Origin of the sequence: Pseudomonas sp. NPDC088368 (assembly GCF_044753445.1) — a bacterium.
Taxonomy (GTDB): Bacteria; Pseudomonadota; Gammaproteobacteria; order Pseudomonadales; family Pseudomonadaceae; genus Aquipseudomonas; species Aquipseudomonas bambusae.
The window spans coordinates 115,343-173,013 of the sequence record NZ_JBIVNG010000007.1 but is presented as its reverse complement, the minus strand read 5'-3'; the positions used below and the strand labels follow the sequence as shown (position 1 = coordinate 173,013).

Below are 57,671 nucleotides of genomic sequence, written 5' to 3'. Positions count from 1 at the left end.
TCTTTCGGCGTGACGTAGCAGAGCATCGCGCAACCGAACCAGCCGATCATCGCCGCGCCAATGCCCGAGGTGATGTGGTCGTAACCCGGCGCAATGTCGGTGGTCAGCGGGCCGAGGGTGTAGAACGGCGCTTCGTCGCAGCACTCCAGCTGCTTGTCCATGTTCTCTTTGATCAACTGCATCGGCACGTGGCCGGGGCCTTCGATCATGCACTGCACGTCGTGCTTCCACGCGATCTTGGTCAGTTCGCCAAGGGTCTCCAGCTCGCCGAACTGCGCTTCGTCGTTGGCGTCGGCAATCGAGCCCGGACGCAGGCCATCGCCCAGCGAGAAGCTGACGTCGTAGGCCTTCATGATTTCGCAGATTTCGTCGAAGTGGGTGTAGAGGAAGTTCTCTTTGTGATGCGCCAGGCACCACTTGGCCATGATCGAGCCGCCACGGGAAACGATGCCGGTGACGCGCTTGGCGGTCAGCGGCACGTAGCGCAACAGCACGCCCGCGTGGATGGTGAAGTAATCGACGCCCTGCTCCGCCTGCTCGATCAGCGTGTCGCGGAACAGCTCCCAAGTCAGGTCTTCAGCGACGCCGTTCACTTTCTCCAGCGCCTGATAAATCGGCACAGTGCCAATCGGCACCGGCGAGTTGCGGATGATCCACTCGCGGGTTTCGTGAATGTGTTTGCCGGTGGACAGGTCCATGACGGTGTCCGAGCCCCAGCGAATGCCCCACGTCAGCTTCGCCACTTCTTCTTCGATGGACGAACCCAGCGCGCTGTTGCCGATGTTGCCGTTGATCTTCACCAGGAAGTTACGGCCGATGATCATCGGTTCCAGTTCGACGTGGTTGATGTTGGCCGGAATGATGGCGCGGCCACGGGCGATTTCTTCGCGCACGAATTCGGCAGTGATCTCTTTCGGGATGCTCGCGCCGAAGCTGTGGCCGGCGTGTTGCTGCTTCAAAAGACCGGCAGCGCGGGCCTCTTGCAGCTTCATGTTTTCGCGGATCGCGACGTATTCCATCTCGGCGGTGATGATGCCCTGACGCGCGTAGTGCATCTGGCTCACGTTGGCCCCGGCTTTGGCGCGGCGCGGGTTGCGCACGTGGGCGAAGCGCAGTTTGGTCAGCTCGGCATCGGCCAGTCGTTGTTGCCCGAAATCGGAGCTCAGGCCGTCGAGGCGTTCAGTGTCGCCACGATCGTTGATCCAGGCCGAGCGCACGTCGCCCAGGCCTTTGCGTACATCGATGATGACGTTGGGATCGGTGTACGGGCCCGAGGTGTCGTACACGCAGACCGGCGCGTTGATCTCGCCACCAAAGTCTGTGGGTGTCACATCGAGGCTGATTTCACGCATCGGCACGCGGATGTCCGGGCGGGAACCTTGAACATAGATTTTTTGCGAGCGGGTGAACGGCTGCACCGACCCCGAATCGACTTGGGCGGATTCACTCAGATTGGCGTTTTTTAGTGTTGTACTCATCACGGGCTCTCCAGACATCATCCAGCGGCGGATTGATTTGTCGGAGCGTGAGCCTGATTCGAACGGACGGATGCACCCTGAGACGACACGGATGCTGAGAATCGAAAAACGAGGACTGTTCAAAAATTGAACAAAGACGACCCCGGACGACGCTCAAGAGGACTCGCCGGGAGACGAGAAATCTTGTTCCCTACGCAGGCGCTAACCTGATCAGGTTCAACGGGATCCGGATTATCCGATCTCAGCCTCATAGCAAGGCACCCCGACAAGAACGGCGCCAGTCTAGACGCGTGACGGGGCAAACGCCAAGCGAGGAATTCAAACGCTTGTTAAATGGCCGATATGGCGGATTGTTGTAGGGATCGCGCGGAACTACACTCGCTACGCGACGCCAAATGCCGTCTGCACTGAATCAGCGACAACAACTACTAGGGAATGTCTATGCTGCGCAACTTTTCACTGGCCATTGCCGTGTCGTGTGCGTCGAATGCAATGGCCGGGGCAGCGGACTTGCCTCTGCCGACCAAGACCGGACTGGTCAGCGTCTACCAGGAAGCCGTTAACAACAACGCCGACCTGGCTGCGGCCCGCGCCAGCTATGACGCGCAGAAGGAGATCGTGCCCCAAGCCCGCGCTGGCCTGCTGCCGAACATCTCCGGCGGTGCCGACGTGAACAACACGCGCACCAAGATCGACGAGCCGTCTGCCGTGATCAATCGCAGCGGCACGGTTTATCGCGCGACCCTGAGCCAACCGATTTTCCGCGCCGATCGCTGGTTCCAGCTCAAGGCCGCGAAAGACGTGAATGAACAGGCAATCCTGCAACTGTCGGCTACCGAGCAGAACCTGATCCTGCAAAGCGCCGAAGACTACTTCACCGTGCTGCGCGCCCAGGACAATCTGGCCTCGACCAAGGCCGAAGAAGCAGCGTTCAAGCGCCAGCTCGATCAGGCCAACGAACGCTTCGATGTCGGCCTTTCGGACAAGACCGACGTGCTGCAAGCCCAGGCCAGCTATGACACCGCCCGTGCTGCGCGCATTGTCGCCAAGCGTCAGGTGGACGATGCGTTTCAGGCCTTGGTGACCCTGACCAACCGCGAATACAACGCCATCGAAGGCATCGTGCATACCTTGCCGGTGCTGGCACCGACGCCAAACGACGCCAAATCCTGGGTCGATACCGCCTCGCAACAGAACCTCAACCTGCTGGCCAGCAACTACGCCGTCAGCGCCGCCGAAGAAACCCTGCGCCAACGCAAGGCTGGTCACGCGCCGACGGTCGATGCTGTCGCCCAGTACGAGAAAGGCGACAACGACCCACTCGGCTTCACCAACCCGAACTACACCGGTCAGAGTTTTCACGGCAGCGTCGAACAACGCACCATCGGCCTGCAAGTGAACATCCCGATTTACAGCGGCGGCCTGACCAGCTCGCAAGTGCGCGAAGCCTACGCCCGCCTCGGCCAGACCGAGCAGCAACGCGAAGGCCTGCGCCGTCAGGTGGTGGAAAACACCCGCAACCTGCACCGCGCCGTGAACACCGACGTCGAACAGGTCCAGGCACGCAAACAGTCAATCATCTCCAACCAGAGCGCGCTGGAAGCTACCGAAATCGGCTATCAGGTGGGTACGCGCAACATCGTTGACGTGCTGGACGCGCAACGCCAGCTGTACGCCTCCGTGCGCGACTACAACAACACCCGCTACGACTACATCCTCGACAACCTGCGTTTGAAACAGGCCGCGGGCACATTGAGCCCGGGGGATTTGCAAGACCTGTCGCGCTTCCTCAAACCGGACTACAACCCGGACAAGGACTTCCTGCCGCCAGATCTGGCGAAAGAGGCAGCGAAGAATTTTGAAAGGCCGACGGAGCGATAGCTGACGGCCTGCACCTATCCTTTGGTCTGGTAATACATTCTCCCCTGTGGGAGCGAATTCATTCGCGATGGGAGGGTTCAGGCGACAAAGATGTATCGCCTGAACCCTTTTTCGCGAATAAATTCGCTCCCACAGGTCATTTGCAGATCAGAACGATCTGACTGCGTATCAGATCAACCGCCCAATCCCCTCCAACAATTTGCTCAATGCCCCCTGATTAGCCTTCATCACCGCCAACCCCGCATCCGCCATCGCTTTAGCCTGTTCGGGCTGCTCGATCAACCGCTGCACCACCGCTGCCAATCCCGCTGCATCGCTCACCTCTTCCAACGCCCCGGCATTACGCAACAGGGCGGCGATTTCGAGGAAGTTGAACAGGTGGGGCCCGCTCAGGACAGGTTTATCCAGTGCCGCAGGTTCCAGCAGGTTGTGCCCGCCGTTGGGCACGAGGCTGCCGCCGACAAAAGCGATGTCAGCCAACGCATACAGAAACAGCAGCTCGCCCATGGTGTCGCCCACCAACACCGATGTCGTATTCGTCACAGGCTCGGACGTTGAACGCCGAACGCTGGAAAAGCCCTGCTGCTGGCTCATTTCGAACACGCTGTTGAAGCGTTCGGGGTGACGGGGCACCAGGATCAGCAGCGCATCGGGCCGGGTTTTCAGCAACTGGCGATGGGCTGACAACACCACCTCGTCCTCACCGGCGTGTGTACTGGCGGCGATCCATACCGGGCGGTTCGTGGTTTGCCAATCTGCACGCTGCTGAGCCGCGCGCGTCAGCAATTGCGGTTCGATGGTCAGGTCGAATTTGATCGAGCCGGTGACCGTCACGCATTCCGGGCGAGCGCCGAGGTCACGAAAGCGCTGGGCTTCCGTTTCTGTCTGCACAGCGATCAGGCTCATTTCGGCGAGCATTGGACGGGTCAGCTTGGCGAATTTTCCGTAGCCACGTGCCGAACGCTCTGACAACCGTGCGTTCGCCAATACCGTCGGAATGCCCCGTTTCGCACATTGGTGAATGTGGTTGGGCCACAGCTCGGTTTCCATGATCACACCGATCTTCGGCTGGACATGGTCGAGAAACCGCCCCGCTGCCCACGGAAAATCGTACGGCAGGTAGCAATGCTGAATCCGAGGCTCGTTGGCAAACATCGACTGAATGCGCTCGGAGCCGGTCGGCGTCATGCAAGTGATGGTGATTGGCAATTCGGGATAGCGCGTCAGCAAGGCGCGAATCATCGGCGCGGCGGCAATGCTTTCGCCCACTGACACCGCGTGGACCCAGACGCCACCCTTCTGCATCGGCGGCAATCCACGGGCGAAACGCTCGCCCACACGTTGCGCATACGCCGGGGCTTTGCGCGCCCGAAGCCACAAGCGCAACGCGATCAAAGGCAGGCCGAGGTGAAACAGGAATGTGTAGAGAGGTCTATTCATGGGCGCGGAGTTTATCAGCCAATGGCCTTCAAATGATGGGTGAAACATTCAGCGAGCCAGCGCGCGGCAGGCCCCAGCGGCTCGTCGCGGCGCCAGACCATTTCAACGACCAGCGCGGGTGGCGTCCACTCGCTGCTCAGTTCGAGCATCTGATTTTGGTAGGTCGGGTATTGCACCACATGGCGCGGCAGCCAGGCCCAGCCCAGGCCGCGCATCAACAGCTCGGCCATGGCGTAAAAACTATCAGCGCGCCAGACCTGCGGGCTGATCTGTTCGCCGCCGGGGTAGCCGCTTTGTTGCGGGGTGATCAGCAACTGACGATGCCGCGCCAGTTGCTGTCGGGTGATGGCGGTTTCGCTGGCCAACGGATGCGTAATCGCACAAACCGTGACCATCTCCACGCTGCCGAGCACTCGCCGTTCGAGGGCTTCGGGCATTTGTTCGTGATGGAACAGCAGACCGAGGTCGGCCTTTCGCTCCAACAGCTTGCGCGCCACATCGCCCTGGGCACCGCTGGCCAGTTGAACCTCAACGCTGGGGAAACGCTCGTCCAGCGCTTCGAGGCTGTCCAGCACCGGCTGATAAGGCATTGCTTCATCCAGGGCCAGCCGCAAACGTGCTTCTTGCCCGCGCATCAGGGCCATGGCACGACCGTCGAGCCGGTCGCATTGCCGCAACAATTCCCGCGCCTCTTCGAGCAAGGCACTCCCCGCTTCTGTCAGGCGAGGCTGGCGTCCGCTGCTGCGATCGAACAGGCTCACCCCGAGGTCGGTTTCCAGCATCGCAATCGCGCTGCTGACCGCCGACTGCGCACGCCGGGACTCCCTCGCCACGGCGGAAAACGAACGCTGCTCAGCCACGCTGACAAACAGCCGGATCTGTTCGAGACTCCATTCCACGACCTGCCAACCTATCAGCCGTTGAGATAGGTAATGACTTTACCCCATCTGAGCAACGGCTAAAATCGCCGTCATTGAAGAATGCATCTGCCCTGAGGGTTATCGCCATGTCCGCCTACTACCTGCTCGCCATCGCCATCTGCGCCGAAGTGATCGGCACTGTTTCCATGAAAGCCGTCAAAGGCCTGAGCACCCCGCTGCCGCTGCTGCTGGTGATCGTCGGTTATGCCGTGGCGTTCTGGATGCTGACCCTAGTGGTACGCACGATTCCTGTGGGCGTTGCCTACGCGGTCTGGGCCGGAATGGGCATCGTCATGGTGAGCATCGCGGCGCTGATCATCTACGGCCAGAAACTCGACCTCCCTGCCATCGGCGGCATGGCCATGATCGTGGCGGGTGTCGTGGTGATTCAGCTGTTCTCCAAAACGGCTGGCCACTGAGAGGGCAATGAAAAGCGGGTGATGGAAAAGCCGCTTCCCTTATAATGGCGCGATTCGTTTCGCCACCTGAGGTCTCCATGCCATCTGCTATCTCCACTGACGTCCTGATTGTCGGCGCGGGCGTTGCCGGTCTCTGGCTCAATGCGCGGCTGCGTCGCCAGGGGTTTTCGACAGTGGTGGTGGAGAGCGCCAGCCTCGGTGGCGGACAGACCTTCAAATCTCAAGGCATCATTCACGGCGGCGCTAAATACGCGCTGCACGGCGCGCTGTCCGGTGCCTCCGAGGCCATCGCCGACATGCCCCGCCGCTGGCGCGAAGCGCTGGACGGCAAGGGTGAACTGAATCTGTCGGGGGTTCGGTTGCTGTCCGAAGCTCACTACCTGTGGTCGCCAGGCACCATCGCCGGCAATCTCACCAGTTTCTTCGCCAGCAAGGCCGTGCGCGGTCGTGTGGATCAGGTGAAGGGCAACGATCTGCCTCCCGCTCTGCAAGACCCGCGCTTTAAGGGCAAGGTCTATCGCTTGGCCGAGCTGGTGATCGACGTGCCGAGCCTGGTGCAGAAACTCGCTGAACTCGCCGGAGACAGCCTGCTGGCAGGCGAAAAAATCGAGCCGTTGCTGCACGAAGGCGAACTGGTGGGCTTGCGGGTCGACGACCGTGATATTCATGCCCAGCGCGTGGTGCTCAGCGCGGGCGGCGGCACGGCCGATCTGCTCAAGGCACTGAACGTGAATCACCCGGCCATGCAGCGTCGTCCGCTTCACATGGTCATGGTCAAAGGGCCGACGCTCAAGCCGCTGTACGCTCATTGCCTCGGCGGCGGACCGAAACCGCGCATCACCGTGACCACGCACCCGGCTGCCAATGGTGAGTGGGTCTGGTACCTGGGCGGGGACATCTCCGAAGCCGATGGCGTGGCTCGCGAACCGGCCGAGCAAATCGCATTCGCCAAGAAAGAACTCGCGCAATTACTGCCGTGGGTCGATCTGAGCCAGGCGCAATTCGCCACGTTGCGGGTGGACCGCGCCGAGCCTCAGCAGACCGGACTGGTCCGCCCTGACAATGCATTTCTCGACGTGCAAGGCCGCCTGATGGTGGGCTGGCCGACCAAACTCGCCCTCGCGCCTGACTTCGCTGACCGCGTGCTGGCTTCGCTCTCCCGTGATGACATTCACCCGATCCCGCAGCCGCCGTATCCGAATCTGCCCAAACCGCCACTGGCCGTGCCGGCGTGGGACGAGCTGCTGCCATGAAGACCTTGCACGACTTGCATCGCCCGCTGGGCAGCCTCGGCATCGACGTCTCGCCTATCGGTTTGGGCACGGTCAAACTGGGTCGCGATCAGGGCGTGAAATACCCGAACGGTTTCACCATCCCCGACGACGACGAAGCGCGCATGCTGCTCAAGCTGGCCCGGGACTTGGGCATCAACCTGATCGATACCGCTCCGGCGTATGGCCGGAGCGAAGAGCGCCTCGGCCGTTTGTTGCGCGGCCAGCGTCAGGATTGGGTGATTGTCAGCAAGGTGGGGGAAGAGTTCGAAGCGGGTCGGTCGAGCCATGACTTCAGCGCCGCGCACACGCGGATGTCGGTGGAGCGCAGCCTCAAGCGTCTGGAAACCGATTTCATCGATCTGGTGCTGGTGCACTCCGATGGCAACGATCTGCACATCCTCAACGAGTGCGACGTGTATCAAACGCTGGCTGAACTGAAGCGCGAAGGCAAGATTCGCGGCTACGGCTTTTCCGGCAAAACGGTCGAGGGTGGGTTGCTGGCGTTGCAGGAAGGCGATTGCGCCATGGTCACCTACAACCTCAACGAGCAGGCCGAAAAGCCGGTGCTGGACTACGCTGCCGTCCACGGCAAAGGCATCCTGATCAAAAAGGCGCTGGCCAGCGGGCACGTCTGCCTGAGTCCCGGCGTCGATCCGGTGCAGGCCAGTTTCGAATTGCTCTTCGAGCATCCTGGCGTTACCGGTGCTATCGTCGGAACGATCAATCCACTGCACCTGTCCCACAACGTGACCACTGCTGCTGCCGTGCTACATAACCCGCTTCTTAGTCGCTCCTGATGACAGGCGGCCGACCCCAACGCAAGAAGGAGCCGATATGCCGCGAACCCTGATAAGAAAGAACCCCAGCAACTTCAAGACCCTGCCCCTGTTCGTCGAAGCCACCCCCGAAAGCCTGAGTTACCAGAGCGTCGGGATGCCGCTTAATTTCTCCCAGACCCTGCAACGCCGTCGCAAGATCGAGGTGGAGGACAGCGAGCGGTTTTCGACCGAACTGGCGAACCTTGGGGTGTCAGTGCGGCTGACGCTGAATTGGCAGAATCGGGACTATTGGGTGCTGGTGCGCCAGCGTCGTCAGGACCGTGGCGACGTGGTGCTGAAGCTGATTTCCGGCTACGTTCCGGCCCATGAACTGAACCTGCCGCTGCACACGGCGATTCAGGAAGTGGCCGAAGAATGCCTGATCGAAACCCCACAAGGCTGGTTGGGCGGGCGTTTCAACGATACCTGGCTGCCCGCGCCTTACGCGGCGGCGTTGCACTATCGCGAGGCGATGCCCTTTCGTCTGAGCCCTCTGTCTGGCGCTGCCCGCCCGGTGCGCTGCGGCGCCATGACGCTGATCGAACGCCCGCGCGCCTACGTTCACTTGCCGACCGCGTCCTTGCAGTTGATCTACGACATGCGCCTGGAAGTGCCGAAAGAGGCCCGTCCGCTGAGCCTGTTTCACGTGGATGAGGCGCTGGAAAACGATCAACTCGTCGCCCGCCTCAATCGCAGCAAACCCGATCTGTACCTGATGCCGCTGGAGAACGGATCGCCACTGCCTGAGCTGTACACGCTCAAGAACGACAAGCTCACGCCTGCAGGCACGCGAGGGTTGTACCTGGCCGAGAGTTTCGCGGCGCAGGAAGGCTGGGTGGTACGTGAAGAGCGGATTCGCTGGAAGGACTGGCTGTTGCAGCAAGGGATGGTGCCGCCGAAAGCGAAGAAGACAGGGATCAAGCGCCGGTTGAAAGTGGGGGCAAAGCAGTTGCTGCGCATTGCGCGGCAGAAGCTGCATAAGTCGTAGTCAGCTACGTTTTCAAAGGTACTGCACATTCCCCTGTGGGAGCGAATTCATTCGCGAAGGGCCAGGACGTTCAACACATACGCGTCGCCTGGTCGATTTTTCGCGAATAAATTCGCTCCCACAGTTAGAAGCGTCCGCTTTCAGAGCTTCGAATGCCGACGCATAGATGACGACTGAACTACTGCCCGCGAATCTTCTCGACAATCGCCGTGGTCGAGCTGTTCTCGACCAACCCCAGCACCCGAACCTCCCCGCCATACGCCTGCACAATCGACGCACCCACGACTTGATCCACGCTGTAATCCCCGCCTTTGACCAACACGTCCGGCTTGACGTGGGTCAGCAGGTTTTCCGGCGTGCCTTCCGGGAAGCTGATCACCCAGTCCACCGCCCCCAGACCGGCCAGCACCGCCATGCGACGGTCGACGCTATTGATTGGGCGTCCAGGGCCTTTAAGGCGGCTGACTGATGCGTCGTCGTTAACCGCAACGATCAAGCGATCGCCTTGGGCGCGGGCCTGCTCAAGATAGGTCACGTGGCCAGCATGCAGGATGTCGAAACAGCCGTTGGTGAAGACGATTTTTTCGTCGTGAGCACGGGCGTCGTCGATGGCCAACAGCAGTTGGTCAAGGCTCAACACCCCGCGCTCGGAACCTTCAGCGCGCTGGATGGCGCGACGCAGTTCAGGTGCGCTGATGGCCGCCGTACCCAGTTTGCCGACCACGATACCGGCGGCCAGATTCGCCAGCGCCACCGCATGGGGCAATTCCTCACCGGCCGCGATGGCCGCTGCCAGCGTGGAAATCACGGTGTCGCCTGCGCCAGTCACGTCGAACACTTCGCGGGCTCGGGCAGGCAGGTGCAACGCCTGCTGATCGGGACGCAACAGGGTCATGCCGTGTTCGCCACGGGTGACCAGCAACGCACCCAACTCAAGCTCGGACATCAATTGCGCGCCCTTCGCGACCAGTTCGGCCTCATCGACACAATGGCCAACGATGGCTTCGAATTCGCTGAGGTTCGGGGTGATGACGCTGGCGCCACGGTAGATCGCGAAATCCTTGCCTTTCGGGTCCGCCAGCACAGGAATGCCCCGGTCGCGAGCGGCCTTGATCAGCACTTGATGGTTTTTCAGCGCGCCTTTGCCGTAGTCGGACAGGACCAGCACCTTGACGCCCTCAAGCAGGGAATCGACTTCATCGCTCAAAGCGAGCGCGTCGGTGGCGAACGGTTCTTCGAAATCGATGCGCAGCAGCTGCTGATGGCGGCTCATGACGCGCAGTTTGACGATGGTTGGCTGATGAGCGATCTGCTGGAAACGTGCAGTGACACCTGCGGCCTTGAGGCTGTTGCTCAAGCTTTCGGCGGCTTCGTCCTGGCCAGTCACGCCAACAAGGGAGGCTTTGGCACCTAGTGCGGCGATGTTCAACGCCACGTTGGCGGCGCCGCCCGGACGGTCTTCGATCTGATCGACCTTGACCACTGGCACCGGGGCCTCAGGTGAAATCCTTGAGGTACCGCCATGCCAGTAGCGGTCGAGCATGACATCGCCCACTACCAGAACTGGTGCCTGATCGAAACGCGGCATGGACAACTTCATCGAACAACCCGTAACTAAGAATGAACAGGGGCGGAATCTTAGCACAGGGTTTCAATGGCTTGAGGCAGGAAGGGAAACTCGGTGTGACAGTCAGTGCCGATCGCGTCTGTAGGAGTGGCCTGCTCGCGAGGGTGTCATTGAAATCGCCACTGCCGGCAAGCCGCGCTGCGACAGCGGCGGCTTGCCGAACGATCATAGTGGGTCGATCAAACCGCCCCGACCGGCGCAGGCTCATCCAGCCCCATCGCATGCAGCCGGGCGTAGTAGCCGTTCTGCACAAGCAGTTGTGCATGGGTGCCACGCTCGACGATACGGCCCTGATCCATGACCAGAATCAGATCGGCCCGCTCAATGGTAGACAGGCGATGCGCGATGACCAGCGTGGTACGGCCTTTCATCACGTGGTCCAGCGCGGCCTGAATGTGCCGCTCGGACTCGGTGTCCAGCGCAGAGGTCGCTTCGTCGAGAATCAGCAGCGGAGCGTTTTTCAACAAGGCGCGCGCAATGGCCAAACGCTGACGTTGGCCACCCGACAGCAGTACACCGTTTTCACCCACCTGCGTATCAAAGCCTTCGGGAAGCTGATCGACGAACTCCTTGGCATAGGCGTCCGCTGCAGCGGCTTCGATGTCAGCACGCGGCGCATCGGCCAGATCACCGTAGGCGATGTTATTGGCAACGCTGTCGTTGAACAGGGTCACGTTCTGATTCACCTGAGCAACATGCTTGCGAAGGTTACGCAAGCGATAGTTCTCGATCTCGACGCCATCGAGCAAGATTTCACCCGAAGTGTGGTGATAAAAACGCGGAATCAGGTTCGCCAGCGTCGATTTGCCACTGCCCGAGCGGCCTACCAGCGCAATCATCTGCCCCGGTGCTGCCAAGAAACTGATGTCGTGCAAAACCTGACGCTCGGTTTCGGGGTAGGTGAAGCTCAGGTTGCGCACTTCCAGATGCCCCTGCACCCGCTCCAGTTCGACCGTGCCGGTGTCCACCTCAGCCTCTTCATCGAGCTGTTCGAAGATGCTTTCGGCGCCCGCGACGCCTTTCTGGATCGTCGAGCTGACTTCTGAAAGCTGGCGGATCGGCTTGGGCAGCAAGCCCGCTGCCGTGATGTAAGCCACCAGATCGCCCGCCGTCGCATCGCCACGCAGCCACAGCACCAGAAACATCAGCACGGCCATGGCGGTGTAGATCACCAGTTGCAGCATCGGGGTGTAGATCGACCCCGTCTTGGTCATGCGCAGCTGTTTGTCGGTGTTGCTGGTGGAGGCCTTGGCGAAACGCTCTTCTTCATACGCCTCGCCGCCGAAACTGCGAACGACGCGATAGCCCTGAATGGTCTCGGAAGCGACGTGGGTCACATCCCCCATCGCCACCTGGATTTTCTTGCTCTGCTTACGGAATTTCTTGCTGGAGCTGCCGACCATCACGGCGATCAACGGCAGGATCGCCAGCATGACAATCGTCAGTTTCCAGTTCATCCATACCAGATAGAAGAACAGGAACACGATGGTCAGGCCTTCACGGATCACCACTTTGATCGCGTCGGTCGCCGCGCCGGTGACCATGGTCACGTTGAAAGTAATGCGGGAAATCAGGTGCCCTGAGTTGTGGGTGTCGAAATAGCGATTGGGCAGGACCAACAGCTTGTTGAACAACTCGACCCGCAGGTCGTGGACCAGGCCCAGCGAGACCTTGGCCAGGAAATAGTTGCCCAGATACGACCCCAACCCCTGCCACGCCGCGATCAAGACGATCAGCAACGGCACGGCCTGCAGCAATTGCAGGTCCTTAAGATACGGCGTGTCGGGAAACAGCGCCGCTTCGGGATTGGTCAGTCCATCGACGAAATATTTGAGAATGCCGGCCAGCATCGGCTGGGTCGAGGCGAAAATGACGAAGCCGACGATGCTGAGCAGAAAGACACCCACGTAAGGCTTCACGTAGGTCAGCAGTCGGAGATAGATTTTCAGGCTTGAGGATTCGCGGTTCTCTGGCGTGCTCATAGTCATCGATACGATAAAAAGAGCCGGAATACTAACACATGGGCAGGGGGTTGGGCCTCAGGCGGCAGGCTGGGGTATGATGGCGGCCATTTTCGAAGGAGCCCGCATGCGCGCACTCGCCTACTCTGACTACCAAGCCTTACGCAGAGATGCCGAAGTCATTGAAGCCGACTTCTTCGGAGACAAGGTGCTCCGCCTCACCGACGGCAACTTCATGAAGCTGTTCCGGCGCAAACGCCTGATCTCCTCCGCAGCATTTTTTCCCTACGCCAAGCGTTTTGCCAAAAACGCCCTGACCCTTCGCAAACGCGGTATTCCCTGCCCCGATGTGCTGGACACCTACCGGGTGGCGGATATTGCGCGCGACGTGGTGCATTACCAGCCGCTGCCGGGGCTGACCCTGCGTCAACTGATCGCCGACCCCGCGCATTTTCAGGACGCGACGCTGCTGCGCACATTCGGTCGTTTCGTGGCTGAATTGCACAATCAGGGCATCTACTTTCGTTCGCTGCACTTGGGCAACGTGGTGATGACCCCGGAAAACGAATTGGGGCTGATCGACATCGCCGACATGAAGACCCTGCGTCGCCCATTGCGCAAAAGCCTGTGCCTGCGCAACTTCCAGCACATGCGTCGCTACAAGAGCGACCATGCGTGGCTGCTTCAGCAGGATGGGGATCTGTTCTTCGAGAGTTACATCGAACACAGCGCGCATCAGTGGAAACGCCAACTGCTCAGCGAGCACTTGGCGTTGGCGAAGGCGTAACGGGGGGAATGGCTAGCTGAGCGCGGCCTTCTTCTCGGATTTACCAAGGCACAGCGACAGCACGAACGGCATCCACACCACCATCCACATAGCGCGCGCCCGGCCAAATACGGTGAACACGTCAAACTGCACGGCGACGGTGGCGAATACCCAGATCATCAGGATGGCCATGCCCAACGCCTCGTTGCGGTGACGCCAGGCACGCAGGCCCAACCACAGCCACAAGACGATCCACAGCGCCGTAAACGGAATGCCGTACTGCACGGCCGTGTCGAGTATCAGGTTGTGACAATGGCCGAAGATGACACCGCCGGCCGAGACTTCGTAATCACTGCTCAGACCAATGCCCAGCCAAGGGCGCTGGTGAATCAAGTCGATGGCCCCCTTGATCAGCACCGTGCGCTCGGAATCGCCCCGCTGCAGGATCGACGGTTCAAAAATGGCCAGGGCGACGGCGGCGACCAGCGCCAGAATCGCGAGAGTGCGATAGAACCGCCCGCCACCCAGCAACACGACCACGGCGGCCACGGCCATCAGCGAAACAATCGAGCCCCGGCTGCCGGTCAGGATGACGAAGGCGACCGAACACGCCTGAAGCAGCGCCCATAGAACACGCTCACTGGTTTTTTGCGGCCACCACGTACAGCTGAGCACCACCAGTGCGGCGATGGTGTAACCCGCAGGATTGGGGTTGTCCATGAAACCGCCGAAGCCGTACATCCGGTCGATGCCACGAATTGGGTAGGCGATCAGCGCAGCCAGAGAATACAGCCCCCCCAGCCCACCCCACAGAATCAGCATGCTTTGCAGGGGCCGATTGAACGTCCGCCCCCAGACGATCCAGCCCAGAATCAGCATGAGAAAGAACAGTTCGCGCTTGATGATGGTCAAGTAGCGCTCCGCCCCGTCGCTCCACGCGAGCGAAATCAGCGACCAGATGAACAACAGCAGAAACAGCCAGAGCTCGCGACGGTTGAGCACCGTGTGGCGAAACTCGCCGAAATACCGGGCGATAAGGTAGAGACAGGGTAGGTAAACGAACGCGGTCAGCAGCCAACTGTAGAACTTCATCGTGGGCGTTAGCAGAACGCCCGCGACACTCCAAAACAAACCGAAGGCCAGTACCACACCGGCCACGCCAAGATGCGCGCTGACCGTACGAAGCTGCTCGCTACCCTGTGTGAAAACGCGGCTAACCCATGGCTGATTCTGTAGGGACTGACTCACTGTGCACCCTTGGGCTTACGGTATTTGAAAACAAAGTGTCGGAACCGCTTCCATGTCACGCGGTTCCAGCGGTGCACGGGCACGCTGGCAAACAGGCCGCGGGCGAACGGTTTGTCCGCCACGACCGACTCTTTTAACGCCTTGTTGATGATCGCCAGACGGCCCGCTTCATAGGCAGGATTGTCCTGATAAGCCTCGATCACTTTCAGGTCATAGATCAGCTGACTCTTATACGCCGTCTTGGAGATGTTGGTGTCGTGGCGTCGATACAGCGTGACCCGGTCCGGCAAAATATGCACCTGATAGCCCGCCTTGGCGATGCGCAGGGTCATCTGGAAATCCTGGACCTTGATCGTGGGGTCATAGCCGCCCACGTTGTCGATGGCTTCGCGCCGGTACATGGCGACCGGGCCGCCGACGGCATAGGCATCGGCCAATAGCTCGTCGAAGCTCCAGCGCTGGACCGGCGCATGGCTGGCGACCTTGTGTTTGAGGGGCTTGCCGTTGGAGTCGATGTAGATGACCTTCGCACCGAGCAACCCCACTTCCGGGTGCTCCTGCATGTAGCTCACCTGGCGACGAATCCGACCGGCCAGCATCACGTCATCGGAATCGTGTGTTACCACCAGATCGCCACGGGCATGGCTCAAGGCATTATTGAGCGCGGCGCTCACGCCCTGATTGTCCTGCTGGTAAAACTGAAAATCATGAACCTCGCGCAACGCTTCGATTTTCTCGGCGCTGGCGTCGGTGGAGCCGTCGTTGACGACGATCAGCTCAAAATTCTCGTAGTCCTGCTCCAGCACGCTGAGCAGGGACTCTTCGATGTAACGCTCATGGTTGAAACACGGCACTAAAATCGAGACTAATGGCCATTTCATACCCGCACTCGATCCTTGGCTTCTGGCTGCGCCTTCAATGGCCACATTTCTGCAGGCTGACGATGCACGTCCTGGCAGCCTGAGCGTGAGAAAAATGGCATGCGGAGATTGTCTGGTTTCAAATTAGTATCATTATTTTCAGCGCATGAACCGTTCAAATCAAATTCCTAACGCTGCCCGCAGCTTCTCGACACCGCTCACCGGTGCCTGCTCGCGCAAAGGGGGTTCAAGCTCTCGCACGATGCGCGCGCCGATCGCCCCGAATCCAAACTGAGACACTGCCAGATCACGCCCGTTGACCGCAATACGCGCAGCAAGACTCGGATCATCCCGCAGGATCGCGAGCTTTTTCTGCAATTGGGGTATGTCGCTGTAAAACACCACGTTGTGCATGTCCTGCAGGCCCAGCGCACGGCTCTCGGCGTCTCCTTGATCATAGGCAAACAGCACACAACCACAGGCCATTGCCTCGAAATTCTTGATCATGAATTCGCCCATACCAACGTCCGCACTCACGAAGAAACGGATGCGGTTCAGGGTGTCGCCATATTCCTGGCCGGACTTGGTGCGGGTCACCACCAGTTTCTCGACCTGGCCGAGCTCATCGAGCAATGCCTTGCGACCGCTGTAGGCGACGCTGTTGGTGCTGCCGACGAACGCCAGTTCAATGTCCCGCTCACGGCCCTGGTCGCTGAGCAACGTCTGGTCGTAGCCCTTGGGCACGAACACCGCGTCAAAACCTTCTTCTCTCAGGCGCTCGCTGACCACGAAACCGGAACTGAGAACGCGCACCCACGGCAGCTTGCGGTAATGCGCGCTGAACTTGCCGGTGTACTTGCAAGGGATGTAGTTCTGATAGGCGTCGTGTTCGAGGATCACCAGATTGGGGATCGTACGAATGAAGCCCGCCTGACGGATTTCCTGCTTGAACCGCAGGAAGAACACGATACGGTCGTATTTCTTGACGTCCACATGCTGACGGAAATAGCGGCGCAGGTTGCGCTGCTCGTCAGAGGTCAGCCAACGCAGGTCACACTCGCAATGGGCTGCGACGCCTTCGTACAGACGATCCAGAATGGCACGTTGCTCTTTCTGGACCAGAAACAAAACCTTCATGGGCTTCCTTTTAAAACCAGATCACTACCCGCCCGGCCGCTCAATCCCTGTTTTGGGGCAGAGGGCAATCAGATTTCCTTGCGCCAGAACAGTTCGTGTCGGCGCACGGCCTTTCTGAAAAATTCGTTCTCACCTTCCGCCGGCCAGTGGCGACCGGCCAGCTTTTTCTGCAACCAGCGCCGAATGCGACGTTTGAGCGGCGCCGGCGGCTGCAGGTCATGCATCATACCCAAGGCCATGGCCTTGTCTCGCTGCCGTTCGGTATCCAGCTCGATACTGTAAGGGACCAGTTCCTGCGCGGGATCGAACACCGGCGGCAAGGCGACCCCGCTATAGACATCGCCCATCGGCCAACGATCATTGTCATGAAGATGATTCGCGTAGCCGAGTATCACGCTCGGTTGCCAGGTCAGTCCTTGCAACGCTTCCAGCACCGCCGCCTGCGAACAGATGTGGTCTGGATGCGGGTCGATGGTGGCGTGAGGCATGACCAACACTTCTGGCTTCGCCTCCAACAGCAGCGCACGCAGATCGGCAATCAGGTTATTCCACGTCGGTGCGCCATCGGCATCGCCCGGCAACGTCAGAGTATTGAACTGCCTGAACAGTCGGGTATCGCTCAGATCCGCTTCCCGGGAGGCGATCGGCTGATCGGGGGCCGCCTGCATCGCAGGCAATTGAAGGCAGAAGTAGCCCAGCTGAACGCAGCGGGATTCGGGAACTCCAGCCCAGCGCGGGACGGTGATGCTGTCCCAGGCACGCAGCCGGCCTTTGATTCGCGCGGCTTCGGCCGGAGCCATGCCCATCTGCTGATAGTGTTCGGCTTCGATTTCACCCGCGGTGAGGGTGACGATCCAGCTTTCGTCAGCCTGGCTGTACAGACCAAATGCCGCCAACTCGGCGTCATCGGCATGGGGCGCAATGACCATCACACGCTGGCGGCGGGCGTCGGGGTGGGCAAACGACCACAACCGGGGCTCGCCCTGAATGCTGCAACGGCGCCCGCGAATACTCAGCTCGTTGGCGGTCAGCGCCGCGCCGAGCCCGGTGAGGTTCAAGTAGCGAAGCCCCTTCACACCCCGCTCGAAAGCCTGACTGTCGTGCAGATCGCCGCCGATCAACTCAACCGATGGGTCGAAGAAGCGCCCCAGCCATGAGCTCTTGATGCGCAACGCCAGAATCAGGGTTTCATCGCCGCTCAGCGGGGGCAGTTGATCGACCAACAACCGATCACCCTGCACGCTGACCCCTGCCACCTCGTTCTGCGCGGGCAGCCGATACTGATAGTCGTCGCTCGGCGCGTAGAACAGATGATCGGAAAACCAGGCCTCATGAGCGACCCAACCCAGTACCGCCAACACCAGCGGCAGCCACCAGGCGACGAGTACACCTAACAGCACCAGAATCACCAATGCCACCAGCAGCGCCACACGCTTGTTGCGGCGGTGGCGCTTGAGCAATGCCTGTTTGCGGCTCAACGTTGAAATACCGGGACAGGGTTACACCAACGATCCTTGTACTCACGATCGGCGCGACCAAACGAGAAACGCAAGGCCTTGCCCCGCGCCCGTGCGTCTTCCCAGGCGCTCTGTGTGTTGAGAAAGCTCAACACGCTGCCAGGACTGAAATCGCGGGTTTCGGGGTCAACGCCGCCGTTGACGTATTCGATGCTGATCCACTCCGGCGCTTCGACGCGGTAGATCAGTTGAATGGCGATGGGCGCGTCGTTTAGAAAGATCACCGAGCCGATCAGCAGATCGCGCAGCAGCTCAACCACCTCGGCCATGCGCTCGGCGCCCGTGGCAGCGAACCCCCACCGGCGCTGAAACAGATCGCAGTACATGCGGGCAATGTCGGCGCTGTTGAAGTCGGTGATCGGACGCACCACGCCGCCCGCCTCTTCCAGCAGACGCAGCTCGCGGCGCTGGTTGTAGCGAAACTTCTTGGAGAGATCTTCGGGTGTGCGGGCCATCGCCAAACACTCGGTCTGCGGCAGGAGTTCGGCAAAACGCCCCTGATTCAGCTCCGAGAGATAACGGCCGCGATGACGCAACGGGGCTTGGGTATTGGCAGCGGCGGGCAGAATCAGCTCAGCATTGCCCAGATCGAACAGGCCTTTTTTGCCGCGGTTTTTCAGCACGTCCTTGGACAGCGCCAGCGAACGCCCCCACGTCGGGATCGCGGCCTTCAACTCACCGCCTTGCGACCAGCCCAGATAACGCACCGGGATGTCGGCCAATCCTGCCAATCGCTCAACCACCAGAGGATGCGTGGCGACACTGCCGCCAAATCGCTCCCAGGCGCCCTGATACGCAGCCGCGTCGATGGGTGTCCAGCCACGTTCTCGCCAGGCTTGAAAACGATTGAGCATCAGGACTCCGCAGTCAGGTCGGTGACTTGCGGCAAACGCCAGAAGACGTTGCGAACGGCGTCGTCTGAGAACCGTTCACGCAAACGATCCAGCATCATCTCGGCACAGGCATTTCGCTGTTCGGCATCCAGTCGCGACAGGTGCATCAGGCCTTGGGCCAGGTGCTCGGCGTCGCCCAACGGGAAGAGAATACCCACGCTTTCGACCACTTCCCTGGCACCGCCCGCTGCCGTGGCAATCACCGGCACGCCCGCGACCATGGCCTCCAGCAAGACCATGCCGAAGGGTTCGTGATCGGAACTGAGAGCGAACGCATCGAACGCCTTGAAATAGCGGCTGGCATGAGGCACCTGGCCCAGCAGCATGACCTGCCGACCAATGCCCAGCTCCATCGCCAGCTCTTTCAGGTCCTGCTCAAGACGCCCCTTGCCCAAAATCACCAGTTGGCTGTCGGCGGGCAGGTTGGGAAGTGCCTGCGCAAAACCGCGCAGCAGCGTGGCCTGATCCTTGTCAGGGTGAAGACGACCGACGTTTCCCACGACCCACGAGCCTTGCGGCAAGCCCAACGCTTCGCGAGCCTCTTCACGTGACACTTGGCTGGCGGCGAGTTGATCGATGTCAATGCGGTTATAAAGCGTTTGAATACGTCCGGTCGGCCACTTTGGCAGACACTTGCGCATGTCGTCCCGAACGGCATCGGAGACACCGAGCAGGCTCAAACGCATGCGAAACAGGTGAGCGAACAGTTTTCGGCTGCGACGCTCATAGTCACCAAAGGCGTGATGCACGCCGATCACCGGCAAACGGGTGGCCAGCAGGGCGATGTAGATCGGCTTGAAACGATGGGCGATGCAAAACGCGAAATTCCGGGAAGCGGCGATTTTGCGCAAGTCGCGGATGGCCCCCAGCTTCAGGCCACGAATGGCCTTGGAGCTGTATTCCATGAACAGGACTTCATCCGACGAGCAGCCCGCTGCGACATCAGGGTCGGCAGCGCCCGTCAGGAATACCGTGGTGACCCGGTATCCCTTGCCCGCGAACAGGCTGGCGTATTGACGGGCACAGTCGAGGAACGGCCCGTCATAGCCGTGGCAGAACTGCAACACATGGCGCTCAGCCGAGCGTGTCATAAGCGTCCGCGCCGTCTTTGACCACCAGGATGTCTTCCATGATCAGGTACTGCAGGTCCGAGCCGAAGAACATGTTCAGCGCATCGGTCGGCGAGCAGATCATCGGTTCGCCGCGACGGTTGAGCGAGGTGTTCAGCGACACACCGTTGCCGGTCAGGTTTTCCAGCGCCTTCATCATGTCGTAGTAACGCGGATTGTATTCGCGCTTCAGGACCTGGGCACGGGACGTACCGTCTTCGTGAACGACTTCCGGCACGCGGGTCTTCCACTCTTCGGCGACTTCGAAGGTGAAGGTCATGAACGGCGCGGGGTGATCGATCTTGATCATCTGCGGCGCCACGGTGTCGAGCATCGATGGGCAGAAAGGCCTCCAGCGCTCGCGGAACTTGATCTGGTGGTTGATGCGGTCGGCCACACCGGCCACGCTCGGGCAACCGATGATCGAACGACCGCCCAACGCACGTGGACCGAACTCCATGCGGCCCTGGAACCAGGCGACAGGGTTGCCGTCGACCATGATTTTGGCGATCTGCTCCGGCATGTTGTCGAGCTTGCGCCACGCAGGCGCGCTCGGGTGACGGGCACAAGCGGCGATCACGTCTTCGTTGCTGTACGAAGGGCCGAGGTAGACGTGTTCCATCTTCTCGACCGGCACGCCACGGGCGTGAGACACATACGCCGCTGCACCAACCGCTGTACCGGCGTCACCGGACGCGGGCTGAACGAACAGCTCTTTCACTTCCGGACGGGCAATGATCTTCTGGTTCAGCTTCACGTTCAGCGCACAGCCACCGGCGAAGGCAATCTTGCCGGTTTCCTTGAGAATGTCGCCCAGGTAGTGATCCATCATTTGCAGCGCCAGCTTCTCGAACAGCGCCTGCATGCTGGCCGCGTAGTGGATGTACGGCTCGTCAGCGATGTCGCCTTCGCGCTTGGGACCCAGCCATTCGATCAGCTTCGGCGAGAAATAGAAGCCTTTGCCTTTCTCTTTATAACGGCGCAGGCCGATGACGTTGGCGTATTCGGTGTTGATCACCAGTTCGCCGTTTTCGAAGCTCGCCAGACGCGAGAAGTCGTATTTGGACGCATCGCCGTATGGCGCCATGCCCATGACCTTGAACTCGCCGTCGAGCATTTCGAAGCCGAGGAACTCAGTGATCGCACCGTACAGGCCACCGAGGGAGTCCGGGTCGTAGAATTCTTTGATCTTGTGAATCTTGCCGTTCTCGCCATAACCGAAAAAGGTCGTGGCGTACTCGCCCTTGCCGTCGATGCCCAGGATGGCGGTTTTCTCTTTGAAACCGGAACAGTGATAGGCGCTGGAGGCGTGGGCCAAGTGGTGCTCGACCGGCTCGATCTTGACTTTTTTCGGATCGAAACCCAGTTGCTCAAGGCACCAGACGATCTTGTTGCGATAGCGCTTGTAGCGACGGTTGCCCATCAGGATGGCGTCGAGCGCGCGGTCCGGGGCGTACCAGTAACGCTTGGCGTAGTGCCAACGCGCTTCGCCGAACAGGCTGATCGGGGCAAACGGGATGGCCACCACATCGACATCAGACGGTTTGATGCCAGCCTGCTCAAGACAGAACTTCGCAGACTCGTACGGCATGCGGTTCTTTGCATGCTTGTCGCGAACGAAGCGCTCTTCTTCGGCGGCTGCAATCAGCTTGCCGTCGATGTAAAGGGCTGCGGAAGGATCATGGCTAAGGGCGCCGGACAGGCCAAGGATCGTCAATGCCACTAGGGTCTAGCCTCTTAAAGTCTGCAAGCAGGCGTCGTGCGCCTGACAAATAAGGTGCGCCTGGCGCGGGTGCGGCGGGCAGCTAAAGGGCGGGATTATAGCGTAATGAACTGCGATATGGCGCGGGCCGAACAAAACCGCTTCAGGACACGCGACGACGCTGACTTGGCTCAGTATTACCCAGCATCAGGGGCCATTATCGAAAACCCGGCTTGATGCCGTGCACTACATATCTACCGCCATTTCCTGATCGACTCGTGATTGATTCCCTGAATCACGCGGCCTGCCCGCGCCATGGATGCCCTGCCGGACAGGGCGAATCAGGAACCCGACATCATGCAGACATTTTCCCCCACGCGGTCCTCTCCCGCGTTCACCCACCCTGCCGCTGCCAGTGCGCTCAAGCGTCTGAGCGAATCCTGCGAAACGCTGACGACTGAGCTGTTGCAGCTTCCCTCTCCACACGCCGCGCTGCTCGACGCCCTGAAAACCGGCGAGCAAACCGCCATCGAGCAAGAAACCGACGTACTACTGGAAACGCTGAACACGTACTGGCAGACCGTAAGTGCCCTGGGCCAAGGGCGGCGCAGGCTGTTCACCGCGTCATTCGAGCAAGCATTACAGGATGAAGCCGCGCTCAAAGCTCACGAAAACGAAGTCCGGCCCAATGCCATCGAATGTCTCCCTGCCTCCGCCGACACCGGTACTCAGCCTGTCGTCTGCGCACTTTATGTCGCCCTCGACGCGCAAACAGGCGTGGAAATCCATGGCGCGCTGGTCATGAGCCTCACATCAGGTCGAACCCTGCTGACGCTACCGGGCAGCGGTCTGTCGGAATTTGCAACGCAGCGATCCATGCTCGAAACGGTGACCGAATGGCTCAACGACGACACGCTGCGCTGGGGGGTGCTTATCAACGCTGAGCGACGTCACCAGGACGCCGTGTTTGCTGTCACGGACGATCCGGACCTGCATCTGGAACGCTTCAGCCCAAACGACGTGCACCTGCGGATCGTGACGGGAAACCCTTATCGTCACGCGGTCCAGAGGATGATAGAGAAACAGCGCGCTGACGTGCTTTACGTGTGCGGCGATGGCCGGAACGCTAACCTGGAACTGCACGCCAACCAGATCGAAGGCGCCATGAACCTGTCCGGGCTGTTCGGACCCAAGGCAATGCTGGAGCGACGTGAGCTGATCTTGGCCGAGCGCAAAGCGCGAACAGCGTTGCCCGACTGGATCAAACTGGCCTCTCGCGAAGATCTGGAGGAATACCGCCAGCGCCTGAAGCGCTACGAAGAAGGCCATGACGCATTGGCGAGCAGCCTGAATGGCGCGGCTTCGGCGAGTCAATACGCCGCCGTGAACCTGCGCGCTCGGCTGGCCAATGATCTTGGCCACGATCTGGCGCCCGACGCAATTTCCCTCAGCACCCGACGCACCCTGCCCGTCACGAAAGAGGTCTACACCGTCACTCGCACCCTGTCGCAGATGGCGCTCTATGGCTTGCATCCCGATGACCTCAACGAGGGTTCGGAGTTTCTGACTCAGACCACCGTGAATATCGATGGCTGTCCCGTCGGAGCCAGCCATGCCTCGCTGACTCCGGCGTATGTCGCCCGCGTAATTGATGAACTGAAACTGCGCCTGAGTTTTGCCGAGTACCAGCGCGAAACCTATGGAAAGCCGGCCAGCCAGAAACTGATGCGTGAACTGCTCGACCTGCAAATCGCCGAATCCGCGTATGTCGCCAAAATGCAGGGGCACCTCTCGCTTGACGACTTCAACGTGGTGACCGCAGTGACTCAGGGCGTGCTCAACGCCACCGACAACGTGTTACGCATTCAGCACATCAGGATCGATAACCAGGCCACGCTGAGCCGCACCTTGGTGTTCCGAAAGGAAAACGCCGCAGGCGAACTGCAACGGCTGATCATGTTCACTTCGGACGCCCCTCGCCCTCAGCTGTTCCAGAGTTTCAACAGCGAGACCCAAATGCTCCACGAACTGGTGGCCTGGACCGCCAGCCCGGAAATGACCCGCTACCTCATCGACCAACTGAATGTGGCTGATCGTCCCGCGCTCAATTCAACCCTCGACGCACTGCGTGAGAAGCCGTTTCCCCGCGCCGACTTTTTGCGCCTTATCACTCAGGAAAACTACGACAGCGCGCTGCAAACCCTCGTCATCCAAAACGTGAAGGTGGTGCGCTCGCAGAACGAGGCTCACACCCCGGACTGGTACATTCGCGCCAGCAGTGAACAGCGTCAGCACCTGCTGGCGCTGGAAGACGCGGCCAACGGGGCTGTCATGAACTATGCCGCGCAACCGCACACACGGGTTCAGGATTTCGAAGACTATGTTCATCAGCGCGCCAGCGAGAAGATTTGCCAGTTACTGAAGGTGCCAGCGGGAACGATCGATCCTGATCAAGTCATCGTGAAGACCGAGCGTGAAACCCTGAGCTACACCGCACTGATGCGAAACGGCTACGACGACAGTTTTGGCGTGTTTAAACCCACGGCCGACACGACGGCCACGTTCAGCGGTCCGCAGGGCATCGACCTCAGCCCGTTGACGCCCGCCTCCGTCGCCGGGTCGGTTCGGGGAAAATGGCTCGCCGACGCTTATAGCGATCTGGTGAAACGCACGCTGCTTGATCCGCAGTCCGAAGGCTACCTGTACCGGCGCCAGACCAGCGCGCTGATCACCCGCCTGAACATGCAGGCCGCCGCCCTGCGCAGCCTGCTGAAGGGACACATCGACGAAACGCAGTATGAGTGGCTGCAAGAGAGCATCCGCCATCTGAACGACGCGACGCCCGAGGTTCGCGCTCGCCACCCCGTCTATCCATTGCAGATCCACATCGACAAGCCTTTCATCGCGCTGCACATGGGCGGTATCAGTCAGTTGGTCGTCACCGACACGAACCTGATCCACGTTGAAACCGTACAAGGCTGCTACGCGCTGATGCCGACGGCAGTCAGACTGGCGGCGCTGCTGTACACGCCGAATGCCCCGGACGGTCTGGAGTTCAGGGCGTTTAGTGCGTTCGTTGATTCCCTTGGTGCGCCGGGGATGATCGATTACTACAAGGACCGCTGTCGCATCAACGCTCGCCGCGTGCTGTCGTTTTTCCTGAATGACATGAAAACAGGCAACGGCAATAAACGACCGGTGCTGCCTGCCGAGCCTATCGCCGACTTCGCGCAGGTCTGCTTCAACCGAAAGATCGAACGTAAACTGCGCGACGCCGAGGAAACGTCCACCAATCGCCATGACATGCTGAGTCAGGTGATCTGGAACAGCGTGGATATCATCGCCACAGTGGTGACGGCGCCCTTTCCACCACTGAGTTTTGCGGTGGGTGTGGCCCTCGCGTTACGCGATGCGAGCAAGGCGGTTCAGGCGCTGGCAGGGCATGAACCGGAGGCCGCTTCAGGGCTGTTTCTCGCGGCAGGGCTGAACGTGCTGGGCGCATACGGCGATTTGAAACAGGGCCTGAAAGGATTTGGCGGCGTCGCACGCAAACTGGCCGAACGCTCGAAACAGGGGGCGCGTCCTGCTGCGTTGAAGAAAACCTCGCCCACACAAAAGGGACTGCGCCCTGTGAAATTCGAGGACGAAGACTTCCTTTTGGGCAAACCCAACGCCAAGGGGCACGCGCAGGTGTATGACAACCTCGGCCTCGACCTGGACGAAGCGTTTCCCACCGGACGTTACGCCGCCAGAAACGACAGCGGCGTCTGGCAGCCACTGGATAAGCCTGTCGCGCCATTGCCCTCGAATACACTGAATGACCACCGTGTCACAGGCGTTTCCCTGCAGGGTCTGCCCCGCGTCACCGAAGGCCATGCCAACGGCGTGAGCCTCGGCCAGGGCAAGCATTACATCGAGATGAGTGGCGAGGTGTATCAGGTGCACTACGACGCCAGCCTGCATTGCTGGCACATCGTCGATCCGCAGAACCCATTCGCATTCTTTGGCCGCCAGCCCGTGCGTTTGAACGAGCAAGGGCAGTGGCAACGCATTCCGCGCTCGGGCCTGCGCGGCGGCAGCGACACACCCGGCACATTCACTCCGTTACGGGAAGACGTACACGTGGGTGCCACAGACGCAGGGCTGCACAGGTGGGAACTCCCTGCCAACCTGCAACCGCACATGGAAGAGATTCTGACCGGCACGACCATGGACCCGATCGCGATGGGCCTGGGGGATTTTTTCAACGCCTATTACGGGCAAATGCGTCAGACGTACGCCGATCTACGCGAACAGCTCTACCACGACGCTCACGCCTTTTTTGCAGCGCCTGTCGCCCTTCCGGCGCGTCCGGCACTCTCCGCTGTCGACACTTCGACGACGATCAGCGGGTTTCTGGAGAGCGCGTTCACCCGCAGCAACGGCCTGGTGTTTGGGGAGGCGTCGAAATCCATCGCCAGCAAGCGCCTGCTCATCTCGAACATGAAAACCCTCGCAGAGCAGCGCGTCGAAGTGCTGTACATCGAACACCTCTTTACCGACAAGCACCTGCGTAAGCTGTCGAAATACCTGGCCAAAGGCAGCCGCATTCGCGCAGGCTCCCATGAGATCAAGGCTCATCTGAAGTACCTCAACAACAAGGCGCTGGATAATCTCAGCCGCGAGTTCGACTACTACCACCTCATCAAAGAAGCACACCGTTACGGCATCGAGGTGCGGCCCCTGAGTTCCTCAGTGAGCTACCCAGTCAATGCCTACCCGGTAGCCAGTGCTGCGGGTGACAATAGCGCTGCTCAAAAAATGAGCAAATTCTTCAGTCATCATGTCATCAGCGGCGACGTGACGGCCGAACCGACCCGGCGCTGGGTGGCATTGGTGGACCAAAAGCTCGCCACAACCCATGAGCAAGTCCCCGGCATGGCCGAATTGCACGGGGCTATCAGCGTGCACATCGAGGATGTACCTGCGGGCCGGGCCACGGAAATCAGCCAGGATGCAACGCTGGTCAACACCGAAACGAACGTCACGCCAAGCGATTTCAAGATTGAGTTCGCCCAGTCGAGCCTCACCGAATCAGCGTCTGCCTCCGTGAGCGCGACAACACATCACGTCGTGCCACAGCCCGCAGGTACGTCCGCCTCAACGGCAAACCCCGGCTATCACTGGAGCGACGCAACCGGTTGGCAGCGCGTCGAGCCGGGCCAATGGTTGGCGGACACTCCGCCGACAGCGCTTCAACGCTCACTCGCTGACGCTCGTTACGACATGCCGTTCGAGTCGCAACCCACTTTGTACGAGTTGGCGTATCAGGAGCACAAGGGGCTGAACAGTGAGTATTTTTTCTTCAATGAACGCCTGAATGCCGTGCAGGACGTGTTTTTCGACCTGCGAACTAAACTGCGCCACGACGCCCGCAACATTTTCGCCGCCGATCTGCCACCTCGTCCTACGATGCCTTCGGTCGAGCCGCCGCTCGACGCCCCACAGTTTATTCAGAACCTGTACGAACACACCGATGGGATGGTCGTGGGCGAATTTCACGCGTCCGTGGGCAGCAAGAAATTCCTCATCGACAACCTGCCGTTGCTGGCGGAGCAACAAGTGAAAACGCTCTACATGGAGCATCTGCTGACCGACCTTCATCAGCTGCATCTGGACCGTTTTCATGAAACGGGTCAGATGAGCAATGAGCTGCTGCAGAGCCTCCAGCGTCTGGACAGGGGCCAACTGACGGACCCGGCCAAGGCTTATAACTTCGAGAGAGTGGTGATCAAGGCCAGGGAACATGGCATTGAAGTCCGCGCCATCGATTGCGCCGCGAGCTATCACCTCAAGGGCATCCGCGAGACCCGCACGACCCGCCAGGAAATGATGAATTACTTCGCGTCCCGGACGATTCGTCGGCATCAAGCGGTGGTCGGGCGTCACAAGTGGGTCGCGCTTGTCGGCAATAGCCACTCCAACCGTTTCCAGCAAGTGCCGGGCCTGGCGGAGCTGGAAGGGGGTATCGGTGTACGCGTGGACGACGTGGCGCCAGGCGCTTCCCATGGCATCACTCGGGATACCGGAGAGAGCGCACGGGCATCAATGACCCACGAAAACGCGTTCGTGAAAGGTGACTTCAAGCTCGAAATGGAAGTGCCGGGAAGGATCGATCAGGTCAGTCCGACCCGCGTGCTGGCGCCACAACCGCTGTCCCTGGAGCAGCGTCTGGCAAGGCCCGGCATGTTCGTCGTTGAGCAGGAGCTGGACGAGGTGTACGTGATCGTACACAAGACCAGGAACAGCGAAATTCATCGCACCACCGTGCAGATCAATGCGGCCGGTCACGTGTTTGTGGATCGCCCAATGTGGCCAGCCGTTCATCTCCAGCCCTATGACGACATCGACGCGCTGATTTGGGCGTTGGAGGACATCAACCTGACGCGGGTGGGATGAGACGCTGTAGCACCAAGGCTTACCAGCGGTGGCGCTTTTGAAATCGCTGCCGCCGACAAGCCGGATCATTAGAGGAGGCGTGCCATGCTACATCACACCGCTTTTGGCAGGCGCTGTTCCAGCATTTGGTGCAGCGCGCTATCGGCGGGCCAGTTGCGCATGAAGCGCGCGCGGTCCTTGGCGAAAGCGGCGGCGAACGCGTTTTGCGAGCCGTGCTGACACATCGCGTCGAGGTCGATCAGCGCCCAGCGGTCCTGATGCCAGAACACGTTGTGCCCTTTGAGGTCGCCATGGCTGATGCGCTCGCGAATCAGTTGCTCGAACAGCGCGTCCAGCGCCTGCAATTCGTTTTCAGGCGCGTCGCCTGATGCTACGTAAGGCGCGAAACGCTCGATGATGTCCGGTCCTGGCAGGTACTCAGTCACCAAATACGCTTTGCGTCGCAACCAGAAAAAACGCTGTTCCAGCAGGGCCAGCGGCTTGGGCGTGGCGATGCCGAGGAACATCAGGCGATTGCCCTCGCGCCATGAATGCCATGCACGGCTCGGGCGCCAAAAGCGTTTGAGCCAGTGGGCGAAGTTCTTGATGTTGTAGCGCTTGATCACCAATGGCCGCCCCTCGACCTCGGTTTTCGCCACGCTGGCGGCACCGCCGGTCTTGTAGAGGTGGCCGCTGTCGATCAGAGTGTCGGCCTTGTCCAGCACCGGCAGCATCGCCGCTTCTTCCTCACGACGAATCGCCCGCAGACCAAATGGGCCGTCCGACACGCTGAACAGGCTGCACTCTCGCCCGATCTTGATCAGGTAATCCCGCAGTCGCCAGGCGCTGACTTTGTCGATCTGTTTCTGCAGCGCTTCGACCGGCAGCGCGTGTTCCCCGTTGCTCAGGAGGTAATAGACCAGCAGCTCTTCGGTGAACGGGGCCAACGACTTGGGCAACTGAGCGAAAAACACGCCGAGGTTTTCCAGGACTTTTGGGCGGGACAGCGGCTTGCCCGCTTCTTCGGCCCGAATTCCGGCGCCGTCGATCAGGTACAGCTGGCCGTTCTGTCGCAACAAGTTGTCGAGGTGCAGGTCTTCTTGCCACAGCCCCTTGGCGTGCATCTGGCCAACGGCGGCGAGGGCTTCGCTCAGCACGGCGGTTTGCTCGTCGGCCAGCGGCGGCAGGTGCTCGACGGCTTTCCAGGCTTCGCCGAGGCTTTCGGCCTGATCGAGGAATTCGAAAAGGAGCCAGCCGCCTTCGCCTTCGTTCAGCCCTTCGGCCAGCAGCAATGGCGTGGTCAAGCCTTGCTCGGCAAGGAGCTGCACCCCGGCGCGCTCACGCTGAAAATGCCGAGACGCCTTGCTGCCCACCAGCAATTTAGCGAGCACCGGACGCCCACGCCATATGCCCGCGCCCACGTAACGTTGACCCGGCAGCACACGGAGCAGGCTCAACAGCTGCAACTCGGCAGGCCCTGCCGCATCCGCCAACGCAATGCTCATCGGCAGCGTCGGGGTACGACCGGCGTTTTTCAGTTCAGACAAACGCATCGGCGCCCTCATAAATCAAACATGAATGAAACGCAGCCCTCAAGATCACGCTCTCCGGCTTCTGCCTGAAGGGCGTGGGAGCTGGCTTGCCTGCGATCTGCTGCGAAGCAGCAGTAAAACCGGACAGTTTGGTATACCTGAAGTACCGCGTTTACCGGATTACTGCCGGTACCCGGCAGATCGCAGGCAAGCCAGCTCCCACGGCCTGCGGCCAGAATCAAAAACAAAACCCTGTGCGCGTAACTGGCCACCTGCAAAGCAAACCCCATCGGCCAGAATCAAAAGCCAATCACGGCGAGTCGTTGAATCACTTACTGCGCTTATGACTGCCGCGTTTGGCCAACCGCTGCCACCAGGAATCCACCAGCCCACTGTCACCCGGCGCCTGTAAGTAGGCGGCGAGCAGTTCGCGGATTTCGGCTTCGTTCCACATCGGTGCGCGCCGCAGCAAAGGCTCGATGTCCTTGACTCGATCCCGTTGGCCGAAGATTGACTTGCGGGTCTTCTCAAGGTCGATCAACTGCGCCTGATAGGCGCTGCCTTTGGCTTTCATGAAAATGTGCTTGGGGTAAAAACAGCCATGCACCTGACCAGCCTTGTGCAACGTGCGCGCCAGTTGACCGCAGGCTTGCAGAATCGCCAGGCGCTGAGTCGCGGCCAGCGCGTCCCACTCGCTCAACAACGTGTCCAGATCGCTCCAGCCATCCAGCGCCCGAGTCATCAGAATGGCCCGACGCTCGCCATCGACCTTTTTCTCGCCATAAAACACCGCATGCAGCGCCGGAATGCCGAGCTTCTGATACAGGCTGATGTTGCGAAACTCGCGGGAGAACGACGGCTCGCCAAACGGGTGATGCAGCGTGTGGGTCAGGTAATTGCTCTGGCGCTTGAGGTAATAACCTGAGCCTTCGAGCTCCAGACGAAACACGCTGCTCCAGCCGCCGCGCCCGGTGTTGGGTTCGTCCACGGCGTCGAGCTGCACGTCCCACAGCGAATCGAAATCGGCCAGACCATGCCGTTCCAGCAAGCCACGGTCGGCATCAGCGATGAAAGCACTCATTCCCGCCCCTCGAAAAAGCTGACGATGTGTCGAATGCGCTTCTTGTCCGATGCGTTCAGGCGCTCGCGCCCACGGTATTGCAGATAGAAACGCAGGCGCTGGGTCGCGGACAGGTGATATTTGGCCACCTTGTCCAGACACGCCAAGTCCTTGGTGATCCGATAGCGCAGCATGAAACTGACCCAGAATGCGCCGTTCGGGCAATCGATCAGAAACACGGTCGAGCGGTCGTCCACCAACAGGTTGCGCCACTTCAGATCGTTATGGGTAAAACGATGATCGTGCATGGTCCGGGTGTAGCGTGCGACCTGCTGGCTGATTCGGTCCACCCAGGAACGGTTGTCCAGACGCTCGTCGTGGACCCGCGCCAGCTCCGACAAATCCTCGGTGCGCGGCAGTTCGCGGGTAATCAGCGCGCCGCGATCATACGCGGCACCCCGGCGCTCAAGGCCCCAGGCGATCACCTCGGCTGTCGGAATCCCCCACTTGGCGAAACGCTTGAGGTTCTGCCACTCGGACTTCACGCGAGGCCGCCCCAGATAACGGCGCAGCCCTTTGCCCGCCGCAACGTAACGTTTGACGTAGTAATTCACGCCACCACGCTCCACGCGAATCACTTCTGACAGCGGATCGCGAGTCAGCCGCTCTCCTTGCAAGGCAAACACGGCGTCCAGCGATCCAAAGTCAGCGGCCAGCTCGGCGTATTCCGGTTCAAGGTTCCACCCCGCCATCAGAGCGCATCCCCGTACCGCAATTTGCGCTGATAGAGCTTCTCGGCCTTGGCCTCCAGCCACACCAGCAGCGCCGACTCTTCAGCCAGAATCTGGCGCAGCGGCTGCTGGAAATAGCCCTTGAGGAAACGCATTTTGTCGCGACGGGTCAGGCCGATGTCCAGCGCCGAGAAATACAGCGCGGCCAGGTCCTTGTTGCGCCAGCGTTGAGTGATCTGATCCCGGGTCTGCGCGCGGTGCAGGTCGATCACCGACAGCTTGAAGCTTTCCGGGGTGACCGGCGTATCGGTGTGCAGCAGGAAGTGGCACAGGTAGCAGTCGCGATGGTTGACCCCAGCGCGGTGCATCATGCCTACCAGCCGCGCGACTTCAGCAATATACGCCCACTTCATGCGCGGCTCGGGCGGCTGTTTCACCCAGTTGATGCTGACGTCTTCCATGCTTTCGGTCGGCGCCAGCTCTTCGGTGACGATGAACGAATGCTGCGCGGCCGGGTTGCTGCCGCGCTCGCCGTAGGCCACGGAGGTCATGGTCGGGACGCCGACTTCCGTGAGGCGGTTGATCGCATCGAATTCCTTGCCCGCGCCCAGTACCGGCAGTTTGGCGGTCAGCAGATTCTTCGCCACTTCACCCCAGCCAATGCCGCGATGAATCTTGACGAAATAGCCGCGGCCATCGACTTCGGTGCGCAGCGTGCGACGATTTTCCAGCTCGCGGTACACCTGACCTTGCAACGCCTCGACGGCCTCGAACGCGTCGCGCCCGGCCCAGAGGGTCTTGAAGGGTTCAGCAAGGATCAATTTCATCCGTGGTGCTCCGCCAGAATCACATCCGCAGCGTGTTGCGGCATGCTGTAAAGATCAGCCGTGTCGGCGAATGCCAACCCGTTCTTGCCCCAAGACGAGCGCGCGGCATCGTCTTCAAGCATGCGGCTCAGGTATTGATTGAGCTGACTCTGCTCGAACGGCTCATCGAGGACCAGGCCGCTGTCGGCTTCGGCGATGTAATGGGCGTAGCCACATACCGCGCTGACCAGCACCGGCAGGCCCGCGACCAACGCTTCGAGCAGCACCGTGCCGGTGTTCTCGTTGTACGCCGGGTGAATCAACAGGTCGGCGCCCAGCAGGAAGCGCGGGATGTCGCTGCGGCCTTTCATGAAGGTCACGTTGTCGCTCAGGCCCAACGTCGTGCTCTGCAACTGGAAGACTTTGGGGTCGTCCTGACCGATGACGAACAGGCGCGTGCGTTTGCGCAACGCAGACGGCAACGCCGCGAGGGCTTTCAGACTGCGATCCACGCCCTTGGTCTTGAAGCCGGAGCCGATCTGCACCAGCAGCAAGTCGTCATCGCCCAGCTTGAACTCGCGTCGGAATTCGGCCCGAATCTCAGCGGCATTGGCCGGTGCGCGACGGTCTTGGGAAATCCCCGGCGGCAGCAAATGGAAGCGCTTGAGCGGCGTGTCGTAGTGCTTGATGAACAGCGGCTGCTGCACTTCGGAAATCATCAGCACTTCGGTTTTCGCGTCTTTGGCGAACACCGAGCGCTCGTATTCGGCGAAGTGGCGATAACGGCCCCAATATTTGTACAGGCCGTGACGCAGGTTCTGCGCCTTGTCTTCATAACAGCCGTCGGCGGCGTAATACACGTCCAGACCGGGCATTTTGTTGAAGCCGATCAGACGGTCCACCGGGCGCTTGGCAAGGTCGGCGTTCATCCAGTCGGTGAGTTTTTCATTGCGGCGATGATTGAAGATCGCCTTGACCGGCGCCACCAGCACTTCGAAGCCGGCCGGCACGTTACCTTCCCAGATCAGCGTGTAGACGCGGATCGTATGCCCGCGCTGCTGACACTCCAGGGCGATGCGCATGAAATCACGCTGCAAGCCGCCGAAGGGAAAGTATTTATAGAGCACGAATGCCAGTTGCATCACGGATGTTCCTTTGCCAGCAACAGCGAGCCCAACTGGCCCGCTACTCGCTCGGGATTCAGGCGAGTGAAGCACATCGGCCACTCGCGTTCGGTATCGACCTGACGCTGATCTTCAGGGGTCGGTCGATAGGTGCATTTCTTTTGCAGGCACGGCGCGCAGGCCGGGTAATCGCCTGCGAGGTGAACCTGCGACTTGCCGTAGGCGCCGGTCAGGCCGGGGTTGGTCGGGCCGAACAGCGACAGCGTCGGCACATCCAGCGCCGCTGCCAGATGCCCGAGCCCTGTGTCCACAGCGACGCAGCCTTGCGCGCCGGCCAGCACTTTGGCGACGCCTGCCAGATTCAATTTGGGCAGCACAACGGCTTTATCAAGTCCCTCGGCGATACGCTCAGCGCGCGCTTTCTCGGCAGGGTTGCCCCACGGCAGGTGCACTTCCAGACCCTGACCGATCATGCGCTCGGCCAACTGGCGCCAGTACAGCTCGGGCCAATGCTTGGTGTCCCAGGTCGTGCCATGCAGAAACAACACGAATGGCTCGCCGCTTTCGCTGCTTAGCAAACGACTGCGATCCAGCCCGTAATCCCCAAGACCCGCCGGGATTTCATAGCCCAGCGCTTGAGCGAACAGTTGCCGCAAACGCTCGACGGCATGCTGCCCGCGAGCAACCGGATAGGCCCTGTCGTAGAAACGCGCGGCCAAGGGCTCGCGTGCGGAGAGCCTGTCCAGACCGACAATCGGCGCCTTGACGTAGCGAGTCAGAAAGGCGCTTTTCAGCAGCCCCTGCGCATCGATCACCAGATCGTAACGGGTGTCGCGCAGACGCTGTTTGAACTGGCGCCATTGGCCGTTCTTGAAGGTCTGCCACAGGTTCTTGCGCCAGCGGCGGATCGCCACCGGTATAACGCCGGACACTGCCGGGTGCCAGGTCGGAATTTCCGCGAAGCCTTCTTCCACCACCCAGTCGAACTGGATGCCGGGGATGGCCTTGGCCGCATCGGTCAGCGCAGGCAGGGTATGAATGACGTCACCCAGCGACGAGGTCTTGATCAGCAGTACCCGCAAGTCAGGCGACCTCGACCGGCGTGCCACCCAAGTGGCTGAGCGACGTGATGACCGCATCCGGCTCCAGCAGGCGCAAGCAGTTGTAGTGCCCGAAACGGCAGGTGCGTTCGAAACACGGGCTGCACTCGATGCCCAGTTGCACGATCTCGACCTGATCGGCCAGCGGTGGCGTGAAGCCCGGCGAGGTCGAGCCGTACACCGCCACCAACGGGCGATTCAGCGCAGCTGCGACGTGCATCAGGCCGGAGTCGTTGGAGACGACCGCATCGGCGCAGGACAGCAAATCGATGGCCTCGGCCAAGGACGTGCCGCCGCTGAGGTTGGCGGACTCTTCGCGCAGGCCGGGAATCAGTCGTTCGCGGATGCTTTCGCCCACCGCATGATCATTCTTGGAGCCGAACAGCCAGACCTGCCAGCCCTCGCGAATCTTGGTCTCGGCGACTTTGGCGTAGTGCTCGGACGGCCAGCGTTTGGATTCGCCGAACTCCGCACCGGGGCACAGCGCCAGCACGGGACGATCAAGCGCCAAACCGAACTTGGCGAGCGCGGCGTCGCGGCTGACGGCTTCGATTTGCAGGCTCGGTTTCGGATACGGACGCGGGATTTCCGCGTCCTTGTCGTAAGCCAGGGCCATGAAGCGCTCGATCATCAGCGGGTATTTCTGCTTGTCCAGCACGCGCACGTCGTTGAGCAGGCCGTAGCGGAATTCGCCACGCCAGCCAGTGCGTTTCGGGATACCCGCGAAGAACGGCACCAGCGCCGATTTCAGCGAGTTAGGCAGCAGAATCGCTTGGTCGTACTGGCTTTTCAGGGACTTGCCGATGCGACGACGGGTCGCCAGTTCCAGCGCGCCGTGGCCGAGCGGGAAGCTCAAGGCCGTGCGCACTTCGGGCATGCGCTCAAGGATCGGCCGACTCCACTCGGGGGCCAGCACATCGATTTCGCACTGTGGGTGACGCTGTTTCAGGCACTGGAACAGCGTTTGCGCCATCACCATGTCACCGACCCAGCTGGGCCCTACGATCAGAATTCTCATGCTCAATCCAAAAACGACCAGAAACGAGCAGGGAGGCCCATCAGACTGCGTGACGCTTCCACACAGCCTGACGCCTCCCTGTCATAGCTTTATATAGGTCCGCAAACATCCGGACTTTGCAGTTCTCTCAACGCCTGACGCGCTCTTCTGTGGGAGCGAATTCATTCGCGAGAGGCGGGTACATCCGACGCATCTCTGTCGGTTGGGCGACCGCCTCGCGAATGAATTCGCTCCTACAGGGGTTAGTGCCGAGCGCTCAAATCAACTCAACCCCAACTGCCCCCAGATCCGCATCACTTCACGCCGCTCGCTCGCGAACTGATCACCGCTGACCGCGCCGGCCTCTTTCTGCAGGGCCTGTCGGTGTGCGGCGGAACGGTACGCTTTATACACCTCGCGCAACAGGCTCGCGTCGGCGGCGGGCATCAGCCCTGCCTCTTCCAGACCTTCGAGAATGCGGATGTTATCGGTGTATCGAAGCAGCGCGGGGTGCTCTCTGGACCACGCCAAGGCCGCGTATTGCACCATAAATTCGATATCGACGATACCACCGGCGTCCTGCTTGAGATCGAACGACGACGTGGGCTCGAAGGCATTTGCCCCCTTCCCGGCCAGCGTGCCCTTGGTTCCGAGGTTGTCGCGCATCTTGGCCCGCATGTCGCTGACTTCCTGTCGCAACGTCGCCAGATCACGCTCGCGCCCCAGCACTGACGCGCGCACGCCTTCGAATCCCTTGCCCACATCCGCACTGCCCACCAGCACCCGTGCACGAACCAGCGCCTGATGCTCCCACGTCCAGGCTTCGTTCTCCTGATAGCGCGAAAACGCCCCCAGCGAACTGACCAGCAGACCCGCCGCGCCCGAGGGCCGCAGGCGCATGTCCACCTCGTACAACTGGCCGGAGTTGGTCTGCGTGGTAATCAGGTGAATGATCCGCTGACCCAGTCGTGTGAAGAATTGCGCGCCGTCGATCGGCTTCGGTCCGTCGGTTTCAGCCTGCGGGTCGCCATCGTGGATGAACACCAGGTCCAGGTCCGAACCATGCCCCAGTTCAATGCCGCCGACTTTCCCATAACCGACAATCACGAACCCCGGATCGCACAACGTGCCATCAGGGCGGCGCGGCGCACCATGACGCGCGACGGTGTGCCGCCAAGCCAGCGCCAGCACTTGTTCGAGAATCGCCTCGGCGAGCCAGGTCAGGTAATCGCTGACTTTCATCAGCGGCAGACTACCGGTGATTTCCGACGCGGCCACGCGCAGCCGGTGCGCCAGTTTAAAGTGACGCAACGCCTCCATTTGTTGCTCCAGATCATCCTCGGGGATGCGCGTCAGTCGTTCGCGGAGTTCGGCGGCCAGCTCCAATGCCTGGGGCGGGCTGAACAAACGACCTTCGTTGAGCAGCTCATCGAGCAGCAGCGGGAAGCGGGCGATCTGCTCGGCGATCCACGGACTGGCGGCGCACAACGTCAACAAACGTCGCAGCGCGCCGGGGTTTTCAGTAAGCAGCACCAGATACGCAGAACGCCGGGCGACGGCTTCCACCAGCGGCAATACCCGTTCCAGCACCAGATCAGGGTTGGCGTGTTCAACGGCTTGAGCCAGCAATCTAGGGATGAACGCATCGAGCCGTTCACGACCGAGTCGTTGCATCGAACGCAATTGCGAGCTGTTGCGCAGGTTATTCAGGTGTTTCAGGGCTTTCTGTGCATCGAGGAACCCGCCTTCCTGCAACTGACGGCAAGCGGCTTCTTCGTTTTGAGACTCTTCCCACAGCGGCAACCACTCGCCGCCGACAATCTCTTCGCCACCGTCCTCCTGGCCCTCTTCCTCGTCGGGGTCGGCAATCACCTGACGGAAATGCCAGTCGACCCGACCGCGCCAGTGCATCAACTGCGCGTGGAAGGCGTCCCAATCGGCAAAGCCCATGATGAAAGCAATGCGCGCCTGATCGCGGTCATCTTCGGGGAGCATTTGGGTCTGGCGGTCGGCAATCGCCTGAATGGCGTGCTCGGTGTAGCGCAGGAATTCGTAGCCTTCGCGCAGCTCAGTGATGACCGCCGTGGGCAGATAGCCCTGCCCTTCCAGCGTGCGCAGCACTTTGAGCAGTGGCCGCTGTTGCAGGCTCAGGTCGCGTCCGCCGTGAATCAACTGAAATGCCTGAGCGATGAATTCCACTTCGCGAATGCCGCCGGAACCCAGCTTGATGTTCGCGGCCATGCCCTTGCGCCGGACTTCCTGCTGAATCAACTGCTTCATGGTGCGCAGCGCTTCGATGGCGGAGAAATCGAGGTAGCGGCGATAGACGAACGGTCGCAGCATTTCCAGCAACTCGCTGCCCTTGGCCTGATCGCCACCGACGACCCGCGCCTTGATCATGGCGTAGCGTTCCCAATCGCGGCCCTGATCCTGGTAATACTGCTCCAGCGCGTTGAAGCTCAAGACGAGCGCGCCGGACGAACCGTAAGGCCGCAGGCGCATGTCGACGCGGAAGACAAAACCGTCAACCGTCACCGGGTCCAGCGCCTTGATCAATCGCTGACCGAGGCGAATGAAGAACTCCTGGTTGTCCAGCGGACGCTTCACGCCCAACGTTTCACCGCCTTCGGGGTAGGCGAAGATCAGGTCGATGTCAGAAGAGAGGTTCAGCTCGACGGCGCCCAGCTTGCCCATGCCCAGGATGACCATTTGCTGGGCTTCGCCCGTACGACGGCCCGTTGGGACGCCGAACTGTTGGCAATGTCTGTCATACAACCATCGGTATGCGAGGTCCATACTGCCATCCGCCATGTCGGAAAGGTCGCGGCAGGTTTCGATCAGATCGGCTTGGCGTGTAAGGTCGCGCCAGATAATTCGGACTTGCTGACGCGTCCTTTGACGACGTAGATTACGCCCCAGCTCATCGTCGGTGGTCGCTTCGGCCACCGCGTTGGCGATGTGCTCACGCAGTTCATTGGCCGCAAAGCTGCGCTCCAGCTCGCCGGATTCAGCGAGGTCGAGCAGCATCTGCGGGTCGCGCACGACCTGTTCGGCGACAAAGTCGCTGGACGCGCAAACGCGATCAAAAGCGGCCAGACGCTCAGCGGGCCAGCCATCGAAAGTGGCCTGTCCGCCCTCGGTGAGAGCGGTGAGCGCGGCGCGAAAGGATTGCTGCGCGCGCGAGACCAACGGCAGAAGGACGGCCGGCAGATTGGCCAGCGAGGGAAGGCTCATGGTCTATCCTTGATCGGCGTTCAAAAGGCTACCCGCCGAGGGGTTTTCCCCTACAAAACGGACTGGACTGTCGAACAAAGGTTAAAAATTGCTGGCATTTGCCTGTTATTGGTTGCCAGCATGATTAGTCAGCTGATCTTTTTATGGTTTCTACCAACATTTTTCATTTGATTCATCGCAATACATGAGCGAAAACATCGTTCAGCTGTAGTTTTACTACTGTATATACAAGTCAAAAAGCTGAAACGGCTGGAGATTTGTAGTAAAACTACACAACGCCGGGTACCACTCCGGTCTCCAAGAATTTTTACGTCGTCTGCCCACAAGGCCAGTCGCAACAAACTCAGGCAACCGATTCTGGAAGCCTTTCCGCCCTGGAGCAAGCCATGCAAGACCTCGATCCCGTCGAAACCCAGGAATGGCTGGACGCCCTGGAATCGGTTCTCGACAAAGAAGGCGAAGACCGTGCTCATTATTTGATGACCCGTATGGGCGAGCTGGCCACACGTAGTGGTTCGCAGCTGCCGTACTCCATCACCACGCCATACCGCAACACCATCCCTGTTACCCGCGAAGCACGCATGCCCGGCGACCTGTTCATGGAACGCCGCATCCGTTCGATCGTTCGCTGGAACGCCCTGGCGATGGTGATGCGCGCCAACATGCAAGACCCTGATCTGGGTGGCCACATTTCCACCTTCGCCTCCAGTGCGACCCTGTATGACATCGGCTTCAACTACTTCTTCCAGGCCCCGACCGAAGAGCACGGCGGCGACCTGATCTACTACCAGGGCCACGCCTCGCCAGGCATCTACGCTCGCGCCTTCCTCGAAGGCCGCTTGAGCGAAGAGCAGATGCTGAAATTCCGTCAGGAAGTGGACGGTGGCGGCCTGTCGTCGTATCCGCACCCGCACCTGATGCCTGACTTCTGGCAGTTCCCGACCGTTTCCATGGGTCTGGGTCCGATCACCGCGATCTACCAGGCACGCTTCATGAAGTACCTGGAAAACCGTGGCTTCATCCCGGCCGGCAAGCAAAAGGTCTGGTGCTTCATCGGCGACGGCGAGTGCGACGAGCCGGAAACCCTGGGCGCCATTTCCCTGGCCGGTCGTGAAAACCTCGACAACCTGATCTTCGTCATCAACTGCAACCTGCAGCGCCTTGACGGCCCGGTTCGCGGCAACGCCAAGATCATCCAGGAACTGGAAGGCGTATTCCGTGGCGCCGCCTGGAACGTCAACAAGGTCATCTGGGGCCGCATGTGGGACCCACTGTTCGCCCAGGACGAAGACGGTCTCATGCAGCGTCGCATGGACAAAGCCATCGACGGCGAGTACCAGAACTACAAGGCCAAAGACGGCGCGTACGTTCGCAAGCACTTCTTCGGCGACGATCCAGAACTGCTCAAGCGCGTCGAGAACCTGTCCGACGACGAGATCTGGAAACTCAACCGTGGCGGCCACGACCCCTACAAGGTCTACGCGGCGTACCACCAGGCGGTCAACCACAAAGGCCAGCCGACCGTCATCCTCGCCAAGACCATCAAGGGCTACGGCACCGGTGCGGGCGAAGCGAAGAACACCGCGCACAACACCAAGAAAGTCGATATCGAGTCGCTGAAGAAATTCCGCGATCGCTTCGACATTCCGCTGAACGATTCCGAACTCGAATCGCTGCCGTTCTACCGTCCGGCCGAAGACAGCGCGGAAATGAAATACCTGCGCAAGTGCCGCGAGAAATTGGGCGGCTCCCTGCCTCAGCGCAACCGCGGCAACATCAGCATCCCGACGCCGTCGCTGGACACGCTGAAGTCGGTGCTCGATGGTTCGGGCGACCGCGAAATCTCCACCACCATGGCGTTCGGTCGTATCCTCGCCTCGATGGTGAAAGACAAGGAACTGGGCAAGCGCATCGTTCCAATCCTCGCCGACGAAGCCCGTACCTTCGGTATGGAAGGCATGTTCCGTCAGCTGGGTATCTACTCGCCAGTCGGCCAGCTGTACGAGCCAGTCGACCGCGACCAGGTCATGTACTACCGCGAAGAGAAAGACGGCCAGATCCTGCAGGAAGGCCTCAACGAGGCAGGCGCGTTCTCCTCGTTCATCGCGGCGGGTACGGCCTACAGCAACTACAACACCCCGATGCTGCCGGTTTACATCTTCTACTCGATGTTCGGCTTCCAGCGTATCGGCGACTTGGCATGGGCCGCTGGCGATGCTCAGACTCGTGGCTTCCTGCTGGGCGGCACCTCCGGGCGTACCACGCTCAACGGCGAAGGCCTGCAACACGAAGACGGTCACAGCCACATTCTGGCCAGCACCATCCCGAACGTGCGCAGCTATGACCCTGCCTATGCTTACGAGCTGGCAGTGATCATGCAGGAAGGCACGCATCGCATGATGACGCTGCAGGAAAACGTCTACTACTACATCACCGTGATGAACGAGAACTACCATCAGCCAGCAATGCCGGCCGGTGTAGAGCAAGGCATCATCAAGGGCATGTACCTGCTGGAAGAAGACAAGCGCGAAGCGGCTCACCACGTCCAACTGTTGGGCAGCGGCACGATCCTCAACGAAGTGCGTGAAGCGGCGAAGATCCTGCGCGAGGAGTTCAACATCGGCGCCGATGTCTGGAGCGTCACCAGCTTCAACGAACTGCGTCGCAACGGCCTGGCCGCCGAACGCAGCAACCGCCTGAAGCCAGGCCAGAAGCCACAATTGAGCTACGTTGAAGAGTGCCTCAATGGTCGCAAAGGCCCGGTCATCGCATCGACCGACTACATGAAACTGTTCGCTGACCAGATCCGTCAGTGGGTTCCGACCAAGGAATACAAAGTCCTGGGCACCGACGGCTACGGCCGTTCCGACAGCCGCAAGAAACTGCGTCACTTCTTTGAAGTCGATCGCAAGTTCGTCGTGCTGGCGGCCCTGGAAGCCTTGGCAGACCGTGGCGATATCGAACCGAAAGTCGTGGCGGAAGCCATCACCAAGTTCGGCATCGACCCGGAAAAACGCAACCCGCTGGACTGCTAAGGTCTGCGCTGAAGATCGTATAGAGCGCTGACAGATTGCGCGAAACAGCCGACGATGCGGAATTTACTTCGGGTAAATGAGCATCCAGGGCTGTTTCGTTGCTACTGGACCGGCGCAGTCGAGTGAACAGGTTCTCCTGAGGAGAGACATTGTGAGTGAGCTAATTCGTGTACCCGACATCGGCAGCGGTGACGGTGAAGTCATTGAGTTGTTCGTCAAGGTTGGCGACCGCATCGAGGCCGACCAGAGCCTGCTGACGCTGGAGTCGGACAAGGCGAGCATGGAAATCCCTGCGCCGAAAGCCGGTGTGGTCAAGAGCCTGAAAGTGAAGCTGGGCGACCGCCTGAAAGAAGGCGACGAACTGCTGGAGCTGGAAGTGGAAGGCGACGCCGCTGCTGCGCCTGCCGCCGAGCCTGCTGCTGCTCCGGCTGCTGCCCCTGCTGCCGCTGAAAAGCCTGCGGAAGCGGCTGCCCCAGCACCGGCCGCCGCGCCTGCACCTGCCGCCGAAGCAACCGTTCAGGACATCCACGTGCCGGACATCGGTTCGTCGGGCCAGGCTCGCATCATCGAGCTGCTGGTCAAGGTGGGCGACAGCATCGAAGCTGATCAATCGCTGATCACCCTGGAATCCGACAAAGCCTCGATGGAGATTCCTTCTCCCGCCGCTGGCGTAGTCGAGAGCATCAGCGTCAAGGTCGAAGACGAAGTCGGCACTGGCGATCTAATCCTGAAACTGAAAGTTGCAGGCGCAGCGCCCGCCGCCGCTCCTGCTCAGGCGGCTGCACCGGCTCCGGCCAAGGCTGACGCACCTGCTGCCGCACCGGCGCCGGCTCCTGCACCGAAAGCTGAAGCAGCACCTGCTCCGGCTGCTGCCCCAGCGGCCAGCGGCGCGAAAGTTCACGCTGGTCCGGCTGTTCGTCAATTGGCCCGCGAGTTTGGCGTTGAGCTGAGCGCCGTGGCTGCCACCGGTCCACACGGCCGTGTCCTGAAGGAAGACGTGCAGGCGTACGTCAAATCCATCATGACCAAGTCCAAGGACGCGCCTGCTGCTGGCGGCGCAACCGGCGGCGCAGGCATTCCTCCGATCCCGGAAGTCGATTTCAGCCGTTTCGGCGAAATCGAAGAAGTGCCGATGACCCGTCTGATGCAACTGGGCGCATCCGGCCTGCACCGCAGCTGGCTGAACATCCCGCACGTTACTCAGTTCGACCAGGCCGACATCACCGACCTGGAAGCTTTCCGCGTTGCGCAGAAAGCCGTCGCCGAGAAAGCAGGCGTGAAGCTGACCGTGCTGCCACTGCTGCTCAAGTCCATCGCGCACCTGCTCAAGGAACTGCCGGACTTCAACAGCTCGTTGGCCCCTAGCGGCAAAGCGGTCATCCGCAAGAAGTATTTCCACATCGGTTTCGCGGTGGATACGCCGGACGGCCTGCTGGTCCCTGTGATCAAGAACGTTGATCAGAAGAACCTGCTGCAACTGGCTGCTGAAGCGGCTGAGCTGGCTGAAAAAGCGCGCTCCAAAAAGCTGTCGGCCAACGACATGCAAGGCGCCTGCTTCACCATTTCGAGCCTGGGTCACATTGGCGGCACCGGCTTCACGCCGATCGTCAACGCGCCGGAAGTCGCGATCCTGGGTGTCTCCAAGGCCACCATGCAACCGGTCTGGGACGGCAAAGCCTTCCAGCCACGCCTGATGCTGCCGCTGTCGCTGTCCTACGATCACCGCGTGATCAACGGCGCCGCAGCTGCACGCTTCACCAAGCGTCTGGGCGACGTGCTGGCCGACATCCGCACCATCCTGCTGTAAGCCGTACCAGGCCCGCCTCTTGCGAGACGGGCCTTCGCTGTTTTTCGAGCTGCCACGCTCGTACCTCAACCCCGCCCATTTGGCTGGGCTTTTTTTGGGGGTGGGAAAAGTCTGTCGTGCAGACATCCCCCAAGAAATCGGGTATTAACAGACTTGGAAGCGCCTCAGAATCACGAATAACAACCACTTACCCCCTCTTTCCGACAAATCCGACCAACAACCTTCAGTTAATGTGCGATTTGCCGACAGATTTATAGCACTAAGCCATCGCGCTCACTTGTCAGCCCGTTCGCCATGATGCAACCTTGCGACACGCGATTTCACAATGGGCGCCTGCCCATGCGCGACAGTACTCTTAAAGCGAGTTCCTTCATGAAAAGCCAACCTGATGCTGCCGCCCGATCGGCAGCCGAGGTCGTGACGCAATTGCCGGTGCCCTCGCGGCTCGGCATGCTGCGTTTCGAGCGGCTGAATGAAGCCAGTTGGGCGATGCTGTACCTGGACCCCAGCTGCGAAAAGCAATTCGACATGCCCGCCGTGGAGCTGTGCGCCCTCATCGGCGCGCCCTACGCGAGCCTGATGGAGCCGGAAGCGCGCTATCAGTTGCACGACGCTATCCAGATGCAGATGGCCAGCAACTCGCATTACGTCATTCGCTACACCCTGCACACGACCCGCGGTCCGCTGGGTCTGCTGGAGGTCGGCGAGGGATATCGACAGCACAACCGCGAGCTGCTGCGGGGCTATCTGATGGTGGTCGACGAAGTGTTCGACGCCAGCGAGCTGACGTTCAGCCCCGATCTGGAAGTGCAGAACTCAAGGCTGCAAATCGCGCTGGAACTCAATCAGCGTGCGCAACACGAGCAACTGCAGCATCTGGAGCGGGTTCGCGCTCAGCAAAGCCTGATCCTGCGTCTGGCGAAACACCGCTACAGCTCCAGCAACTCGTTGCAGGAAGCCGCCGAGCTGATCACCAAAAGCGCCTGTGAAATCTACGACATCGCCCGCGCCGCGATCTGGAACCTGAACGGCCAAACGCTGGAGCCCATCGCGGAATACCGCCGCGACACCGACGAATACCTCACCGCCAGGCCCATCGACATCAGTCGCTTCCCCAGTTATCTGGAAGCCTTGCACACCAGCCGCGCCATCGACGCCAACGACTTCGAGCAAGATCCGCGCACGAAGGAACTGGCCGAAAGCCTATTGCCGCGCCAGATCAGCGCGATCCTCGATGCCAGCGTGCGCATCGACGGACAAGTGGTCGGCGTGCTGTGCCTGGAGCACACCGAAATAGGTCGCGAGTGGCAATCCGATGAGATTGCGTTCGCAGGAGAGCTGGCCGATCAATTCGCCCACGCCATCAACAACCACAACCGCCGCACCGCCACCAACGCCCTGCACCTGTTCCAGCGTGCGGTCGAGCAAAGCGCCAACGCGTTTCTGCTGGTGAATTGCGATGGCGTGGTTGAGTACGTTAACCCGAGCTTCACGGAAATCACCCAGTACTCCGCTGATGAAGTCCACGGCCACCGCCTGTCGGAACTGCCAGCGCTGGAGAATCTGAACTCTCTGCTGCTCGACGCCAACTCAAGCCTGGCCACGAGCAACAGCTGGCAGGGCGAGTTCAAGAGCCGTCGCAAGAATCTCGAACCCTATTGGGGTCAACTGTCGATCTCCAAGGTGTACGGCGACAACCGCGAACTGACGCACTACATCGGCATCTACGAAGACATCACTCAGGCCAAGCTCTCCCAACAGCGGATCGAGCGCCTGGCCTACACCGACAACCTGACCAATCTGGGCAACCGCCCGGCGTTCATTCGCACCCTCGACGAGCATTTCGCCCGGGACATCGAGACGCCGATCAGCCTGTTGCTGGTGGACATCGACAACTTCAAGCGCATCAACGACAGCCTCGGCCACCAGACCGGCGACAAGCTGCTGATCAGCCTCGCCCGTCGCCTGCGCAACAGCCTCAGCCCGACCGGCATTCTGGCGCGGTTTGCCAGTAACGAATTCGCCGTTTTGCTGGACGACACCGGCCCTGAAGAAGGCCAGCGTATCGCCAGCCAAGTGCTGACGACGCTGGACAAGCCGATGTTCGTCGACAACCAGTTGATCAGCGTCACCGGCTCCGTGGGCCTGGCCTGCGCGCCGTTGCATGGCCGCGATCCTCAGACCCTGATGAAGAACGCAGGCCTGGCGCTGCACAAGGCCAAGGCCAACGGCAAGCATCAGGTACAGGTGTTCACTGAAGCACTGAACGCCGAGGCCAGCTACAAGCTGTTCGTCGAGAACAACCTGCGCCGCGCCCTGACTCAGAACGAGCTGGAAGTTTTCTACCAACCCAAGCTGTGCCTGCGCACCGGCCGGTTGTTGGGCATGGAGGCGCTGCTGCGCTGGAATCACCCTGAGAAGGGCATGATCCGTCCGGACCAGTTCATCAGCGTGGCCGAGGAAACCGGCCTGATCATCCCGATCGGCAAGTGGGTGGCCCGTCAGTCGTGCCGTATGAGCAAGCAACTGACCGCCGCCGGTTACGGCAAGCTGCACGTGGCGATCAACGTCTCGCCCAAGCAGTTCTCCGACCCGGATCTCGTCAGTTCGCTGGCCAGTATCTTGCGCGAAGAACAGCTCGACCCTTCTCTGCTGGAGCTGGAACTGACCGAAGGCCTGCTGCTGGAGGCGACCGAAGACACCCGCTTGCAGCTGGAATCCCTGAAAACCCTGGGCCTGACCCTGGCCATGGACGATTTCGGGACCGGCTATTCGTCGTTCAGTTACCTCAAGAAATTCCCCATCGATGTGATCAAGATCGACCGCAGCTTCATCCGCGACATTCCGGATGACCAGGACGACATGGAAATCACGTCGGCCGTCATCGCCATGGCGCACAACCTCAAGCTGACTGTGGTCGCCGAAGGCATCGAGACCGCCGAACAACTGGCCTTCCTGCGCCGTCACCGTTGCGACGTAGGCCAGGGCTATCTGTTCGACAAACCGATACCCGGCGAAAAACTGATCGAAGCCCTGCGCCGCTACCCTCGCGGCCCGCTGGCCTGAGTCGCCTCCCCCGCCGACGCCTCCCGTCGACACTTTCCCCTCCTGACGATGTGCGGCAAACTTGTCGCCTACAGTTGAATCAGCACATTCTGACCCCACTAACGGCAGTCACCTGTCCAGAGAGGATTGACCTCATGGCTCTGCGTTCGGAAATTCTTGTGAACAAAAACGAAATGCCTACCGCCCAGCAAGCGCTGCCGGGCCGTGAAACCCCGATGGCTCTCCCTGAAACTCACTTCGTCAACGGTCGTCCACTGCTCGGGCCGTTTTTCGAGGACGTGGAATTCGCGATTTTTGGTCTCGGTTGCTTCTGGGGCGCCGAGCGTCGTTTCTGGCAACGTGATGGCGTGATCAGCACAGTCGTGGGCTACGCGGGTGGCTTCACGCCGAACCCGACTTACGAAGAAGTCTGCTCGGGCCTGACCGGCCACAGCGAAGTCGTTTTGGTGGTGTACGAGCCTGCAAAAGTCAGTTACGACGAATTGCTGGCGATGTTCTGGGAACTGCACAACCCGACTCAAGGCATGCGCCAAGGCAATGACCTCGGCACTCAATACCGTTCGGTGATTTACGCCACCACGCCCGAGCAACTGGATGCGGCGCAAGCGAGCACCAAGGTGTTCCAGGCTGAACTGACCAAGGCGGGTTTGGGCGAGATCACCACCGAAATCGATCAGGCGCCGACCGTGTACTTCGCCGAGGCGTATCACCAGCAATATCTGGCGAAGAACCCGCAGGGCTATTGCGGGATTGGCGGCACCGGCGTGTGCATGCCACCGAGCCTTAACCAGGCTTGATGCGCGTGGAACATCGCAACGCCTGAGGAACGACGAGCCACTGTGGGAGCGAATTCATTCGCGAAAGGGGGTCAGGCAACAGAGATGCATCGCCTTTACGCCCCTTCGCGAATAAATTCGCTCCCACAGGGGTTCTGCGTCAAATTCTCAAAATCGCTGCCGTCGGCAAGACCGATTGCTACAGAGCATCGACGGCCAGCGCAGTTGTAACGCGTGCCGGCGATCACCTGTGGGAGCGAATTCATTCGCGAATCATAGGCACATCCGACGTATTTCTATCGGCTGTACGTCCGTCTCGCGAATGAATTCGCTCCCACAGGTTTCGATCAGGCGTGCGATTCGCGTTAAGCCCTCAAGCCTCGGCGATGAGCCAATCCAGCCGCCAGTCCCCCTGGGTCTGCCCCAGTTTCTCGGCCAGCCACGGCAGCAGTTCGCGCAATTCCTCTTCCAGTCCCCACGGCGGGTTGGCAATCGCCAGGCCTGAGCCGTTCAGGCTGTTCGGCGTGTCCAGCGGGTGCACCAGCAACTCCACGCGCAGCAGCTTCGGCGCGCCGGTTTCGGCCAGTTCCTGATAGAAACGCTTGAGCGCGCGCTGGTCCTTGATCGGGTACCAGATCGCTGCGACAGTCTGGCGCATGCGGCTGATCGTTTCTTTCAACACCACGGAACAGCGTTTCATCTCGTCCAGTTGTTCGAACGGTGGATCGATCAGCATCACGGCGCGTTTTTCCTGGACCGGCAGCAGCGCCCTCGGCACGTGCCAACCTTCGCCAAGGTGCACAGCAACGCGGCGGTCGTATTTCATGTTGTCTTTGAGCAGGGCGCCGTCTTCGGGGTGCTTCTCGTTGAGCAGCACGCGGTCCTGCTCGCGGGTGACGCGCCGGGCCAGCTCGGGCGAACCGGGGTAGTAGCGCAACTCGCCGGTCTTGCGGTTCATGTGACGGATCACGTCCATGTAACCGGCAGCGGCGGCGGGAATGTCATCCGCTTCCCACAAACGACCGATGCCCTCGATCCACTCGCCGGTGCGAGTCGCCTGATCGCCTTGCAGGTCATACAGCCCGAGGCCTGCGTGGGTGTCGAGGTAGGCGAGCGGCTGCTCCTTGCGCGACATCAGCGCGATCAAGCGAGTCAGAACGATGTGTTTCAAGACGTCGGCGTGGTTGCCAGCGTGGAAGGCGTGACGGTAGTTCATGGCGGCTCCTGGAAGGCTGCGGAGTTTACCAAAACCGTCGACGTTGCGCAGACCGCCCGTAGCCTGACGAAGATCGCCAAACGACAGGCAAAAAAAGCCCCGGTTAAGCCGTTACAAAACCGGGGTTGAGGGACTTGCGCGGGCTAGAGGGTGACCAAACCGTGGCCCGAGCAATGTTGAATGTGGCCATTATGCCGAATTAACTAAATGGTTACATAGCTGAAACCGACACAGTGATGTGCATGCCAGACATTGCCGACGACAGGTATTGCCGAGCGTGCGGCGCACTACCAGAATCGGCTCAACCTCAATAGAAGGAGCGAGCGTCATGATGCATGCAGACCTGATCGACCAGGACGATCTTCTCGGTCAACTCAGATCCATCGGCTTTGAAATGCCTTCAGGCGCCACCGCCGAACAGGCCTGTGCCCAAGCGGTCTGCGGCCTCACTGAAGACCGCGCCCGTGCGTTGCGTCAATTGGTGGAGAGAATGCTCAGCGGCAGCGCGACCATCCTGCCAGCGGTGCGCCAGGCGATCGATCAGCAGTTGTTGCCCGCGTTGGCGACTTACAACAAAGGCCGCGCACAGGCCTGAGAACGCCCTGGAAACCTGTGGGAGCGAATTCATTCGCGAAAGATCGTACAGCTGATAGAAATCCGTCGGATGTACTGCCCAATCGCGAATGAATTCGCTCCCACAATGGGTCATGCGCCAGGCACATGACCGCAATAGCGTCCCGCGTGCCTTTACAACCTCACACTCGCAAACGTCGATTCGTTACGCGCCTGACTCAGTGCAGAGAGCGGGCCGGACAGCGGCGCCAGCACCATCGCTTGCGGAATCGGCATCATCGCCACTTGCTGTGCGGTGTTGGAACCCACGCGCTCGTCACGCGGCGGAATGCCGAAGTATTCGCGGTAGCACTTGGAAAAGTGCGGCGTGGAGACGAAGCCACAGACCGACGCCACTTCGATGATCGACATCGGCGTTTGCTTGAGCAGCTGACGTGCGCGGATCAGGCGCAGCTTCAAGTAGTAACGCGACGGCGAGCAGTGCAGGTATTTCTGGAACAGCCTTTCCAGCTGACGTCGCGACACCGAGACGTAGACGGCCAGTTCGTCGAGGTCGATCGGCTCTTCGAGGTTGGCTTCCATCAGCGCAACGATTTCCTGCAACTTCGGCTGGTTGGTGCCAAGCATGTGCTTGAGCGGCACGCGCTGGTGATCCTGCTCGTTACGGATACGCTCGTAGACGAACATTTCCGAGATCGCGGCGGACAGTTCACGCCCGTGATCGCGGCTGATCAGGTGCAGCATCATGTCCAGCGGCGCGGTGCCACCGGAGCTGGTGAAGCGGTTACGGTCGAGGGTGAACAGACGGGTGCTCATGGCAACGCGCGGGAAGGCTTCCTGCATCGCGGCCAGACATTCCCAGTGCACGCTGCAATCGAAACCGTCGAGCAGACCGGCGCACGCCAACGCCCAACTGCCGGTGCAGACCGCACCCAGACGGCGGGACTGGCGCGCCTGGCTTTGCAACCAGCTCACGTGTTCGCGAGTTACCGTGCGTTGAATACCGACGCCGCCGCAGACGATCACGGTGTCGAGGGCCGGTGCCTTGTGCATGGCCGCGTCGGGGGTGATTTGCAGACCGTCGCTGGCCCAGACCTGGCCGCCGTCGACGCTCAGTGTGGTCCAGCGGTACAGCTCACGGCCAGACAACTGGTTGGCCATCCGCAGTGGCTCAACCGCAGATGCGAGAGAGATGAGTGTGAAATTGTCCAACAGCAGAAAGCCGATGGATTGAGGCGCACGGTTCTGGGGTTGAGCCCCGGAGTTGAACGAAGTCATCACGGTATCTCCTCACACGAAAAGCGGTTGATGGCCCCAATTAGAGGCTCTTGTTGTTTTGCCCTCGTCAGTGGAGAGCTTTGTCTATTGCAACGCAAATGCCATGCCTAAAGTTGAATGGGCATTCAATAACTTCTGATAGCGACGTCGCGATGCGTCTATTCGGGAGCGACATGGGTGTTCCGTTAGCGACCTATCGATCCGGGAGCCTTGAGAACATTGGGCGGGGTGAGCAAATCGGTAGCACTTGTGCGAAAAAACCCGAGATCAGAGCCAGAGGGAGTGTCACCCAGTGCACAGCTGACCGGCGGCAGGTCGGTAGCATGCATGCGGCATGGCTTTGCGCCATGACCCCACACTTCACGCGCCAAAAGGTAGCGGCGGATTTGGCGCGTGAGCGAAAAGCGAGCAGAAGCGGAGGCAAACCTGCTTCTGCCGAAGAGCCGTGCGTTCAAAGTCTTAAACGATCAGCACTCCACCGCGCTGACCGCCAACCCGCCGCGTGACGTCTCTTTGTATTTGTCGTGCATGTCAGCGCCGGTGTCGCGCATGGTGCGGATCACGCGGTCCAGCGAGATGAAGTGCTGGCCGTCGCCACGAAGCGCCATTTGCGCAGCGTTGATGGCTTTCACCGCTGCAATCGCGTTGCGTTCGATGCACGGCACCTGCACCAGACCGCCGACCGGGTCGCAGGTCAGGCCCAGGTTGTGTTCGAGGCCGATTTCGGCGGCGTTGCACAGCTGCTCAGGCGTAGCCCCCAGAATGTCGGCCAGACCCGCAGCGGCCATGGCGCACGCCGAACCGACTTCGCCCTGACACCCCACTTCCGCGCCCGAAATCGACGCGTTCTTTTTGCAGAGGATGCCGATCGATGCCGCACCGAGGAAATAATCGACGACGTTGGCTTCGCTGACTTCATCGCTGAATTTCACGAAGTAATGCAGCACCGCCGGAATGATCCCCGCAGCACCATTGGTCGGCGCGGTCACCATACGGCCGCCCGCCGCGTTTTCTTCGTTGACTGCGAGGGCGAACAGGTTGACCCATTCCATCGCGCTTAGGGTCGAGCCGATGACATTGGGCTTACCCAGCTCTTGAAGGCTGCGATGCAAACGCGCGGCACGACGACGCACGTTCAAGCCACCTGGCAACACGCCCTCTTCTTTAAGGCCGTGCTCGACGCAATCTTGCATCGCTTTCCAAAGTCGCATGAGCCCGGCGCGAATCTCTTCTTCGCTGCGCCAGACTTTCTCGTTTTCCATCATCAGTTCCGAGACACGCAGGTTGTGCTTCTCGCACAGACGCAGCAGTTCTTCGGCGCTGGAAAAGTCATAGGGCAAAACCGTGCTGTCGGCATCGAGCACGCCGCTCGCGGCCTGAGCCTCGTCCACCACGAATCCACCGCCCACCGAGTAATAGGTGTCGCGATGAAGTTCGCCACTGGCATCGAAGGCGATCAGCGTCATGGCGTTAGGGTGATAAGGGAGGTTTTCGTCGATGAGCAACATGTCCCGCTGCCAGACGAATGCGATCGGATGATCGCCGTTGAGTTTGAGGGTGTCGGTTTCGCGCAACTCGGCAATGCGGCGGCCAATGGTGGTCGGGTCGATTGCGTCTGGCCATTCGCCCATCAGGCCCATGATCACCGCGTTATCGCTTCCGTGCCCGACACCGGTTGCCGACAGCGAGCCATAGAGGCGCACTTCGATGCGTTCCACTTGCGCCAGCTTGTCGCTTTCACGCAGCCCCTGAACGAACAACGCGGCGGCGCGCATCGGCCCCACGGTGTGAGAACTGGATGGGCCGATACCGATCTTGAACAGGTCGAACACGCTGATAGCCATTTACCGCAAACCTCCGAAGAACAGGGCTTCCGGCGCGCCAAGCGGCCGGCGACGGAGCTGCTACGCTTCTAGCTGCAGTCCATCGAGATGTCGGCATCATCAGCCTTTTATCTGGAGGGACGGCGTCTCACACCGACTCACTCTTGTCCACGAACGCCGCGACTGATGATCCGCAGGCGGCAGCACTGTGCGTGGAGAAAGTGCCACTGTTTTCGACACTTTTTGCCGCAAGGACACTCGAAAAGCGTTCGGCGGACGGGGAAAAAATCTGTAAGCGACGTCACTGACACTGGATACGACCCCCTCTGTACTGGTTACGACGCACCCTGTAGGCGTTTGATTTTGGCTGTTACATGATCGTTGTCGACTCAATCGCCAGACGCAGTGATAGAGCTGTTTTTCCACTTGACTCGCCGACACCAAAAAAACGCGTCAGCCCTGACTGATGACGAGAAGAAAGCACCTAAGGAGTCCAACCATGAAAGGTTCACATAAGCTATTGCTAGGCGTTGCGTTGAGTCTGCCGATGCTGGCCCAGGCCGCAGAGCCCGCCGCTTGCCAGACGGTCAATTTTTCTGATGTCGGCTGGACCGACATCACGGCCACCACGGCCACCACCAGCGTTGTCCTCCAGTCGCTGGGCTACAAAACCAAGACCACGATGATTTCCGTGCCCGTGACCTACAAATCGCTGGCCGACGGCAAGAACATGGACGTGTTCCTCGGTAACTGGATGCCGACCATGGAAAACGACATCAAGGCCTACCGTGACGCAGGCACAGTCGAAGTGGTGCGCACCAACCTCAAGGGCGCCAAATACACCCTGGCCGTCCCGCAAGCGCTCTACGACAAGGGCCTGCACGATTTCGCCGACATCGCCAAATTCAAGAAAGACCTCGACGGCAAAATCTACGGCATCGAGCCTGGCAACGACGGCAACCGCCTGATCCAGAGCATGATCGACAAAAACGCCTTCGGCCTGAAAGACGCAGGCTTCAAGGTCGTCGAATCGAGCGAAGCCGGCATGCTGTCGCAAGTGGACCGCGCCTCCAAACGCGACACCGCCGTGGTGTTCCTGGGCTGGGCACCGCACCCAATGAACAAGCGCTTCAAGATCCAGTACCTGACCGGCGGCGACGACTTCTTCGGACCTGACTTCGGCGCTGCAACCGTCGCGACCAACACACGCAAGGGTTACAGCCAGGAATGCAGCAACGTGGGTCAGTTGCTGAAGAACCTGGAATTCACCGTCGACATGGAAAGCGAGCTGATGGGCAACATCCTCGACGACAAGATGAAGCCTGAAGCCGCCGCCAAGGCGTGGATCAAAAAGAATCCGAAAGTACTCGACACCTGGCTGGCGGGTGTCACCACAGTGGACGGTAAACCTGGCCTGGATGCCGCTAAAGCCGAGCTGACGAAGTAACTCGACACGCAGGCGGGTACGCCCGCCTGTTGTCCTCTTTTCATCCCGCACGCGGACAATCGATATCATGCTGACTGATCATAAAATCCCCCTAGGCCAGTACATCGCAGGCTTTGTCGAATGGCTGACGCAACACGGCGCCAGCACCTTCGATGCCATCGCTTCGTCGCTGGAATCCATGATTCATGGGCTTACCGGTGGCCTGACCTGGTTTAACCCTTTCGTTCTGATCGGTTTGATTGCTCTGCTTGCTCACTTCATTCAGCGCAAGTGGGGCCTGACCGCCTTTGTCGTGATTTCCTTCCTGCTGATCCTGAACCTGGGCTATTGGCAGGAAACCATGGAGACCCTGGCGCAAGTGCTGTTCGCCACCCTGGTCTGCGTGGTCATTGGTGTGCCGCTGGGCATCGTCGCCGCACACAAACCGTGGTTCTACACCGCGATGCGCCCGGTCCTCGACTTGATGCAGACGGTCCCGACTTTCGTTTACCTGATTCCAACCCTGACCCTCTTCGGGCTGGGCGTGGTGCCGGGTCTGATTTCGACGGTGGTGTTCGCGATTGCCGCGCCTATCCGTCTGACCTATCTGGGCATCTGCGATGTCCCGCAAGAACTGCTCGACGCCGGTAAAGCCTTCGGCTGCTCCCGCCGTCAACTCCTGTCCCGTATTGAACTGCCCCACGCCATGCCAAGCATCGCGGCCGGTATCACCCAGTGCATCATGCTGTCGTTGTCGATGGTCGTGATCGCGGCACTGGTGGGCGCCGACGGCCTGGGCAAACCCGTGGTCAACGCACTGAACACTGCTGATATCGCACTGGGCTTCGAAGCGGGCCTGGCGATCGTACTGCTGGCGATCATGCTCGACCGTATCTGCAAACAACCCGACGCTAAAGTGAGGGCCGACGCATGAGCATCATCAAATTCGACCAGGTAGACGTCGTCTTCTCCAAAGACCCGCGCGAGGCTCTCAAGCTGCTGGATCAGGGCCTTGCGCGGCCGGAAATCCTGAAGAAAACCGGCCAGATCGTCGGTGTTGAAAAAGCCAGTCTGGAAATCAACAAAGGCGAGATCTGCGTACTGATGGGCCTGTCCGGTTCGGGCAAATCCAGTCTGCTGCGCTGCATCAACGGCCTGAACACCGTGAGCCGTGGCTCACTGTTCGTCGAGCACGAAGGCAAGCAGATCAACATCGCGAACTGCACGCCCGCCGAGCTGAAAATGATGCGCACCAAGCGCATCGCGATGGTGTTCCAGAAGTTCGCCCTGATGCCCTGGCTGACCGTTCGCGAGAACATCAGCTTCGGTCTGGAAATGCAGGGTCGCCCTGAGAAAGAACGTCGCCAGCTGGTAGACGAGAAGCTCGAATTGGTCGGCCTGACTCAATGGCGCAACAAGAAGCCCGACGAACTGTCCGGCGGCATGCAGCAACGTGTGGGCCTGGCCCGTGCGTTGGCAATGGACGCCGACATTCTGCTGATGGACGAACCGTTCTCTGCACTCGACCCTCTGATTCGCCAAGGCCTGCAAGATGAACTGCTGGCCCTGCAGAAGAAACTCAGCAAGACCATCGTGTTCGTGAGTCACGACCTGGACGAAGCCCTCAAGCTCGGCACCCGCATCGCGATCATGAAAGACGGCCGGATCATCCAGTACAGCGTGCCGGAAGAAATCGTGCTCAACCCGGCGGACGAATACGTGCGGACCTTCGTGGCCCACACCAACCCGCTCAACGTGCTGTGCGGTCGCAGCCTGATGCGTTCGATCAACGATTGCACCCGCATCAACGGCTCCCAAGTGTGCCTGGACCCGGGCAACGATTCGTGGATCGATCTGGCCGACGGCAACACCATCAAAGGCCTGCGTCAACACGGCGCGCCGGTTGACCTGCAAAGCTGGGAACCGGGTCAGTCGGTAGAGAATCTGGGCCGCAGACCGACCGTCGTGCACTCGGACATCGGCATGCGCGAAGCCCTACAGATCCGTTACCACACCGGCAACAAGCTGGTGCTGCAAGAGAACAACCAGTTGGTCGGCATCCTCGGTGACAGCGAGCTGTACCACGCGCTGCTGGGCAAGAACCACGGGTAGAAGCAGCCGCGAGCTATGAGCGGCGAGCTGCAAGAGGGCAACGCGATTGCCTTTCTTGCAGCTTGAAGCTTGGGGCTCGTAGCTGCTTTTTCTTCGCCCACTGTTTTTTCTTGTTTGAACGTTCAATTAAAAAGCAATAGACTGGAGGCCGTTTTTCAGTCCTTAACGATCACCCGGCGAGCCAAGGAGACTCACAGATGCCCAAGGTCGGTATGCAACCCATTCGGCGCCAACAACTGATCCAGGCCACGCTCACGGCGGTGGACCAGGTCGGCATGGGCGACGCCAGCATTGCGTTGATCGCCAAACTGGCGGGGGTCTCCAACGGCATCATCAGTCACTACTTTCAGGACAAGAACGGCCTGATCGCAGCGACCATGCGCCACTTGATGAACGCGCTGATCGTCAACGTCGCCGAGCGGCGTCAGGCGCTGACGGATGACAGTCCGCGCGCGCATCTGAAAGTGATCATCGAGGGCAACTTCGACGCCAGCCAGGTCAACGGCCCGGCAATGAAAACCTGGCTGGCCTTCTGGGCCACCAGCATGCATTCGCCGACGCTGCATCGCTTACAGCGGATCAACGATCACCGGCTGTATTCGAACCTGTGCTGCCAGTTCCGCCGCGTCTTGCCGCTGGAGCAGGCGCGCACCGCCGCTCGCGGTCAGGCGGCCTTGATCGACGGTTTATGGCTGCGCGGCGCGCTCTCGGGCGACGCCTTCGATACCGAACAGGCGCAACAGATCGCCTACGAATACATGGATTTCCAACTGGCAAAAGCGGCGCGCTGATCCTGATATAGACGGCAGACCGCCCAACAGCGACCGGTCCTGCGCAAGGCGCATCCGGTCAACGCCCATCCCAGACAACTGCGAGGACTTTATGGCCCGTTTCGAATTGCAAAAACTCTACATTGACGGTGGTTACGTCGACGCCAGCGGCGATGCGACCTTCGAAGCCATCAACCCGGCCAACGGCGAAGTGCTCGCCAAGGTCCAGCGGGCCACTCAGGCAGACGTCGAACGTGCCGTGACCAGCGCTGAAAAGGGCCAGAAAATCTGGGCTGCGATGACCGCCATGGAGCGTTCACGCATCCTGCGCCGCGCCGTCGATATCCTGCGCGAACGCAACGACGAACTGGCCGAACTGGAAACCCTCGACACCGGTAAAGCGATCTCCGAAACCAAGTACGTCGACATCGTCACCGGCGCCGACGTGCTGGAATACTACGCAGGCCTGGTCCCTGCCATCGAAGGCGAACAGATCCCGCTGCGCGACACCGCGTTCGTCTACACCCGCCGGGAGCCGCTGGGCGTGACCGTCGGCATCGGCGCGTGGAACTACCCGATCCAGATCGCCCTGTGGAAGTCCGCCCCAGCCCTCGCCGCCGGTAACGCGATGATCTTCAAGCCGAGCGAAGTCACCTCGCTCACCACCCTGAAACTTGCCGAAATCTACACACAAGCGGGCGTGCCGAATGGCGTGTTCAACGTACTGACCGGCAGCGGCCGTGAAGTCGG

40 protein-coding genes and 1 riboswitch (2 of these 41 running past the window's edge) are annotated in these 57,671 nt (G+C 60.4%); of the genes, 17 read left to right on the top strand and 23 right to left on the bottom strand.

Going from position 1 to position 57,671, the window contains the following annotated elements:
- Positions 1-1,478, bottom strand: partial view of a phosphomethylpyrimidine synthase ThiC gene (thiC, locus tag ACIQAL_RS16945; RefSeq protein WP_401147437.1) — the 5' portion only. 409 nt of this gene lie to the left of the window's left edge; the window shows 1,478 of its 1,887 coding nt (coding positions 1-1,478); it begins with the start codon at positions 1,476-1,478; the stop codon falls past the left edge of the window.
- 170 nt (positions 1,479-1,648) lie between these two features.
- Positions 1,649-1,753, bottom strand: a riboswitch (TPP riboswitch).
- 166 nt (positions 1,754-1,919) lie between these two features.
- Here thiC and ACIQAL_RS16940 point away from each other — a divergent pair.
- Entirely contained in the window at positions 1,920-3,359 is a 1,440-nt protein-coding gene (locus tag ACIQAL_RS16940) for a TolC family outer membrane protein (protein WP_401147435.1), read from the top strand.
- A 168-nt stretch (positions 3,360-3,527) separates the two neighbouring features.
- Here ACIQAL_RS16940 and waaA read toward each other — a convergent pair whose 3' ends face one another.
- Positions 3,528-4,799 carry a lipid IV(A) 3-deoxy-D-manno-octulosonic acid transferase gene (gene waaA, locus ACIQAL_RS16935; protein ID WP_401147432.1) on the bottom strand — a complete coding sequence of 424 codons (1,272 nt, stop codon included), beginning with the start codon at positions 4,797-4,799 and terminating at the stop codon, positions 3,528-3,530.
- Positions 4,800-4,813: 14 nt separating this feature from the next.
- Positions 4,814-5,698, bottom strand: a complete 885-nt coding sequence (locus ACIQAL_RS16930; protein ID WP_401147430.1) for a LysR family transcriptional regulator — start codon at positions 5,696-5,698, stop codon at positions 4,814-4,816.
- Between the two features lie 107 nt (positions 5,699-5,805).
- Here ACIQAL_RS16930 and ACIQAL_RS16925 point away from each other — a divergent pair, with 107 nt between their 5' ends.
- The 4 genes from ACIQAL_RS16925 (at position 5,806) to ACIQAL_RS16910 (ending at position 9,218) form a co-directional block, all read left to right on the top strand.
- Complete coding sequence (locus tag ACIQAL_RS16925; RefSeq protein WP_166596043.1) at positions 5,806-6,138, top strand: multidrug efflux SMR transporter; 333 nt, start codon at positions 5,806-5,808, stop codon at positions 6,136-6,138.
- A 77-nt stretch (positions 6,139-6,215) separates the two neighbouring features.
- Positions 6,216-7,391 (top strand): NAD(P)/FAD-dependent oxidoreductase, encoded by a 1,176-nt coding sequence (locus ACIQAL_RS16920; RefSeq protein ID WP_401147427.1) that lies wholly within the window; start codon positions 6,216-6,218, stop codon positions 7,389-7,391.
- Positions 7,388-8,209, top strand: a complete 822-nt coding sequence (locus ACIQAL_RS16915) for an aldo/keto reductase (RefSeq protein WP_401147424.1) — start codon at positions 7,388-7,390, stop codon at positions 8,207-8,209. Before ACIQAL_RS16920 ends, ACIQAL_RS16915 begins: the two co-directional genes overlap by 4 nt.
- Before the next feature lie 37 nt (positions 8,210-8,246).
- Positions 8,247-9,218 (top strand): metal ABC transporter ATPase, encoded by a 972-nt coding sequence (locus tag ACIQAL_RS16910; RefSeq protein ID WP_166596046.1) that lies wholly within the window; start codon positions 8,247-8,249, stop codon positions 9,216-9,218.
- A 178-nt stretch (positions 9,219-9,396) separates the two neighbouring features.
- Here ACIQAL_RS16910 and hldE read toward each other — a convergent pair whose 3' ends face one another.
- Complete coding sequence (hldE, locus tag ACIQAL_RS16905; RefSeq protein ID WP_401147421.1) at positions 9,397-10,818, bottom strand: bifunctional D-glycero-beta-D-manno-heptose-7-phosphate kinase/D-glycero-beta-D-manno-heptose 1-phosphate adenylyltransferase HldE; 1,422 nt, start codon at positions 10,816-10,818, stop codon at positions 9,397-9,399.
- A 206-nt stretch (positions 10,819-11,024) separates the two neighbouring features.
- Positions 11,025-12,827: a lipid A export permease/ATP-binding protein MsbA gene (gene msbA, locus ACIQAL_RS16900; RefSeq protein WP_401147419.1), complete on the bottom strand. Its 1,803-nt coding sequence runs from the start codon at positions 12,825-12,827 to the stop codon at positions 11,025-11,027.
- A gap of 106 nt (positions 12,828-12,933) precedes the next feature.
- Here msbA and ACIQAL_RS16895 point away from each other — a divergent pair, with 106 nt between their 5' ends.
- Positions 12,934-13,593, top strand: coding sequence for a toluene tolerance protein (locus tag ACIQAL_RS16895; protein WP_401147416.1), 660 nt, complete (start codon positions 12,934-12,936; stop codon positions 13,591-13,593).
- A gap of 12 nt (positions 13,594-13,605) precedes the next feature.
- On the opposite strand, the gene ACIQAL_RS16890 is transcribed toward ACIQAL_RS16895, so the two are convergent.
- The 7 genes from ACIQAL_RS16890 to ACIQAL_RS16860 form a co-directional block, all read right to left on the bottom strand.
- Positions 13,606-14,820: an O-antigen ligase family protein gene (locus ACIQAL_RS16890; protein WP_401147414.1), complete on the bottom strand. Its 1,215-nt coding sequence runs from the start codon at positions 14,818-14,820 to the stop codon at positions 13,606-13,608.
- The gene (locus ACIQAL_RS16885; protein ID WP_401147411.1) at positions 14,817-15,701 is read right to left on the bottom strand and encodes a glycosyltransferase family 2 protein; all 885 of its coding nucleotides are present in this window, start codon (positions 15,699-15,701) and stop codon (positions 14,817-14,819) included. Before ACIQAL_RS16885 ends, ACIQAL_RS16890 begins: the two co-directional genes overlap by 4 nt.
- 159 nt (positions 15,702-15,860) lie before the next feature.
- Positions 15,861-16,817 (bottom strand): glycosyltransferase, encoded by a 957-nt coding sequence (locus ACIQAL_RS16880; RefSeq protein WP_401147408.1) that lies wholly within the window; start codon positions 16,815-16,817, stop codon positions 15,861-15,863.
- A 68-nt stretch (positions 16,818-16,885) separates the two neighbouring features.
- A complete protein-coding gene (locus ACIQAL_RS16875; RefSeq protein ID WP_401147405.1) occupies positions 16,886-18,295 on the bottom strand; it encodes a PIG-L deacetylase family protein in 1,410 nt (469 codons plus the stop codon).
- Complete coding sequence (locus ACIQAL_RS16870; RefSeq protein ID WP_401147403.1) at positions 18,292-19,188, bottom strand: antimicrobial resistance protein Mig-14; 897 nt, start codon at positions 19,186-19,188, stop codon at positions 18,292-18,294. The genes ACIQAL_RS16875 and ACIQAL_RS16870 overlap by 4 nt, the downstream gene beginning before the upstream one ends.
- Positions 19,188-20,318, bottom strand: coding sequence for a glycosyltransferase (locus ACIQAL_RS16865; RefSeq protein ID WP_401147400.1), 1,131 nt, complete (start codon positions 20,316-20,318; stop codon positions 19,188-19,190). Before ACIQAL_RS16865 ends, ACIQAL_RS16870 begins: the two co-directional genes overlap by 1 nt.
- Complete coding sequence (locus ACIQAL_RS16860) at positions 20,302-22,059, bottom strand: carbamoyltransferase (protein ID WP_166596055.1); 1,758 nt, start codon at positions 22,057-22,059, stop codon at positions 20,302-20,304. The genes ACIQAL_RS16865 and ACIQAL_RS16860 overlap by 17 nt, the downstream gene beginning before the upstream one ends.
- Positions 22,060-22,395: 336 nt before the next feature.
- Between ACIQAL_RS16860 and ACIQAL_RS16855 the strand changes: the two genes are divergently transcribed.
- On the top strand, positions 22,396-28,476 hold the full coding sequence (locus ACIQAL_RS16855) for a dermonecrotic toxin domain-containing protein (protein WP_401147397.1): 6,081 nt from the start codon (positions 22,396-22,398) through the stop codon (positions 28,474-28,476).
- Positions 28,477-28,568: 92 nt separating this feature from the next.
- On the opposite strand, the gene ACIQAL_RS16850 is transcribed toward ACIQAL_RS16855, so the two are convergent.
- From ACIQAL_RS16850 to glnE, 8 genes are all read right to left on the bottom strand, one after another.
- A complete protein-coding gene (locus ACIQAL_RS16850; RefSeq protein ID WP_401147394.1) occupies positions 28,569-30,008 on the bottom strand; it encodes a lipopolysaccharide kinase InaA family protein in 1,440 nt (479 codons plus the stop codon).
- A gap of 307 nt (positions 30,009-30,315) precedes the next feature.
- Positions 30,316-31,068, bottom strand: coding sequence for a lipopolysaccharide kinase InaA family protein (locus ACIQAL_RS16845; RefSeq protein ID WP_401147391.1), 753 nt, complete (start codon positions 31,066-31,068; stop codon positions 30,316-30,318).
- A complete protein-coding gene (locus ACIQAL_RS16840; RefSeq protein ID WP_166596059.1) occupies positions 31,065-31,799 on the bottom strand; it encodes a lipopolysaccharide kinase InaA family protein in 735 nt (244 codons plus the stop codon). The genes ACIQAL_RS16845 and ACIQAL_RS16840 overlap by 4 nt, the downstream gene beginning before the upstream one ends.
- Positions 31,799-32,605 (bottom strand): lipopolysaccharide core heptose(I) kinase RfaP, encoded by an 807-nt coding sequence (rfaP, locus tag ACIQAL_RS16835; protein WP_401147388.1) that lies wholly within the window; start codon positions 32,603-32,605, stop codon positions 31,799-31,801. Before rfaP ends, ACIQAL_RS16840 begins: the two co-directional genes overlap by 1 nt.
- Positions 32,602-33,726, bottom strand: a complete 1,125-nt coding sequence (locus ACIQAL_RS16830; protein WP_401147385.1) for a glycosyltransferase family 4 protein — start codon at positions 33,724-33,726, stop codon at positions 32,602-32,604. The genes rfaP and ACIQAL_RS16830 overlap by 4 nt, the downstream gene beginning before the upstream one ends.
- Positions 33,726-34,790, bottom strand: coding sequence for a lipopolysaccharide heptosyltransferase I (gene waaC, locus ACIQAL_RS16825; protein WP_401147382.1), 1,065 nt, complete (start codon positions 34,788-34,790; stop codon positions 33,726-33,728). Before waaC ends, ACIQAL_RS16830 begins: the two co-directional genes overlap by 1 nt.
- 1 nt (position 34,791) lies before the next feature.
- Positions 34,792-35,826, bottom strand: a complete 1,035-nt coding sequence (gene waaF, locus ACIQAL_RS16820) for a lipopolysaccharide heptosyltransferase II (RefSeq protein ID WP_401147379.1) — start codon at positions 35,824-35,826, stop codon at positions 34,792-34,794.
- A gap of 261 nt (positions 35,827-36,087) precedes the next feature.
- Positions 36,088-39,039: a bifunctional [glutamate--ammonia ligase]-adenylyl-L-tyrosine phosphorylase/[glutamate--ammonia-ligase] adenylyltransferase gene (gene glnE, locus ACIQAL_RS16815; RefSeq protein ID WP_401147376.1), complete on the bottom strand. Its 2,952-nt coding sequence runs from the start codon at positions 39,037-39,039 to the stop codon at positions 36,088-36,090.
- Between the two features lie 386 nt (positions 39,040-39,425).
- Here glnE and aceE point away from each other — a divergent pair, with 386 nt between their 5' ends.
- From aceE to msrA, 4 genes are all read left to right on the top strand, one after another.
- Complete coding sequence (gene aceE / locus ACIQAL_RS16810; RefSeq protein ID WP_341960388.1) at positions 39,426-42,074, top strand: pyruvate dehydrogenase (acetyl-transferring), homodimeric type; 2,649 nt, start codon at positions 39,426-39,428, stop codon at positions 42,072-42,074.
- A gap of 151 nt (positions 42,075-42,225) precedes the next feature.
- Positions 42,226-43,881 (top strand): dihydrolipoyllysine-residue acetyltransferase, encoded by a 1,656-nt coding sequence (aceF, locus tag ACIQAL_RS16805; RefSeq protein WP_401147373.1) that lies wholly within the window; start codon positions 42,226-42,228, stop codon positions 43,879-43,881.
- Positions 43,882-44,253: 372 nt separating this feature from the next.
- On the top strand, positions 44,254-46,947 hold the full coding sequence (locus tag ACIQAL_RS16800; RefSeq protein ID WP_401147371.1) for a putative bifunctional diguanylate cyclase/phosphodiesterase: 2,694 nt from the start codon (positions 44,254-44,256) through the stop codon (positions 46,945-46,947).
- Between the two features lie 134 nt (positions 46,948-47,081).
- Complete coding sequence (msrA, locus tag ACIQAL_RS16795; protein ID WP_401147369.1) at positions 47,082-47,744, top strand: peptide-methionine (S)-S-oxide reductase MsrA; 663 nt, start codon at positions 47,082-47,084, stop codon at positions 47,742-47,744.
- Between the two features lie 352 nt (positions 47,745-48,096).
- Here the strand turns inward: msrA and ACIQAL_RS16790 are convergent, their stop codons facing one another.
- On the bottom strand, positions 48,097-48,939 hold the full coding sequence (locus tag ACIQAL_RS16790) for a 23S rRNA (adenine(2030)-N(6))-methyltransferase RlmJ (RefSeq protein ID WP_401147367.1): 843 nt from the start codon (positions 48,937-48,939) through the stop codon (positions 48,097-48,099).
- Positions 48,940-49,267: 328 nt separating this feature from the next.
- On the opposite strand from ACIQAL_RS16790, the gene ACIQAL_RS16785 reads away from it, so the two are divergent.
- Entirely contained in the window at positions 49,268-49,534 is a 267-nt protein-coding gene (locus ACIQAL_RS16785) for a hypothetical protein (RefSeq protein WP_401147364.1), read from the top strand.
- A 152-nt stretch (positions 49,535-49,686) separates the two neighbouring features.
- Here ACIQAL_RS16785 and ACIQAL_RS16780 read toward each other — a convergent pair whose 3' ends face one another.
- On the bottom strand, positions 49,687-50,790 hold the full coding sequence (locus tag ACIQAL_RS16780; RefSeq protein ID WP_166596071.1) for a GlxA family transcriptional regulator: 1,104 nt from the start codon (positions 50,788-50,790) through the stop codon (positions 49,687-49,689).
- Between the two features lie 467 nt (positions 50,791-51,257).
- A complete protein-coding gene (locus ACIQAL_RS16775) occupies positions 51,258-52,634 on the bottom strand; it encodes an L-serine ammonia-lyase (protein WP_401147362.1) in 1,377 nt (458 codons plus the stop codon).
- A 478-nt stretch (positions 52,635-53,112) separates the two neighbouring features.
- On the opposite strand from ACIQAL_RS16775, the gene ACIQAL_RS16770 reads away from it, so the two are divergent.
- The 5 genes from ACIQAL_RS16770 to betB all read left to right on the top strand — a co-directional run.
- A complete protein-coding gene (locus ACIQAL_RS16770) occupies positions 53,113-54,060 on the top strand; it encodes a choline ABC transporter substrate-binding protein (protein ID WP_401147359.1) in 948 nt (315 codons plus the stop codon).
- Positions 54,061-54,124: 64 nt separating this feature from the next.
- Positions 54,125-54,973, top strand: coding sequence for a choline ABC transporter permease subunit (gene choW, locus ACIQAL_RS16765; protein ID WP_178115732.1), 849 nt, complete (start codon positions 54,125-54,127; stop codon positions 54,971-54,973).
- Positions 54,970-56,151 carry a choline ABC transporter ATP-binding protein gene (gene choV / locus ACIQAL_RS16760; RefSeq protein ID WP_401147357.1) on the top strand — a complete coding sequence of 394 codons (1,182 nt, stop codon included), beginning with the start codon at positions 54,970-54,972 and terminating at the stop codon, positions 56,149-56,151. The genes choW and choV overlap by 4 nt, the downstream gene beginning before the upstream one ends.
- Before the next feature lie 197 nt (positions 56,152-56,348).
- Entirely contained in the window at positions 56,349-56,942 is a 594-nt protein-coding gene (gene betI, locus ACIQAL_RS16755; protein ID WP_401147355.1) for a transcriptional regulator BetI, read from the top strand.
- A gap of 91 nt (positions 56,943-57,033) precedes the next feature.
- On the top strand, positions 57,034-57,671 hold the start of the coding sequence (gene betB, locus ACIQAL_RS16750) for a betaine-aldehyde dehydrogenase (protein ID WP_401147352.1). The gene runs 835 nt beyond the window's last position; the window shows 638 of its 1,473 coding nt (coding positions 1-638); it begins with the start codon at positions 57,034-57,036; the stop codon falls past the right edge of the window.

What these genes read in the sequence shown, in the direction of transcription:
- ACIQAL_RS16940 (WP_401147435.1), top strand. Translation starts at nt 1,920, where the DNA reads ATGCTGCGCAACTTTTCACTGGCCATTGCCGTGTCGTGTGCGTCGAAT.
- waaA (WP_401147432.1), bottom strand. Translation starts at nt 4,799, where the DNA reads ATGAATAGACCTCTCTACACATTCCTGTTTCACCTCGGCCTGCCTTTG.
- ACIQAL_RS16925 (WP_166596043.1), top strand. Translation starts at nt 5,806, where the DNA reads ATGTCCGCCTACTACCTGCTCGCCATCGCCATCTGCGCCGAAGTGATC.
- ACIQAL_RS16920 (WP_401147427.1), top strand. Translation starts at nt 6,216, where the DNA reads ATGCCATCTGCTATCTCCACTGACGTCCTGATTGTCGGCGCGGGCGTT.
- ACIQAL_RS16915 (WP_401147424.1), top strand. Translation starts at nt 7,388, where the DNA reads ATGAAGACCTTGCACGACTTGCATCGCCCGCTGGGCAGCCTCGGCATC.
- ACIQAL_RS16910 (WP_166596046.1), top strand. Translation starts at nt 8,247, where the DNA reads ATGCCGCGAACCCTGATAAGAAAGAACCCCAGCAACTTCAAGACCCTG.
- hldE (WP_401147421.1), bottom strand. Translation starts at nt 10,818, where the DNA reads ATGAAGTTGTCCATGCCGCGTTTCGATCAGGCACCAGTTCTGGTAGTG.
- msbA (WP_401147419.1), bottom strand. Translation starts at nt 12,827, where the DNA reads ATGAGCACGCCAGAGAACCGCGAATCCTCAAGCCTGAAAATCTATCTC.
- ACIQAL_RS16895 (WP_401147416.1), top strand. Translation starts at nt 12,934, where the DNA reads ATGCGCGCACTCGCCTACTCTGACTACCAAGCCTTACGCAGAGATGCC.
- ACIQAL_RS16885 (WP_401147411.1), bottom strand. Translation starts at nt 15,701, where the DNA reads ATGAAATGGCCATTAGTCTCGATTTTAGTGCCGTGTTTCAACCATGAG.
- ACIQAL_RS16880 (WP_401147408.1), bottom strand. Translation starts at nt 16,817, where the DNA reads ATGAAGGTTTTGTTTCTGGTCCAGAAAGAGCAACGTGCCATTCTGGAT.
- ACIQAL_RS16870 (WP_401147403.1), bottom strand. Translation starts at nt 19,188, where the DNA reads ATGCTCAATCGTTTTCAAGCCTGGCGAGAACGTGGCTGGACACCCATC.
- ACIQAL_RS16865 (WP_401147400.1), bottom strand. Translation starts at nt 20,318, where the DNA reads ATGACACGCTCGGCTGAGCGCCATGTGTTGCAGTTCTGCCACGGCTAT.
- ACIQAL_RS16855 (WP_401147397.1), top strand. Translation starts at nt 22,396, where the DNA reads ATGCAGACATTTTCCCCCACGCGGTCCTCTCCCGCGTTCACCCACCCT.
- ACIQAL_RS16850 (WP_401147394.1), bottom strand. Translation starts at nt 30,008, where the DNA reads ATGCGTTTGTCTGAACTGAAAAACGCCGGTCGTACCCCGACGCTGCCG.
- ACIQAL_RS16845 (WP_401147391.1), bottom strand. Translation starts at nt 31,068, where the DNA reads ATGAGTGCTTTCATCGCTGATGCCGACCGTGGCTTGCTGGAACGGCAT.
- ACIQAL_RS16840 (WP_166596059.1), bottom strand. Translation starts at nt 31,799, where the DNA reads ATGGCGGGGTGGAACCTTGAACCGGAATACGCCGAGCTGGCCGCTGAC.
- rfaP (WP_401147388.1), bottom strand. Translation starts at nt 32,605, where the DNA reads ATGAAATTGATCCTTGCTGAACCCTTCAAGACCCTCTGGGCCGGGCGC.
- ACIQAL_RS16830 (WP_401147385.1), bottom strand. Translation starts at nt 33,726, where the DNA reads ATGCAACTGGCATTCGTGCTCTATAAATACTTTCCCTTCGGCGGCTTG.
- waaF (WP_401147379.1), bottom strand. Translation starts at nt 35,826, where the DNA reads ATGAGAATTCTGATCGTAGGGCCCAGCTGGGTCGGTGACATGGTGATG.
- glnE (WP_401147376.1), bottom strand. Translation starts at nt 39,039, where the DNA reads ATGAGCCTTCCCTCGCTGGCCAATCTGCCGGCCGTCCTTCTGCCGTTG.
- aceE (WP_341960388.1), top strand. Translation starts at nt 39,426, where the DNA reads ATGCAAGACCTCGATCCCGTCGAAACCCAGGAATGGCTGGACGCCCTG.
- ACIQAL_RS16800 (WP_401147371.1), top strand. Translation starts at nt 44,254, where the DNA reads ATGAAAAGCCAACCTGATGCTGCCGCCCGATCGGCAGCCGAGGTCGTG.
- msrA (WP_401147369.1), top strand. Translation starts at nt 47,082, where the DNA reads ATGGCTCTGCGTTCGGAAATTCTTGTGAACAAAAACGAAATGCCTACC.
- ACIQAL_RS16790 (WP_401147367.1), bottom strand. Translation starts at nt 48,939, where the DNA reads ATGAACTACCGTCACGCCTTCCACGCTGGCAACCACGCCGACGTCTTG.
- ACIQAL_RS16785 (WP_401147364.1), top strand. Translation starts at nt 49,268, where the DNA reads ATGATGCATGCAGACCTGATCGACCAGGACGATCTTCTCGGTCAACTC.
- ACIQAL_RS16780 (WP_166596071.1), bottom strand. Translation starts at nt 50,790, where the DNA reads ATGACTTCGTTCAACTCCGGGGCTCAACCCCAGAACCGTGCGCCTCAA.
- ACIQAL_RS16775 (WP_401147362.1), bottom strand. Translation starts at nt 52,634, where the DNA reads ATGGCTATCAGCGTGTTCGACCTGTTCAAGATCGGTATCGGCCCATCC.
- ACIQAL_RS16770 (WP_401147359.1), top strand. Translation starts at nt 53,113, where the DNA reads ATGAAAGGTTCACATAAGCTATTGCTAGGCGTTGCGTTGAGTCTGCCG.
- choV (WP_401147357.1), top strand. Translation starts at nt 54,970, where the DNA reads ATGAGCATCATCAAATTCGACCAGGTAGACGTCGTCTTCTCCAAAGAC.
- betI (WP_401147355.1), top strand. Translation starts at nt 56,349, where the DNA reads ATGCCCAAGGTCGGTATGCAACCCATTCGGCGCCAACAACTGATCCAG.